Below are 55,115 nucleotides of genomic sequence, written 5' to 3'. Positions count from 1 at the left end.
CTCAAGCTCGCCGACGGGGCGACCCTCGCGCCCGCCAAGGTGCTGGACATCAAGTCGGTCGTCGAGGACCTCGGCGGCGAGGAGCGGCGCGAGGACACCAACACGGACGTGAAGTTCGCGCTCCAGGCGGAGGTGCTGTTCCCCAAGGACAGCTCGAAGCTGAACCCGGACGCGACCGCCCGTATCAAGGCGATCGCGGCGGAGGCCGAGGCGCAGAAGGCCACTGACGTGCGGGTCTTCGGGTTCACGGACAACCTCGGCTCGTACAGCCACGGCAAGAAGCTCTCGCGCCGGCGCGCGGAAGCAGTCCACGACGAACTCGCGAGCCACCTGGGCCCCCAGGTCACCTTCTCCGTACGCGGCTACAGCGAGGACTACCCCATCGCGGACAACGGCTCCGAGGAGGGCCGCAAGAAGAACCGCCGGGTGGAGGTCTCGTTCCCGCGCGGAGCGACCGGTACGGGGACCGGCGCCGGCGCCGGCACTGACGCCGGCAGCGAGAGCGGGCCCGCGGGGGACTCCGGTACGGAGGACGGGGTCAGCGGCTGAGCCAGGGATACCGGTCCGCGTCCCCGCCCCCGTAATCCGGGTCCAAGTAGATGAAGCACCGGTGGATCAGCCAGTCCCGGATCTCGAAGACGTCACAGAAACGGCCGCCGCCCCACTCGGGCACGCCCGCCCGCCACGGCCCGTCCCGGTGCTCACCGTGGCTTGTGCCCTCGCAGACCACCGTGTCGGCGCCGGAGAAGATCCAGTTGAAGCCGGCGTAGTGGTGCGTGATGGAGCGGATGGTGCCGCCCACGTCGCCGAACATGCGGGCGATCTGCGCCTTGCCGTCGGCCAGGCCCCACTTGGGGAAGTAGATCTGGGCGTCGTCCGCGAAGAGGTCGAGGAGGGGCGTGCCGTCGGCGGTCTTGCCGCCCCGGTCGAAGGCCTTGAGATAGGCGAGCGCGACCGACTTCCGCTGTTCGTCCGTCATGGTGTGCCGGGTCACTGTCACATGGGGGAAGTCTGACGACTGGGTGCCGCGCGTCAAGGGCGGACACCGAGAACCCGGCATCGAGAACCCGGCATCGAGAACCCCGCGACCCCGCACCCCCCGGTGCCCCGCGCCCCCCAGCCCCACCGCACGGAAACCCAGATGTAGCAAGGCAGCCGCAATGCCAGGATTGCTCCATGAGCCCCGAGCCCTCCGACTTCACCGGCCGCACGGCTGACCCCAGCCTCACCCCGAAGCCGTACCCGGACCCCAACCCGAGCCCCACCCCTGACGCCGGCCCCGCCCCCCGCAGCTTCGACGAGCTCGTCGCGGAAGGGGAAGCCGTTCCCACTGCCGGGTGGGACTTCTCCTGGTTCGAGGGGCGGGCCACCGAGGCGCGGCCCTCGTGGCGGTATGCCGAGGCGATGGCGCGGCGGCTCGCCGGGGCTTCGGCCGCGCTCGACATTCAGACCGGCGGCGGTGAAGTGGTCGCGTCGGCCGCCACCCTGCCGCCGCTCACGGTCGCCACGGAGGGCTGGCCCGCGAACGTCGCCAAGGCCACCGCGCTGCTGCATCCGCGAGGCGTCGCGGTCGTGGCGTCACCGGAGGACGCGCCGCTGCCCTTCGCGGACGGCGCCTTCGACCTGGTCACCAGCCGGCATCCGGTGAAGGCCCACTTCGACGAGATCGCCCGTGTGCTGCGCCCCGGCGGCACGTACTTCGCGCAGCACGTCGGGCCCGCCAGCGTCTTCGAGGTGGTCGAGTTCTTCCTCGGGCGGCAGTCCGATGAGGTAAGGAACGGGCGCCATCCTGAGGTGGAGCGCGCCGAGGCCGAGGCCGCGGGGCTTGAGGTCGTGGACCTGCGGGCCGAGCGGCTGCGGATCGAGTTCTTCGACGTCGGCGCGGTCGTGCACTTCCTGCGCAAGGTCGTGTGGATGGTCCCGGACTTCAGCGTGGAGAAGTACCGGCCGCGCCTGCGCGAACTGCACGAACAGATCCAGGAGCAGGGGCCCTTCGTCGCCCACAGCACCCGCCATCTCTTCGACCTGCGCAAAGGCGGGGCCAACCAGAGCGGGGCCAATCAGAGCAGGGCCAACCAGAGCAGGGCCAATCAGCGCGGGAACGAGCAAAGTGGGGCCCATTAGAGCTGGCTGTCCGGTTGATGGGCGATCCGGGCAAATGGCGCTGATATCGCACCCCACCCCGTAAGCAACAAAATCGAAGCCGTGATTCCGCATCGTTATCAATACTGGCTCGATCCTCCCCTCGGCGTCTTGTAAGTTCAGACCAACGGTAATTCGCGTGAGCAAAGCTGCGCGTGTGGTGCCGTGCGGTGGAGGGGGCCGCGCGGCGCCGCCGGCCGTCTTCCGGCCTCGCGCTCGACGATCCGCGCCCCGCGCACGACGGTCCACGCGCCCCGCAGGCGCCGTTAGCGCCGGGGACACCCGACGCGTCAAGCGCGTGAGGCATTTGGGGGTCACTCCTCGGAGTGTCGCCCCGCTCGGCCGGAAAACGCCCCAGAACCCGGGATTCCGCGGTGGATACGGGGCCGCGCAGTCGTCGCACGGTCTCGGAGAGTAGTTGTGGCACGCCGATGCACCCGGGATCACTTACGAAGGGTTATGGTGGAAACCCCCCCTCGGGCCGGTCCGTCTCCCCCCCACGGACCGGCCCGATTTTTTGTGCCCGGACTCGGGAACGGGGTCAGACCCGGCCGCGAGCCGACTGCCGACCCGGGCCCCGCCCCGGCCGCGAGCCGCCCCAGCCGCCGAGCCGACAGCCGAAACAGCCGACCGCCGAGCCGACAGCCGACCGCCGACAGTCGAGCCGACAGCCGACAGCCGACAGCCGACAGCCGACAGCCGACAGCCGACAGCCGGCAGCCGGCCCCCCGCCCTCAGCCCCGCCCCGCCCAGATGTTCGTGCCCGGCGTCGACACGGCGAAGGTGTCGATGGCCGTCAGTTCCTCGTCGGTGAGCTTCGGGCCGGCCAGTGCCGCCACGTTCTCCTCGAGCTGCTTGACGCTGGACGCGCCGATCAGCGCCGAGGTCATGCGCTCGTCGCGGAGCACCCAGTTCAGGGCGAGCTGGGCCAGGGACTGGCCGCGGCCCGCCGCGATGTCGTTCAGGCCGTTGAGGCGGCGTACGACCTCGTCGCTCAGGAGGTCCGGGTCGAGGGACTTGCCCTGGGTGGCGCGCGAACCCTCCGGGATGCCCTTCAGGTACTTGTTGGTGAGCAGGCCCTGGGCGAGCGGCACGAAGGAGATGCAGCCCATGCCGGCCGCCTCCAGCGTGTCGAGGAGGCCGTCGTCCTCGGTCCAGCGGTTGATCATCGAGTACGAGGGCTGGTGGATGAGGGCGGGGACGCCCATCTCCCGCAGCAGGCGCGCCGCTTCGGCGGTCTGCTCGCTGTTGTAGGACGACACGCCGACGTAGAGCGCCTTGCCCTGCTGGACGGCGGACGCGAGCGCGCCCATCGTCTCCTCCAGCGGGGTGTCCGGGTCGAAGCGGTGGGAGTAGAAGACGTCGACGTAATCCAGGCCCATGCGGGACAGCGAGGCGTCGAGGGACGACAGCAGGTACTTGCGGCTGCCCCACTCGCCGTACGGGCCGGGGTGCATGAGGTAGCCGGCCTTGGTCGAGATGATCAGCTCGTCGCGGTACGGGGCGAAGTCCTGCGCGAAGAGCTTGCCGAAGTTGAGCTCGGCGGAACCGGCCGGCGGACCGTAGTTGTTCGCCAGGTCGAAGTGCGTGACGCCCAGGTCGAAGGCGCGCCGCAGGATCGAGCGCTGGGTGTCCAGGGCCTTGTCGTCGCCGAAGTTGTGCCAGAGGCCGAGGGAGACCGCGGGCAGCTTCAGGCCACTGCGGCCCGTGCGCCGGTACTCCATCGAGTCATAGCGGTCGGATGCCGCGCGGTACAGAGACGTGTCGTTCATGGGTATGAAGCTACTTCAGCCGTCTGCCGTAGGACTTCGAACACCGTCAGTACTACTTCGGCCAAACCCCGCCCGGGCCGCTTCAGCCACGTGCGCACCGAGTTTCTGGGGGCGGCCCGCACAGCGGTAGGGTGTCGCCCTCGGGGCCTGCCCTACGCACCCCCCTTGAGGACCGCCATCTGCTGGAGGGGCTGACACACGTGAACCTGCGCGACCTGGTGTACGGACTTTACGCACGCCGGGTGGAAGGCCGCCTCGATCACGACCAGGTGCCCAAGCACATCGGCGTCATCCTGGACGGCAACCGCCGCTGGGCGAAGGCGTCCGGCGGGACCACCGCGGAGGGCCACCAGGCGGGCGCGTACAAGATCGAGGAGTTCCTCGGCTGGTGCGCGGAGACCGACGTCGAGGTCGTCACGTTGTGGATGCTCTCCACCGACAACTTCGACCGGCCCGACGACGAGCTGACGCCGCTCCTCGGCATCATCGAGGCCACGGTCCGCTCGCTCGTCGCCGACGGCCGCTGGCGCGTGCACCACGTCGGCGCGCTCGACCTGCTGCCGGCCCGCACCCAGAGCGTCATGAAGGAAGCCGAGCAGGCCACGCACGGCAACACCGGGATACTGGTCAACGTGGCGGTCGGCTACGGCGGCCGCCAGGAGATCGCCGACGCGGTCCGCTCGCTGCTCCTGGAGCACGCCGAGAACGGCACCAGCCTGGAGGACGTCGCGGAGAGCGTCGACATCGACCTGATCTCCAAGCACCTCTACACCAGCGGCCAGCCGGACCCCGACCTGGTGATCCGTACGAGTGGGGAACAGCGTCTGTCCGGGTTCATGCTCTGGCAGTCCGCCCACTCCGAGTACTACTTCTGCGAAGTCTTCTGGCCGGCCTTCCGCAAGGTCGACTTCCTGCGTGCGCTGCGTGACTACGCGGCCCGCCACCGCCGTTACGGGGGCTGACCCGTACCACCCCATGAGGTCGGGGTAATCCAGAGTTAACCAACGCGTCGTCATATGCCCTGGCATGGCTGCGCTTGTTCGAGGGAATAACCCTTCCAGGTCGGCGTCCCAGCAGTATCCGACAGGGACGTCGTATCTCAGCGGGCGGCACAAGGCCGTCCGCCCGGGAGGCCCTTTGCACCAGGACGACCGTGTGGACAGCACGGGCGACATGGAGGGCCGGTCCTCGGCCCGCGCATCGCGGCCGTGTCCGGCCTGGATGACACCCGCCAGCCGGCCCGGCATCCCTCCCGTCGCTCCCCGACCTCATCCGAGGGGGTACGTCCTTCCGTGGTGACCAGCACGAAGCGCCGCATGCCCGACAGGCGCACCTATGTTCTCGACACCAGTGTCCTGCTGGCCGATCCGAACGCCCTGACCCGCTTCGACGAGCACGAAGTCGTGCTGCCGGTCGTCGTGGTGACGGAGCTGGAGGCCAAGCGGCACCATCCGGAGCTCGGCTACTTCGCCCGGCAGGCGCTGCGCCTGCTGGACGACTTCCGTATCCGGCACGGCCGCCTGGACGCCCCGATCCCCATCGGGGACCTGGGCGGCTCACTGCGCGTCGAGCTCAACCACTCAGATCCCGGCGTGCTCCCGGCCGGCTACCGGTTGGGGGACAACGACTCACGGATTCTCGCGGTGGCCCGCAACCTCCAGGCCGAGGGGTACGACGTCACGGTCGTCTCCAAGGACCTGCCGCTGAGGATCAAGGCGTCCTCGGTCGGGCTGCTCGCGGAGGAGTACCGCGCCGAGCTCGCCATCACGGACTCCGGCTGGACCGGCATGTCCGAGCTGACGCTCTCCGCGGAACAGGTCGACCTCCTCTTCGAAGAGGACACCCTGTACGTGCCCGAGGCCGCGGACCTTCCCGTACATACGGGCCTCACCGTCCAGTCGGAGCGCGGCAAGGCCCTCGGCCGCGTCACACCCGAGGGCAACGTCCGTCTCGTACGCGGTGACAGGGAGGCCTTCGGCATCAAGGGGAGGAGCGCCGAGCAGCGGATCGCGCTCGATCTGCTCCTCGACCCGGACATCGGGATCGTCTCGATGGGCGGGCGCGCGGGCACCGGCAAGTCGGCGCTCGCGCTCTGCGCGGGCCTGGAGGCGGTCCTGGAGCGCAGGCAGCACCAGAAGGTGATGGTCTTCCGGCCGCTGTACGCGGTGGGCGGGCAGGAGCTGGGCTATCTGCCGGGCACCGAGGCCGAGAAGATGGGCCCGTGGGCGCAGGCGGTCTTCGACACGCTCGGTTCGGTGGCGGGCAAGGAGGTCATCGAGGAGGTGACCGCGCGCGGGATGCTGGAGGTCCTGCCGCTCACCCACATCCGCGGGCGCTCGCTGCACGACGCGTTCGTGATCGTGGACGAGGCCCAGTCGCTGGAGCGGAACGTCCTGTTGACCGTGCTGTCCAGGATCGGGGCGAACTCCCGTGTCGTCCTCACCCATGACGTCGCCCAGCGCGACAACCTCCGGGTGGGGCGGTACGACGGAGTGGTCGCCGTCGTGGAGAAACTGAAGGGTCATCCGCTCTTCGCGCACGTCACGCTCACGCGCTCCGAGCGTTCCCAGATCGCGGCCCTGGTGACCGAGATGCTGGAGGACGGGCACATCTAGGCCAGTTCACGGTAGTCGCACCGCAGTTGGCGCCGCCCGGCGAAGCGAAGGAGCCTAGCCGGGCGGCGTCTTGCTGCGCCCCCTTTTCCGAAAAACTCCTGGGGCAAACGGAGTGTGAGCTTTAACACGCAACAGAGAATTGCCTTGCGGCGTCCGGCTGGGGCAGAGTCTCAGTCCTGTCAGGCCCCGCATGCGACACACGAGTACCCCCAGCGGTACGAAACAACAGAACTTCATAGTGGCCGTCGCATGCCGCCCGAGCACCACGCGGCTCTCCCTGTACGGGAGTTGCCCACCGGGTCCGTGCCTCCCGTGACCGATCGCAAGCGGAGGCCAGTGCCAGGGGCACGATTGCGTCCGCGAGGTCACCTATGCGGGCGATGCTGGAAGGAAATCGTGTGAGCCGGATCTCGGTCCGGGGATTCGCCGTGGCGTCAGCCACCGCGGTCACCACCGTCGGCGCTGTCGTGGGTGTTGCCTCGGGCAACACCCAGCCCTCGAACTCCAACGACTTCGAGGCAGCGGCAAGCGACGCGACGCTCCTCGCAGACATACCCGCGGGTCAGCAGGCCCAGGTCCAGACCGCGTCCCTGACGCAGCAGGCCGACGCGCAGGCCATGGCCGCCGACACCGCGGCGAAGAAGACCGCAGCGGAGGAGGCCCGCAAGCAGGCCGCCGCCTCGGCGATCGAGAAGCAGAAGGCCGCGGAGAAGGCGGAGGCGGCCGAGAAGGCCGAGAAGGCCGCCGCCAAGAAGGAGCGTGAGGACAAGCTCAAGGCCAAGGCCAGCCGCTCGTCCTCCCGCGACGCCTCCAGCTTCGCGCCCCAGAGCTCGTACACGGTCTCCCAGGTCAAGGCGATGGCACGGCAGATGGTCCCCGGCGACCAGTTCCAGTGCTTCAGCAACATCGTCAACCACGAGTCCACGTGGAACTACAAGGCCCAGAACGCCTCTTCGGGCGCCTACGGCCTCGTACAGGCGCTGCCCGGCACCAAGATGGCCTCGGCGGGTGCCGACTGGCAGACCAACCCGGCCACGCAGATCAAGTGGGGCCTGAACTACATGAACGACCGCTACGGAAGCCCGTGCGGCGCCTGGAGTTTCTGGCAGGCGAACAACTGGTACTAGGCCGCGCCCCGGCCGTACCGCGCTCGACCTCGCGAGACCCCTCACCGTTCCTTCGGTGGGGGGTCTCGTCCATGTACGGTCGGTCCGGACGGCTTCCAGGGGGGAGTGGCGCGGATTGACGGGGGTAGAGGACGGATCATGTCGCGAGTGCCAGGGTGGCTCGGCCGGGTCGGTGCCGGACTGAGCGAGATGGGCGAGCGGTTGAACGAGCAGCGCCGCGACAACGACGCGGGCTCGGACGCCGACGAGCCGCGGGATTCCGTGCACGAGGAGCAGGAGCAGGAGCACGTCCCGCCGCCTCCCGCGTACGCGCCGGACATAGCGGCCAGACCGGAGCCCGTGGCCTCCATCCCGTGGGGCATGCGTGTCGCCGCGGAGGCCGGCTGGCGGCTGCTCGTCCTCGCGGGCACCCTCTGGGTCCTGATGAAGGTCATCAGCGCGGTCCAGCTCGTGGTGCTCGCCTTCGTGGCCGCGCTCCTCATCACCGCACTGCTCCAGCCCACGGTGGCCCGGCTCAGGCGGGTCGGGCTCCCGCGCGGTCTGGCGACGGCGGTCACGGCGATCCTCGGCTTCGTCATCATGGGCCTGGTCGGCTGGTTCGTGGTCTGGCAGGTCATGGAGAACGCCGACGAGCTGTCCGGGCAGATCCAGGACGGCATCGAGGATCTGCGCAAGTGGCTCCTCAACAGCCCGTTCCACGTGACCGAGGACCAGATCAACGACATCGCCAAGAGCCTGCGGGACGCGGTCGGCGCCAACACCGAGGAGCTCACCTCGGCCGGCCTCGAAGGCGTCACGGTCATCGTGGAGGCGCTGACCGGCATCCTGCTCGCGATGTTCTCGACGCTCTTCCTGCTGTACGACGGCAAGCGCATCTGGCAGTGGTTCCTGAAGCTGATGCCCGCCCAGGCCAGGCCCGGCATAGCGGGAGCGGGGCCGCGGGCGTGGCGCACGCTCACCGCGTATGTGCGCGGCACGGTGATAGTGGCCCTCATCGACGCCATCTTCATCGGCCTCGGCATCTACTTCCTCGGGGTGCCGATGGCGGTGCCGCTCGCCGTCATCATCTTCCTGGCCGCGTTCGTGCCGCTGGTGGGTGCCGTGGTCTCCGGCGCCCTCGCGGTGGTCGTGGCGCTGGTGACGCAGGGCGTGTTCACCGCGGTGATGGCCCTGGTGGTGGTCCTCGCGGTGCAGCAGATCGAGGGGCACATCCTCCAGCCGTTCATCCTGGGCCGCGCGGTGCGGGTGCATCCGCTCGCGGTGGTCCTCTCGGTCGCCACGGGCAGCATGATCGCCGGGATCGGCGGTGCGGTGGTGGCGGTGCCGCTGGTGGCCGTCACGAACACGGTCGTCGGCTATCTCAGGGCGCACGCCCGTGAGGCCGCGCTTAAGCAGTCGCCGCAGCCGCGCGGCGCGACCGCGCTGGACACCGCGTCGACGGGGCCGTCCGCGCCGGGGACCGCCACGGAGAACCGGGCGCCGTAGGGCCCGGACACAGCGAAGCGGCCCGGTCCGAAACCAAGGTTTCGGACCGGGCCGCTCACGCGTGCGGCGGGTTACGCGAGGACGTCCTCGGAGTCCAGCGTGACGCCGACCGCCTGGATGACAGCGGCGATCTTGAAGGCTTCCTGGATCGTCTCGCGGTCGACACCGGCCTTGCGCAGGACCTGCTCGTGCGAGTCCAGGCACTGGCCGCAGCCGTTGATCGCGGAGACCGCGAGCGACCACAGCTCGAAGTCGACCTTCTCGACCCCGGGGTTGCCGATGACGTTCATCCGCAGACCGGCGCGCATCGTCCCGTACTCCGGGTCGGAGAGCAGGTGACGCGTGCGGTAGAAGACGTTGTTCATCGCCATGACGGCGGCGGCCGACTTGGCGGCCGTGTACGCCTCGGGGGAGAGGTTCGCCTTCGCCTCGGGCTCCAGCTCGCGCAGCACCTTCGGGGAGCGGGACGCGATGGCGCAGGCCAGCACGGTGCCCCAGAGCTGCTGCTTCGGCAGGTCCGAGTTGCCGATGACCGAGCCGAGGTTCAGCTTCAGGTCCTTGGCGTAGTCCGGAACGGCGGACTTCAGTTCGTCGAGTGCCATGTCAGAACCTTCCGTTCACTCGCCCGAGAGGAGCGCGACCGGGTCCAGGGTCTCGTCGCCCTGGGTCCAGTTGCAGGGGCAGAGCTCGTCCGTCTGGAGGGCGTCGAGGACCCGGAGGACCTCCTTGGGGTTACGGCCCACGGAACCGGCGGTCACCATCGTGAACTGGATCTCGTTGTTCTGGTCGACGATGAAGACGGCGCGCTGCGCGAAGCCGTCCTCGCCCTCGATGCCGAGGTCACGCATGAGCTCGTGCTTGGAGTCCGCCAGCATCGGGAAGGGCAGGTCCGTCAGGTCCGGGTGGTCCTTGCGCCAGGCGTGGTGCACGAACTCGGAGTCACCGGAGAAGCCGAGGATCTGGGCGTCACGGTCGGCGAACTCGTCGTTCAGCTTGCCGAAGGCAGCGATCTCGGTGGGGCACACGAAGGTGAAGTCCTTGGGCCACGCAAAGACGATCTTCCACTTGCCCTCGTAGGTCTTGTGGTTGATCTGCTCGAACTCCGAGCCCTTCTCCAGGGAGACACAGGCGGTCAGGTCGAACTCGGGGAACTTGTCACCGACAGTGAGCACACGTACTCCTTGCGACGAAGAAAATCCCTTTTGGGGAGTTTCCTGAGGGGTTGGACTGATCCTCGATGTTGGCACAGGGTGCATTGATTAGGGAAATAGCTAGAGTGGGTCATGTTGATCGGAGGTGCTTATCAGTGCGAGCCATAAATAGGGGCAAGCAGCCCAGCGGCAAACAACCGAGCCTGGCACAACTGCGCGCCTTCGCGGCCGTGGCCGACCACCTGCACTTCAGAGACGCGGCAGCGGCGATCGGAATGAGCCAGCCGGCCCTGTCCGGAGCCGTCGCGGCCCTGGAAGAGGCACTGGGTGTCAAGCTCCTGGAGCGGACCACCCGCAAGGTGCTGCTCTCGGCGGCGGGGGAGCGGCTCGCCGTGCGGGTCGGGGCGGTCCTCGGCGAGGTCGAGGCGCTCATGGAGGAGGCGGACGCCGTCAAGGCGCCGTTCACCGGTGCGCTGCGGCTCGGCGTGATCCCGACCGTGGCGCCCTATCTGCTGCCCGCGTTCATCACCCTCGTCCACGAGGCCTACCCCGACCTGGACCTCCAGGTCCACGAGGAGCAGACCTCGTCGCTGATCGAGGGGCTCACGGCGGGCCGGCTCGACCTGCTGCTCCTCGCGGTGCCGCTCGGGGTGCCGGGCGTGACGGAGCTGCCGCTCTTCGACGAGGACTTCGTCCTGGTCACGCCCCTGGACCACTGGCTCGGCGGCCGTGAGGGCATCCCCCGCGAGGCGCTGAAGGAGCTGACCCTGCTGCTCCTCGACGAGGGGCACTGCCTGCGCGACCAGGCCCTCGACATCTGCCGCGAGGCCGGCCGCGCCGAGGCCCCGGTGACCACCACCGCGGCCGGGCTCTCCACCCTCGTACAGCTGGTGGCCGGCGGGCTCGGCGTGACGCTGCTGCCGCGCACCGCCGTGCGCGTGGAGACCAGCCGCAGCAACCAGTTGCTCACCGGGTACTTCGCCGACCCCGCGCCCACCCGGCGGATTGCCCTCGCGATGCGGACGGGGGCCGCGCGGGCCGCGGAGTACGAGGAACTGGCCGAGGCGCTGAAGGGGGCCGTACGGCCGCTGCCGGTACGGGTGGTGTGACCCACCGGTGCTCGCCCGCGCTACTCCGTGCGCAGGCCGTCCGGCCGCATCATCCGCCACAGCGGTGGCAGGCTGAGCAGCGTCACGACCGCGACGAGGACGGCTCCCGCGCCGGCCAGGGGCACGAACAGCCACCAGTCGGTGACCGGCTTCTCGATCATGCGGACCATGACCCAGCCGAGGCCGAGGCCGCCGGCGACCGCGAGGGCCAGGCCGATGACGACCGGGATCGCCGTCTGCCACAGCACCGACCACGCCATCGAGGAGCGGCGGGTGCCGAAGGCGGTGAGCGCCGCGAGGAGCTTTTTGCGCTCGCGGAGCTGTTCCAGCATCGACACCAGCATGGACGCCGCGATCAGCACCATCGTGGCCATCGCGCCGACCTGGAGGCCGGTCTGGATGGTCGCGTACTGCTTGTCGCGTTCGACGGCGCGCAACGTCATCACGTCGAGGAACGGGCCGACGCGGGCAGCGGTGTTGCGGATGTACTCCTCGGCGTCCGGCGTGTCCCTGTCGACCTTGATCATGGCGGTCGTCGAGGCGTTGAGCAGCTTGGCGGGGTCGACGGCGCCGGGGGTGGCGTAGATGCCGTCGTGCTCCTCGCCGGCCGGGTCGGGGCGGGTCCTGACCACGCGGGAGTCGGCGGGCAGCGTCCACGGTATGTGCCGGTGCCCCGCCTCGTCCCAGCTCCGTGGGTTGAGGTCGACCGGCTTGCCGGGGCGGGCCGACTCGTCGACCCAGTCGTTCATCCCCTTGTTGCCGCTGTGCGCGACGAAGGTGTCGCCGTCCTCGCACCGGCCGACGCGGGCGAGTTCGCGAAGGTTCTCGCAGGTGGCGACCGTCAGCTCCGTGGTGGGCCGGATGTCCTCGGGGTCCTTCATCCTGCCGGGCCTCACGGCGTACGTGGTGACCGTGCCGATGACGTGCTCGACGCCCCGGGTCGTACGGAACTGCTCGATCATCCGCTCGGCGAGCTTCCCGTCGCCCACGTCGGCCCTGACCACCAGGCTGGCGCGGCCGGGAGCGTTGTCGGTGGTGCGGTTGAAGTCGTCGTGCATCGCCACGAACAGCATCTGGAGGGCGACCGCGCCCGCGACCGCCACGGTGATGCCGCTGACCGCCCTGGCCGCCGTACCGCTGCTCAACTGGAGCCTGCGGATGGCGAGCTGCCAGGGCACGGGGCCGCCGCCGCGCAGCCTCGCCACGCTCGCCTCGACGAGCCAGGGCAGCAGCGCGGCCAGGCCCACCAGGGTGAGCGTCGCGCCCAGGCCGATGGCGTAGACCGGCGGGGCCACGCCGCCGCCGACGCGGCCCGCGGCCAGCAGGATGCCCAGGCCGAGCACCGGCATGACGACGCGCCACCACAGCCGGCGCTTGTGGGGCCTGGCGTTGCGCACGACGCCGAGCGGTTCGATGGAGACGGCCCGCAGCGAGATCAGCGTGACCACGACGGAGGTGACCGGCACGGCGAGCAGGATCGTCACGGCGAGGCCGGGGACCGGCACGACGTCGGACGGGAAGGCGCTGACCTGCCACATGTCGACCACGCCGAACAGTTCCCGCACTCCGAGGAACGCGATCCCGCCCACGGCCAGGCCGAGGAGTGCCCCGCACAGGGCCTCGCCCGCGGCGATCCGGCGCACGCTGTGCGCGTCCGCGCCGACCAGGCGCAGCGCGGCGAGCCGCCGGTCGCGCCGCTCGCCGCCGAAGCGGACGGCGGTGCCGATGAAGATGATCACCGGGGTCAGCAGGACCACGCAGATCAGGACGGTGAGGACGATCAGGAGCGGGTCCAGCGGCTCCCCGGGCTCCGCCCAGCCGAACCGGGCGACGCGGTGGCCGCCTTCGGCGCGGGTGAGGGAGTCGGAACCGGCGTAGTAGTACAGCTCCCCGGGGTACACGAGGCCCGCGTCGGCGATGGTGCCCGTGATCCGGTAGCGGTCGAACCGCTCCTTCAGGAGGGCGCCCTCGGAGCTGTCCATGAGGTCCCGCAGGGCGGGCGAGACGACCATCTCGCCGTCTCCCGGCAGCTTCGCGAGGCCGGGCGGCACGACCGGGTGCGTGCCCTCGGGGCGCAGCACGCGCCCGCTCACCGTCGAATCGCGGAAGTCGGTCTGCACGTCGCGCTGGAGCACCGTCGAGTCCGACTTCGGGGCGGACTCGCCGGAGAACTGGCCCTCGGCCGAGCGGGCCACCGAGCGGTCGTCGCGCCGCTGGATCAGCTCGGGCACGGACGCCGCGCCGAGCAGCAGCGCCACGCCGAGGCCGACGCCGACCGCGGTCAGCAGCGTGCGGGTCCAGCCCTCGTGGCCGCCGCCGACGGCGAAGCGCACGCCCATGGCGAGGTCGCGCAGGAAGGCGCGCGGCCCCTTGCCCGCAGAGTTCCCTGCGGTCGGCGCACCGGCCCGGGCGGCGGACCTGGGGCGGGTGTCGAGGCTCATACCGCCCGCTCCATGTCGCGCGCCCTGCCGTCGCGCACGACGATCTCGCGGTCGGAGTAGGCGGCGACCCGGGTCTCGTGGGTGACGAGGACGACGGCGGCGTTGGCCGAGCGCGCGGCGTCGGTCAGGAGTTCCATGACGCGCTCGCCGTTGAGGGAGTCGAGCGCGCCCGTCGGCTCGTCGGCGAAGATCACGCGGGGGCTGGTGGCGAGCGCGCGGGCGACGGCCACGCGCTGGCCCTGGCCGCCGGAGACCTCGCCGGGCCGCTTGGCGACGACGTCGTCGACCTCCAGGCGCTCCATCCAGGTCCGGGCGGTCGCCTCGGCCTCCTTGCGCTTGGCGCCGTTCAGCCGCAGCGGGAGGGCCACGTTCTCGACGCAGGTCAGTTCGGGCACGAGCTGGCCGAACTGGAAGACGAAGCCGAACTCGCTGCGCCGCAGGGCGCTCAGCGCGGCGTCCGGCATGCCGGTCAGCTCACGGCCGTTGTACGTGATGGAGCCCTCGTCGGGCCGGACGATCCCGGCGAGGCAGTGCAGCAGGGTCGACTTGCCGGAGCCCGAGGGGCCCATGACGGCGACGATCTCGCCGGGGTGGATGGAGAAGGCGGCGCCGTCGAGCGCGGCGGTGGGGCCGTAGGTCTTGCGGAGTCCGTCGGCCTGGAGCAGGGAACCAGCGGGGGTCATGCGGGGCGCACCTCCTGGGCGAGCCTGCCGAGACGCGCGGCCGTCAGTTCGAGCCAGCGCAGATCGGCTTCGAGGTGGAAGAGCGCGTGGTCGCAGATGAGCTGGTCGGCGAGGTCGCCCTTGCGCTTGCGGTCGGTGAGGATGCGCATCAGGCGCAGGTGTTCGGCGCGCTGCACATCGAGGAGTTCGGCGGCGTCGCGCCCGGTCAGGAGCGCGAGCACGACCTTGGTGTAGAGGGTCGACTGGAGGTAGGGCTCCGGCTTCTCCGGGGTGGCGAGCCACCGCTGGACATCCGTGATGCCGGCGTCGGTGATCGCGTACCGCTTGCGCTCGGGACCGCCGCCCGCCTCGATGCCGTCGACCTCGACGAGGCCGTTCTTCAGCAGGCGGGACATGGTCGAGTAGACCTGTCCGTAGTGCAGGGGCTTGTCGTGCCCGAACTTCTCGTCGAAGGCGCGCTTGAGGTCGTAGCCGTGCCGGGGGCCCGACTCCAGAAGACCCAGAAGGGTGTGGCCAATGGACATGCGGCGCACTCTACACGCCGTGTATACGTGCCGTGTATACGCCCTGTGCAGACCCTGTGAGTCAGAACGGCCGCGCAACCTTCGGGCGCGTGAAACCGTCGGTTCCTAAGGGGCAGGTGCTCATTGTCACGTCCGGAAAAGACCGGATCGGAGGACCTTTGTCCCTTGGTGCGGTGTTAGCTTCATGAGCTGACTTAGCGACCAGAAGACTTGTCAGTGAGAAGACGAGACGTACGGGAAGCACGGCGTAGTGCGGGACGTACGGGTCGTACGAGACGGAAGCGGAGCATTCTCAGTCATGGGCCGAGCCGAAGAACGACAAGCGCGTCAGCGCGGTGCCCGCCGGGCAGCGCGCGGGCGCCCGTCAGGCGGGGGCAAGCCCAAGCGCACCGGCATACGCCGCTTCTTCACCTGGAAGAAGATTCTGGGCACGTTCTTCGGCTTCGTGCTGCTCGGCATGCTCGGCTTCGTCGTCCTGTACATGGTGGTCGACATACCGGAGGGCAACGCCCTCGCCAAGAAGCAGAGCAACGTCTACAAGTACGGCAACGGCGATGTCATCGCCCGGACCGGCGACGTGAACCGCGAGATCGTCGACCTGGACAAGGTCCCCGAGGACGTCCAGAAGACGTTCGTCGCCGCGGAGAACAAGTCCTTCTACAAGGACGAGGGCGTCGACTTCAAGGGCACGGCCCGCGGTGTCCTCAACACGGTCACCGGCAAGGGCAAGCAGGGTGGCTCGACCATCACCCAGCAGTACGTGAAGAACTACTACCTCAGCTCGGAACAGACCGTCAGCCGCAAGCTGAAGGAACTGGTCGTCTCGCTCAAGGTGGACCGCGAGAAGAGCAAGGACGACATCCTCGCGGGGTACATCAACACCAGCTACTACGGACGCGGCGCGTACGGCATCCAGGCCGCGGCCCAGGCCTACTACGGCATCGACGCCAAGGACCTGGAGGTGGAGCAGGGCGCCTACCTCGCGGCCCTCCTCCAGGCCCCCAGCCAGTACGACTGGGCGGTCGCGACGCCGACCGGCAAGAAGCTCGTCAGGCAGCGCTGGGACTACGTGCTCGACAACATGGTCGAGGAGGGCTGGCTGGACTCCGGCAAGCGGGCGGACCTCAAGTTCGCCACGCCCGAGGACCCGAAGGCACCGCCAGGACGCGAGGGCCAGATCGGCTACCTCGTCGAGGAGGCCAAGCGCGAGGTCCTGCGGAACAGCGACCTCAGCGAGGCCGAGTTCGAGGCCGGCGGCTACACCATCACGCTGAACATCGACCCCAAGAAGCAGAAGCAGCTTCAGGCGGCCGTCGACAAGAAGCTGAACGACAGGCTCGACCGCAAGAAGAACAAGGCCGATGCCCGGGTCCAGGCGGGCGCCGCGTCCGTCGACCCCAAGACCGGCAAGGTCCTCGCCATGTACGGCGGCGAGGACTACGTGAAGCACTACACGAACAACGCCACCCGCCGTGACTACCAGTCGGCCTCCACCTTCAAGCCGCTGATCCTCGCCGCGGCCCTGGAGCACGGAGCCACCACGCAGGACGGCAAGCCGATCACCGCGGGCACCATCTACGACGGCACGAGCAAGCGCCCCGTCAAGGGCAGCGACGTGGGCTTCGCGCCGCCGAACGAGGACGACGTGGACTACGGACCCGTCACCGTCCAGAAGGCGATGAACAAGTCCATCAACTCCGTCTTCGCGCAGATGGGCGTGGACGTCGGGATGCCCGAGGTCATGGAGATGGCGGGCAAGCTCGGCATGAACGTCGAGGGCCTGCCCGCCGTGCCCGCCCAGACCCTGGGCTCCATGGGCGCGAGCCCGCTGGAGATGGCGGGCGTGTACGCCACCCTCGACAACCACGGCAAGAAGGTCACTCCGGCGCTGGTCGCCTCGGTCGAGCACAAGGACCGCACGGTCGACCTGCCCGACCCGATCGGCGAGCAGGTCGTCAAGCGCGGCACCGCCGACTCGATCACCTCGGTCCTGACCGGTGTGGTCGACGACGGCACGGGCAGCGCGGTGCGCAACCCGGCGCAGGACGTGGCGGGCAAGACCGGTACCTCCGACGACAACAAGTCGGCCTGGTTCACGGGCTACACGCCGAAGCTGGTCACCTCCGTAGGCCTGTTCGGCGAGGGCGCTCCCGACACCCCGGAGAAGAACAAGCAGGTCTCCATGAAGGGCGCGGGCGGCCGTGCCCGCGTCGACGGCGGCAGCTTCCCCGCCGACATCTGGGCGGCGTACACCTTCGACGCGATGGGCTCGCCCAGCGAGTTCGAGCTCGACACCGACATGGGCGCCGCCGTCGCGCCGCCCCCGGATCCGACGACGAAGGCCCCGAAGGAGCCGACGACCAGGCCGACGGAGCCGGAGGACGACCCGACGACGAAGCCGCCGTCGACTTCCCCGACGACGAAGCCGCCGTCGACCTCACCCACGACGCCGCCGCCGACCGACCCGACGACCAAGCCGCCGACGACCGAGCCGGGGCCGACGGACACGGCCGACGACTCCGAGGGCCCGGACGGGCTGCTGAGCAGGGACTGACGGCTCAGAGCCTGTGTCATCACCGCACGGACGAAGGCGCCCGGAACCATCGAGGTTCCGGGCGCCTTCACGTGCGGGTGCGGCCGACGGGCCCTAGCTCCGGTTCAGCTCGAACCACACGACCTTGCCCGTGCTCAGGCGCGTCGCGCCCCACCGTCGTGCCATCTTGTTGACCAGGTAGAGCCCGCGGCCGCCCTCGTCCGTGGCGCGGGCCTGGCGGAGCCTGGGCAGTTGCGGCACGTCGTCGCCGACCTCGCAGCGCAGTACGTCGGTACGGAGCAGCCGCAGGGTGATCGGTCGGGAGGCGTACCGCACGGCGTTGGTGACGACCTCGCTGACCAGGAGCTCCACCGCGTCCGTCATGTCCTCCAGGCCCCAGCGGGCGAGGGCGCTGCGGGCCAGGCGGCGGGCGCGGGAGGGCGTGGCGTTCTCCGGCTCCAGGAACCAGTACGCGACGTCGCTCGGCGCGATGCCGTCGAAGCGGGCGGCGAGCAGCGCGATGTCGTCGTCCCGGTCACCCGGGCCGAGCATGTCGAGCACCTCGTCGCAGAGCGCCTCAAGGGGCGGCGGATGGTCCGGTCCCGTCAGCTGGGCGGTGGCGGCGAGACGTTCCCGCAACTGCTCTATGCCGGTCCACACGTCGCGCAGCCGTGACTCGACGAGCCCGTCCGTGTACAGGAGCAGCGTCGCGCCCGCCGGGGCGTCCAGCTCCACGGCCTCGAAGTCGACGCCGCCCACCCCGATGGGGGCGCCCGGCGGCACGCGAAGCACCTCGGCGCGCCCGCCCAGGTGCAGCAGGACGGGCGGCGGGTGGCCCGCGTTGGCGATGGTGATGCGGTGCGACACCGGGTCGTACACCGCGTACAGGCAGGTGGCCATGCGGTCCGAACCGAGCCGCTGGGCCTGCTCGTCGAGGTGGTGCAGGACCTCCTGCGGCGGCAGGTCGAGCCCGGCGAGGGTCTGCGCGGTCGTCCGGAGCTGGCCCATGATCGCGGCCGAGGTCATGGAGTGCCCCATCACGTCGCCCACCACCAGGGCGACGCGGCTGCCGGGCAGCGGGATCGCGTCGTACCAGTCGCCGCCGACCCGGGCGGTCTCGGCCGCCGGCAGGTAGCGCGAGGCGAGCCGCACGCCGGTCGGGCGCGGCAGCGTCTCGGGGAGCATGGTGCGCTGGAGCTCGTCGGCGATGTACGCCTCGCGGCCGTACAGGACGGCCTTGTCGATGCCGAGCGCGCTGTGCGTGGCCAGCTGGGCGGCGACCAGGAGGTCGTCCACCTCGAAGGCGGGGCGGTCGGGGCGGCGCAGGAACACGGCCGCGCCGATCACCCGCCGCCTGCCCCGCAGCGGCGCGAGGATGGCCCGCTGCCCCGCAGGGACGGTCCGCCCCTCGCCGAGGAGTTCGGGCAGCGCCGCCTGGGCCGCCGCCGCGTCCGCGAAGACCGGGCGCACGCCGCACAGGACCTCGGCGAGCGCACCGCCCGGCCGCACCTCGCACAGCTCGGCGGTGGCCGTGATGCCCGTCAGGTCGCTGCCGGGTACGGCCTGGAGCGAGGGCGGCGTGCCGCTGTCGGTGTCCTGTTCCTCGGCGCCCTCCTCCAGGGAGCGCAGCCGGTCGGTGCGGCGCAGGCGCAGCACCAGCGGGCCCGTGGGCCGTTCGTCGCCGACGGGCAGCGGGTCGCGCAGATAGACCAGGATGGCGTCGGAGAACGTCGGGACCGTGGCGCGGCACAGGCCCATCACGATCTCGTCGAGGTCTATGCCGCGGGCGATCCGCCGCGTCGCCGCGCCGACGAACCGCAGCCGGTCGCCGTCGCGCCGCATCGCCACGGGCCCTGCTCCCGGGGGCCGCGGCCTGCCGGTGCGCCGCTCCTCGCCGTCCGGCGGACCCACGGGCGCCGTGGCGGGCCCGGGCGGCACGCCCTCGGGCGGGCGCGGCCTGCCCCGGTCGGGCTCGGCGGCCGAGGGCTGGGAGTGCTCACCGGACGGCGGCACGGAGGCCCCGGGCAGGGCGTCGCCCGTGCGGGCCTGCGCCGCGGGGGCGGTCGTCCTGGCAGCGGGTGCCTTGCGACCCTCGTATGGGGTGAGGTGCTCCGTCACGCGTTTCGAATCCGTCCGTCCGGGGCTGCGCGCGGTGCGCGCCGTCCAGCGTTGCGCGTCGCTCAGCCGCGTCGGCAGTGCATGAAGATCTGATGCTCGGGTGGTACGTCGGTGCTCGCAGGTGCGTACGAGTACGTGGCCTCTTCGGTGATGTCGAAGCCCGCGTCGCGCACGACCTGGCGCAGTTCGTCGCCCAGGTAACCCGATACCCGGATCGTGTGTCCCAGGAACGGGATCGCCGTGTCGTCGAGGTCGGCCTCGACCATGGACAGCTCCATCAGACCCCCGGGCCGAAGCAGGCCGTGCAGCCGCCGCAGCGCGTCGGGGATCTCCGGGCGCGGCAGCATCAGCAGGGCGAAGAAGCAGACGATGCCGTCGAACCGGCCGATGCCCGCCGGTCCCTCCGCCCGGAGATCGGCGATGTCGAGTTGCCTGAACTCGGCCGCGGGGACGTTCTTTCCGGCCAGTCGGAGCATGCCCGTCGAGATGTCCGTGCCGAGGACGGTGTGGCCCGCCTCGGTGAGCTGCCGGGCGGTGGGCAGGCCCGTGCCGCAGCCCACGTCGAGCACCCGGGAGCCGGGCGGCAGGGCCTTCGCCAGGCGGCGCCCGGCGGCGAGCTGCCCCTCCTTGTGCGGGAAGGCGTCGTCGTAGAACTGCCCGATGCCGTCAAAGGCCTCGGCCTGTCCCCTGCGGTCCACGCTCACGTTCTGCCGCCCCTCGATGACTTCCTGTCAGGCACCGCACAGGTTCGCGGAGTTGCTGCTGTGCGCCCTTGCGGAGGACGATCCTACGTTTGAACCACGGGGGCGCATCAAGGGTCTCATGACGACACATGCGCGGGCGTACGGTCCCAGTCATCCGGGAGTGAGGGTACGTCCCAGGACGGATCGGGGCGCCAGCGCTGCCATCCGTCCGAAAACGGTGCCCCCCAGGCATCGATCACGCCAAGGGCGGCCCGCCCCGCGGCCCGGACGTCAGCGGCCTTCTCCGGGTCCATCAGACCCACCCGCACCGCCTGCGCGAACTCGTCCTCGTCGTGCCACTGCCAGCTCCGGTCCGGCCGCACGGAGATGTCCAGAAAATGATCCTCGGAGTCCACTCCGGCCGCCCAACGCGCGCGGGGCTCCTCCAGGTTCACGTACCAGTTCTTGAACTGCCAGCCGTGGTCCCAGAACAGCCAGACCGACCACGGCTCACCGGGACGCGCCAGCTTCAGCACGCCGGTGCCGGCCCAGTGGCTCCTGCTGACCGCGCGCGGCTTGGTGTAGCGGGTGGCGAGCGGCTCGCGGTGCACCGGCGTCCCGTCGGCCAGCACCGGCTTCACGCACTCGGTGCCGGGCGCCATCCACACGGCGAGCAGCGACGGAGTGTCCTGGACGACGGTGACGGGGCGGCAGATGTGGAAGCGGTCACCGGCGTTCTCGCGGTACCGCCACAGGATGTGGTCACCGGGGGCCCACCTGGCCGCTCCGCCGTCCGCCGTCTTTCCGTCGAGGTCTGTCATGGACAGATATTAGACGCCGTCACCGTACGGGGCCCATGCGTCGCATGGGTTCCACCGTTAGGGACGTGTCATCCGCAGCACGTCCAGGGCCTCGTCGAGCTGTTCGAGGGTGAGGGCGCCCCGGTCGACGTAACCGGACTCCAGGACGACCTCGCGGATCGTCTTCTGCTCGGCCAGGGACTTCTTCGCCACCTTCGCCGCCTCCTCGTACCCGATGTACTTGTTCAGCGGCGTCACGACGGACGGCGAGGACTCGGCGTACTGCCTGGCCCGTTCGCGGTGGGCGGTGATGCCGTCGACGGTCCGGTCGGCGAGCAGGCGCGAGACGTTGGCGAGGAGGCGGATCGACTCCAGGACGTTCTTGGCGATCACCGGGAGCATGACGTTGAGCTCGAAGTTGCCCGCGGCGCCCGCCGCGGCGACCGTCGCGTCGTTCCCCGTGACCTGGGCGGCGACCATCAGGGCGGCCTCGGGGACGACCGGGTTCACCTTGCCGGGCATGATCGAGGAGCCGGGCTGGAGGTCGGGCAGGCTGATCTCGGCGAGGCCGGTGCGCGGGCCGGAGGCCATCCACCGCAGGTCGTTGGAGATCTTCGTCAGGCCCACGCCGATGGTCCTGAGCTGCCCGCTGGTCTCCACGATGCCGTCGCGCGCGCCCTGCGCCTCGAAGTGGTCGCGGGCCTCGGTCAGCGGCAGGCCCGTGGCCCGCGCGATCTCCTCGATGACGGCGGCGGAGAAACCGGGCGGGGTGTTGATGCCGGTGCCCACGGCCGTGCCGCCGAGCGGCAGTTCGGCCAGGCGGGGCAGCGAGGCCGTCAGCCGCTCGACGCCGTACCGCACCTGGGCCGCGTATCCGGCGAACTCCTGGCCGAGGGTGACGGGCGTGGCGTCCATGAGGTGCGTGCGCCCGGACTTCACCACGTCCGCGAACTCCTCGGCCTTGCGCTCCAGGGCGGCGGCGAGGTGTTCGAGGGCCGGGATCAGGTCGCCGGTGACCGCGCCGGTCGCCGCGATGTGGATCGACGAGGGGAAGACGTCGTTCGAGGACTGCGAGGCGTTGACGTGGTCGTTGGGGTGCACGTCGCGGCCGAGCCGCTCGGTGGCGAGCGTGGCGAGGACTTCGTTGGTGTTCATGTTGGACGAGGTGCCGGAGCCGGTCTGGAAGACGTCCACGGGGAAGTGCGCGTCCCAGCGCCCTTCCGCGACCTCGGCCGCCGCGTCCGCGATGGCTTCGGCGATGTCCTTGTCGAGCACGCCGAGGGACGCGTTGACCTTGGCGGCGGCCGCCTTGATCTGCGCGAGGGCCGCGATGTGAGCCCGTTCGATGCGCTGTCCCGAGATGGGGAAGTTCTCCACCGCGCGCTGGGTCTGGGCGCGCCACTTGGCGTCCGCGGGGACCCGCACCTCGCCCATGGAATCGTGCTCGGTCCGGTACTCGCCGGTGCGGTCGTCGCTGGCGTCGCTGGTCATGCCGTGAACCTACCTCTCCGCTCAACCCCGTCGAAAAGCCTCGAAAAGTTGAGCGCGTGTCTTGTTCCGGCTATTCCCGTGCCCCGCGCCCGCCCGTACGAAAAGGCCCTCCACCCACCCGTACGAAAGGCCCCGCCCACGCGCGCGTGGACAGGGCCTTCGCGGTACCGCTACGCCAGGCCGGGCCCGCGCACCGGGATGTGCGTGAACGTCGGCTCGGGGGCCGGGTTCTGGAAGAAGTCGTTGCCCTTGTCGTCGACGACGATGAAGGCGGGGAAGTCCTCGACCTCGATCTTCCAGACCGCCTCCATGCCGAGCTCCTCGTACTCGACGACCTCGACCTTCTTGATGCAGTCCTGGGCGAGGCGCGCGGCGGGGCCGCCGATCGAGCCGAGGTAGAAGCCGCCGTGCGCGTCGCACGCGTCGGTGACCTGCTTGCTCCGGTTGCCCTTGGCCAGCATGACCTTGGAGCCGCCGGCCGCCTGGAACTGCTCCACGTAGGAGTCCATGCGCCCGGCCGTGGTCGGCCCGAAGGAACCGGAGGCGTAACCCTCGGGGGTCTTCGCGGGGCCCGCGTAGTACACGGGGTGGTCCTTCAGGTACTGCGGCATCTCCTCGCCCGCGTCGAGCCGCTCCTTGATCTTGGCGTGCGCGATGTCGCGGGCCACGACGAGGGGGCCGGTCAGCGAGAGGCGGGTCTTCACCGGGTGCTTGGTCAGCTCGGCGAGGATCGCGTCCATGGGCTGGTTGAGGTCGATCCTCACGACGTCCGCGGAGTCGTTCAGGTGCTCGTCCGTCGTCTCCGGAAGGAAGCGCGCCGGGTCGGTCTCCAGCTGCTCCAGGAAGACGCCCTCCGCGGTGATCTTCGCGGTGGCCTGGCGGTCGGCCGAGCAGGAGACGGCGATGGCGACGGGCAGCGAGGCGCCGTGCCGGGGCAGTCGCACCACGCGCACGTCGTGGCAGAAGTACTTGCCGCCGAACTGCGCGCCGATGCCGATCTTCTGGGTGAGCTCGAAGACCTTCTCCTCCAGCTCCTTGTCCCGGAAGCCGTGGCCGGTCGGGGAGCCCTCGGCGGGCAGCTCGTCCAGGTAGTGCGCGGAGGCGTACTTCGCGGTCTTCAGGGCGAACTCGGCGGACGTGCCGCCGACGACGATCGCCAGGTGGTACGGCGGGCACGCGGCCGTGCCCAGCGAGCGGATCTTCTCCTCCAGGAACTTCATCATGGAGGCCTCGTTCAGGACGGCCTTCGTCTCCTGGTAGAGGAACGACTTGTTCGCCGAGCCGCCGCCCTTGGCCATGAAGAGGAACTTGTAGGCGCCGCCGTCGGTCGCGTACAGCTCGATCTGCGCGGGCAGGTTGGAGCCGGTGTTCTTCTCGTCCCACATGGTCAGCGGGGCCATCTGGGAGTACCGGAGATTGAGCTTCGTGTACGCGTCGAAGATGCCCCGGGAGAGCGCCTCCTCGTCGCCGCCCTCCGTGAGGACGTTCTGGCCGCGCTTGCCCATGACGATGGCGGTGCCGGTGTCCTGGCACATGGGGAGCACGCCCGCGGCGGCGATGTTCGCGTTCTTCAGCAGGTCGAGCGCCACGAACTTGTCGTTGCCCGACGCCTCGGGGTCGTCGATGATGCGCCGCAGCTGGGCCAGGTGCGCGGGCCGCAGATAGTGCTGGATGTCGTGGATGGCCTCGGCGGCGAGCTCGCGCAGGGCCTCCGGCTCGACCTTGAGGAACGTCCGCCCGTCGGCCTCGAAGGTGGAGACGCCCTCGGCGGTCACCAGCCGGTACGGGGTGGTGTCCTCTCCCAGTGGGAGCAGATCGGAGTACGCAAACTCTGGCATTACGGCCATTCCTCACTCGACAGGCAGCGGCGCGGCCTCCATTGGCGACGCGCCCACCAGCGTAGAACGCCCCGGACAGGACCGGTCTGTGAGGTAAGGCTCAGTAGGGCCGGCGGTCCGACGCGCCGGGTTGTCCACAGGGGCTAGTCGCGATCTATCGCGAGTGGGTACGCTGCTGGCGTGGACCTCGAAAAGCGCCCCTCGCAGCCCGCCCCCGCCGCGGCCGGACCCGCCGGCTCGCTCCGTGCCTCCGACGCCGACCGGGACCGCACGGCCGACATCCTTCGCGAGGCCCTGGCGGAGGGCCGCCTCACCGCGGAGGAGCACTCCGAGCGCATCGACGGGGTCTATCGCGCGAAGACCATGGCCGAGCTGGAGCCGCTGGTCGGCGACCTGCCCGCGGCGCACGGCGGGCCGCGGGCCGCGGGCGCCCCCGACCCGGCCCCGTCCAGGCCGTCGCCGGGCGCCGTCCCGCCGGTCGCCGACGAGAACCTGGTGGCGGTGCTCAGCGGCAGCGTCCGCAAGGGCCGCTGGCGCGTCGCCCGCCGCACCCATGCCTATGCCGTCTTCGGCAGCGTCGAGATCGACCTGAGCGAGGCGATCTTCGAGCAGCGCCAGGTGGTCATCAAGGCGATCGCCGTCTTCGGCTCGGTCGAGATCCGCGTCCCGGAGAACGTCTCGCTGCGCGGCAGCGGCACGGGCGTCCTCGGCAACTTCGAGGTGGACACCCTCGACTCGCCCGACCAGGACGCCCCGGTCGTCTTCGTGGACGGCACGGCGATCTTCGGGAGCGTCGAGGCGCGCCCCAAGCGCGGCCGGCTCGTGCGCGATCTGCACCGACAGCTGCGCAAGCACTTGGGCCACTGACGCCACACCCGTTGTGCACGGGAGGGGCGCGTTCGCGTCGATCGGAACTCAGTGCATAGGCGCGTACACAGCGGGTAGAGCTGCTGCATCGTCTCTCGCTCGCGAAGCCGTCGTCAGGAGTAGGCCGTGCTGCAACCGTCGCATCAGTCCTCGCAGGTCGCCGCAGTGCCGGCTGATGGGGCCTCCCCTGCACGAGCGAATGCGAGTGCCTGGGGAAGAGGCCCCGTGCGGGACCGCACCGATGACGCCCCATGGCATACGGAAGCCGTGTGCCGGCGTGACGAGGCCGGACTGTTCTTCGCCCCGTCCAAGGAGCCGACCGCGGCGCGGCTCTCCCGGGAGGAGGCGGCCAAGCGCGTCTGCGCCCGCTGTCCCGTCATGGTCGAGTGCCGCGAGCACGCCCTGCTCCAGCCCGAGCCGTACGGCGTGTGGGGCGGCCTCACCGCCGCCGAGCGCCGCGTGGTCCTCGCACGGCGCCGCAGGCATGACATGGAGCTCAAGCAGGCGGCGCACTCGATAGCCGCCGCCGGCTGACCGGCCGTACGAACGAACGATGGGGGCGCTCCCCGCACGGGGCGCCCCCATCGTCGTACGGCCGCGTCGTTCTCGCGTACCGCTCGCGGCCTACTGCTGGATGTTCCGTCCGCTACTTGGCGCGGTCGAAGTCGACGGCGCTGTAGGCGCGCAGCTTCGACAGCCGGTGGTCGGAGTCGATCTTGCGGATCGTGCCCGACTTGGAGCGCATGACCAGCGAGGACGTCGAGGCGTTGGCCGCGCGGTAGCGGACGCCCTGGAGCAGTTCGCCGTCGGTGATGCCGGTCGCGACGAAGAAGACGTTGTCGCCCTTGACCAGGTCGTCCGTCGAGAGCGTGCGGTCCAGGTCGTGGCCCGCGTCGATGGCACGCTGGCGCTCGGCGTCGTCCTTGGGCCACAGCTTGCCCTGGATCACACCGCCCAGGCACTTGATCGCGCAGGCCGAGATGATGCCCTCGGGGGTGCCGCCGATGCCCATCAGGAGGTCGACGCCGGTGCCCTCGCGCACGGCCATGACCGACCCGGCGACATCGCCGTCGGAGATGAACTTGATGCGCGCGCCGGTCTCCCGGATCTCCTTGACGATGCCCTCGTGGCGGGGGCGGTCGAGGATCATGACGGTGACGTCCTCGGGCGAGGAGTTCTTGGCCTTGGCGACCCGGCGGATGTTGACCGACGCGGGGGCGTTGATGTCCACGTAGTCCGCGGCCTCCGGGCCGGTGACCAGCTTGTCCATGTAGAAGACCGCGGACGGGTCGAACATCGCGCCGCGGTCGGCGGCGGCGAGCACGGCGATGGCGTTCGGCATCCCCTTCGCGCAGAGGGTCGTGCCGTCGATCGGGTCGACGGCGATGTCGACCTCGGCGCCTGTGCCGTCGCCGATGTTCTCCCCGTTGAAGAGCATCGGGGCTTCGTCCTTCTCGCCCTCGCCGATGACGACGACGCCGTTCATCGAGACGGTGGAGACGAGGGTCCGCATGGCCCTGACGGCGGCGCCGTCCGCGCCGTTCTTGTCACCGCGGCCGACCCAGCGGCCCGCGGCCATGGCGGCGGCCTCGGTGACCCGGACGAGCTCCAGGGCGAGGTTGCGGTCGGGAGCCTCGGGAGAGACCTCGAGCTCGGACGGGAGATGATGCTCGGTCATCGGAGAGCACCTTTCTGCTGATACAAAATGGCGCGCCCGTAGGGCGTCCTCGGAAGGGCGGTGGCGGGAGGCGGGAGGGGCGGCCGGATGAGGGTGTGCTCGTGACTCTATCCGCAGGCCGACAAAATGAGCAGTGGGCCCCACGCATGAGCGGACCGGGGCGTCGGTACGGATACCGGGGGAAGGCCCGCTTTCCCGGCCTGAGAGCATGGGGGCGTGGCAGGCAGACAAGGCAATCAGACCGTCAAGAACATGCTGTGGTCGTTGGTGGTGATCGCCCTGGTGGCAGGCGTGATCTACATCTTCATCCCGCACGACGAGTCCAAGACCCCGGTGAAGCGCGTCGACTACCGGGTGGAACTCCTGACGGCCCGGCGCGCCGCGGCCTATCCCGTGGCCGCGCCCGAGGGTCTGGCCAAGGAGTGGAAGCCGACGTCCGTGCGGTTCAACGGCGCCGAGCACGACAGCTGGCACCTGGGCTTCCTCGACCCGGACGGCGAGTACGTGGCGCTGAAGCAGTCCACCGCCGCGCCGGCCAAGTACATCGAGAAGGTCACCCAGGAGGCGCGGAAGACCGCCGCCACGGAGAAGATCGCCGGCCGCACCTGGCAGCGCTACCAGGGGCCGACGTACGACGCCCTGGTGAACACGGAGAAGGACGCGACGACGGTGATCACGGGCACGGCCTCGTTCGATCAGCTCGCGAAGATGGCGGAGTCGCTGAAGACGACGTGACGTGGTGTGCGTGGTTGCCGCGTACGGCTTCCGCGTACGCGTGAAGGGCCCCCGGCGGTGTGCGCCGGGGGCCCTTCGCGTGGCTGGTGCGAGCGGGTCGCTCAGACCGTGGTGACGACGTCCTCGTAGGAGAGGCGCGGGGAGCGGGGGAACCAGGCGTCCTCGCCGGGCTTGCCGATGTTGACCACCATCAGCGGGGTGTGGTCGCCGTCCAGGAACTCCTTCTGGAGGCCGGCCGGGTCGTAACCGGTCATCGGGCCCGCGGCGAGACCGGCGGCGCGCACGCCGACGATGAAGTACGCGGCCTGGAGCGTGGCGTTCAGCAGGGCGGCCTGCTCACGGGCGGGGCGCTCGGAGAAGAAGGCGTCCTTGGCCTGCGGGAAGTGCGGGAACAGCGCCGGGAGCTCCTCGTGGAACTCGTTGTCGGCGGAGAGGATCGCGACCAGCGGCGCCGCCGAGGTCTTCGGGCGGTTGCCCTCGGCCATGTGCTGCACCAGGCGCTCGCGGGCCTCGGGGGAGCGGACCAGGGTGACGCGCAGCGGCGACTGGTTGAAGGCGGTCGGGCCGTACTTGACCAGGTCGTAGATCGCCTGGACCTGCTCGTCGGTGACCGGCTCGTCGGTGAAGGTGTTCGCGGTGCGGGCCTCGCGGAAGAGCAGGTCCTGGGCGGCGGGGTCAAGTGCGAGAGACATGGATCAACCTTCTCGGTACGTGCGATGTGCTGTGGATCAGCTGGCACGACCGACCGTACGACAAGTGACGTTTAAGATTCAACCAAAACTGGGTCCTCGTGATCCGCTTCACAGGGTTCTGTCTTGATAGTGACTGTCTGGGTCGACTGTCTGGCCGGTCTGTTCCGGCGGCCGGCCTGGCCTCCGGCGGTTACGGTCAGCCCTCGTCGTCGGCTTCGGCGTCCGCGCCGTCGCCGTCGTCGGCGTCCGGTCCCGCGAGGGCCGCGTCAAGGCGGGCACGGGCGCCGTCGAGCCAGCGGCGGCAGATCTTGGCCAGCTCCTCGCCGCGCTCCCACAGGGCGAGCGACTCCTCCAGGGTCGTACCGCCCGTTTCGAGGCGGCGTACGACCTCGATGAGCTCGTCCCGGGCCTGCTCGTACCCGAGCGCGTCCGCGGAGCCCGCGGAGCCCGCGGTCCCGTCCGTTGTGCTGGTCATGCGCCCACCCTAAATCTCGGCATTGTCCGCGTCGGCCGCGGCTTCGTCGGCTTGCCCCATGGTCCGTACGGTGAACTCGCCCTCGGCGACCCGGGCCCGCAGCTCCTCGTCGGCGGTCACGTCGGCCGGGGCCCTGATGACCGTGCCGTCCGGTTTCTGGAGCACCGCGTACCCCCGCTGGAGCGTCGCCGCGGGGGAGAGGGCCACCACGCGCGCGTGGGTGTGTGTCAGCTCCGAACCCGCCCGGTCGAGGAGGTGCCCGAGCGTGCGGCGGCTGCGGTCGACGAGGGCGGAGACCTGCTCCTCGCGCTCCTCGACCATGCGGTGCGGATGCTCCATCGAGGGCCGGCCCAGCGCGTGGGCGAGACCCCGGTCCTCCCGGTCCAGGAAGGCGTCCATGCAGCGCCGGGCGCGGTCCCGCAGCCATCGCACCCGCTCGTACTCCTCCCCGACGTCCGGCACGACCTTCTTGGCCGCGTCGGTGGGCGTGGAGGCGCGCAGGTCCGCCACGAGGTCGAGGAGAGGACTGTCCGGCTCGTGGCCGATCGCGGAGACCACCGGCGTGCGGCACGAGGCCACCGCGCGGATGAGCTGCTCGTCGGAGAACGGCAGCAGGTCCTCCACGCTGCCGCCGCCCCGCGCCACGACGATCACGTCGACCTCGTCGAGGGCGTCGAGGTCCTTCACGGCCTGTACGACCTGCGGCACCGCGTGCACGCCCTGCACCGGGACGTTGCGCACCTCGAAGCGGACGGCGGGCCAGCGGTGCCGCGCGTTCTCCAGGACGTCCCGCTCGGCGGCCGATGCGCGGCCCGTGACCAGGCCGATGAGCTGCGGCAGGAACGGCAGCGGCTTCTTCCGCTCCGGGGCGAAAAGACCCTCTCCGGAGAGGCGTTTCTTGAGCTGCTCGATGCGGGCGAGCAGCTCACCGACGCCGACCGGCTTTATCTCGGCGGCCCGCAGGGAGAGCTGACCCCGCGGGGCATACCACTCGGGCTTCGCGTGGACGACGACGCGGGCGCCCTCGGAGACGACGTCGGCCACGGCGTCGAAGACCTGGCGGTAGCAGGTGACGCTGACCGAGATGTCGTGCGAGGGGTCGCGGAGCGTCATGAAGACGACACCGGCGCCGGGCCTCCGGGACAGCTGGGTGATCTGCCCCTCGACCCACACGGCACCGAGCCGATCGATCCAGCCGCCGATCAGCCGCGACACCTGCCCGACGGGCAGTGGCGCGTCGGCGGACGTGTTGAGAGCCATGCGGTGAGCGTAGCCGCCGGGTCTGACATCACCGTGGGGCAAATGGGCGGGTGGGTGGCGAGGAATCCGCCGCGAAGCGGCGGCCTAGACGACCCGCCGCCCCCGCTGCACGAGAAGAACGACGAGCCCGATCCCCAGCCACACCGCCCCGACGACCTGCGCGGAGCCCGCAGCCTCCCAGATGACCGCCACGGTGATCACGGCCCCCAGCACGGGAACCACCCCATGCCGCCACCAGCTGAAGAGCCCCCCGTGCCGCACCGCGAACCACCCCACCACGCTCGCGTGCAGCAGCAGGAACGCGGTGAGCGCCCCGATGTCGACCACCGACACCAGGTGATCCATCCCGTCGTCCCGCCGAGCCGCCCACACCGCGGCCACCAGCGTCACGACAGCGGCGAAGAGCAGCGCCACCCGAGGCGTACCGGAGTCGGTCCGGGCGAGCACCTTCGGCAGCCGCCGGCCCCTGGCCATGGCGAACAGCAGCCGCCCCGCCGCGGCCTGCCCGGCGAGCGCGGCGAACGCGGCGCCGATGGCCTTGCTGACGGCCACGAGATCGTGCAGCCACGACCCGGCCGCCGAGTCGACCGCATCGTAGAAGGCCGTGCCCTGCTTGACCGGCTCCGCGGCGAGCTCGGCGGAGGACAGCGGCTCCAGGAGGGCCACCAGGTACGTCTGGGCGATGAAGAGCACACCGGCGAGCGCCAGGCAGAACAGCACGGCCCGCGCGACCTTCGCCGAGCCGCCCGTCACCTCCTCCGCGAAGGAGGCGATGGCGTCGAAGCCCAGGTAGGAGAGGACGGCGATGGACACCGCCCCCACCACGGCGGACAGCGCGAACGCACCCTGCGAGCCGTCACCGGTCAGCGGTGAGAGCCAGTCCCGCTGGGCGCCGTCCCTGGCGAGGACGACCACGGCGGCGACGACGAAGACCAGGAGAACGACGATCTCCATGGCGAGCACGGCGAACCCGACCCGCGCGGCCGTCCGTACCCCCCACAGGTTCAGCAAGGTCGTGATGAGCACCGCCAGGGCCGTCCACACCCACCGCGACACCGACGGCACGAGCGAGTTCATGGCGATGCCGGAGAAGAGGTAGGCGACCGCCGGGATGAGCAGGTAGTCGAGCATCGCCATCCACCCGGCGATGAACCCGAAGCCTTTTCCGAGCCCCGCGCGCGCGTAGGCGAAGACGGACCCCGCCTGGGGGACGACCCGCACCATCTGGGCGTAGCTGAACGCGGTGAACGCCATGGCGACCGTGGCGATCAGGTAGACGAGGGCGACGGCTCCGTGCGACTTCGCGTCGAGCGTCCCGAAGACGCCGACGGGCGCCATGGGGGCGATGAAGAGCAGACCGTAGACGACGAGGTCACGGAAGCCCAGACTGCGCCGCAGCCTCGGATCGTCGGCGGACTCGACGCCCGCCGCGTGGGCGCCCTCGCTGGCGGTCTCACCGGACATCGTGCCTCCGTGCCTCCGTGGATCAGCGCGTGGGATCGGCGCAGGCCTTCAGTCTCCCCAACGGGGCGATCTTTGACGCGCTGGACGCGGCCTTACGATGGGTGGCATGACTGCAACGCCTGGCTCCCGCCGTGTCCTGCTCGCCGCTCCCCGTGGCTACTGCGCGGGCGTGGACCGTGCCGTGATCGCCGTCGAGAAGGCCCTGGAGCAGTACGGGGCCCCGATCTACGTCCGCCACGAGATCGTGCACAACAAATACGTGGTGCAGACCCTGGAGAAGAAGGGCGCCATCTTCGTCGAGGAGACGGCGGAGGTCCCCGAGGGCTCCATCGTGATGTTCTCCGCGCACGGCGTGGCCCCGACCGTCCACGCGGAGGCCGCCGAGCGCAAGCTGGCGACGATCGACGCGACGTGCCCGCTGGTCACCAAGGTGCACAAGGAGGCCGTCCGGTTCGCCAACGACGACTTCGACATCCTCCTGATCGGCCACGAGGGTCACGAGGAGGTCATCGGCACGTCCGGTGAGGCGCCCGAGCACATCACGCTCGTCGACGGCCCCGACGACGTCGCGAACGTCGAGGTCCGCGACCCGGACAAGGTCGTCTGGCTCTCCCAGACCACGCTCTCCGTCGACGAGACGATGGAGACGGTCGACGCCCTCAAGGGCAAGTTCCCGAACCTGCTCTCGCCGCCCAGCGACGACATCTGCTACGCCACGCAGAACCGCCAGATCGCGGTGAAGAAGCTCGCCGAGGACGCCGAGCTGGTCATCGTCGTCGGCTCCAAGAACTCCTCCAACTCCATCCGCATGGTCGAGGTAGCCCTCGACGCGGGCGCCCCCGCGTCGCACCTGGTCGACAGCGCCGAAGAGATCGACGAGGCGTGGCTCGAAGGCGTGACCACGGTCGGCCTGACCTCCGGCGCCTCCGTCCCCGACGTACTGGTGGACGGCGTCATCGAGTGGCTCGCCGAGCGTGGCTACGGCGACGTCGAGACGGTGAAGACCGCCGAGGAGTCGATCACCTTCTCGCTGCCCAAGGAGCTCCGCAAGGACCTGCGGGCCGAGGCGGCGAAGCTGTCGCAGCGGTGACCGGGTGGCCGGCCGGGGCGAGGTCGGCTCAGCCCTGACCGGCGGTCGGCGGCCATGCTGCGCCGACGCTGATCCTGGTCGTACGGTGGGGCCATGGAGATCTTCGGTGTGGACATCGGCGGCTCAGGGATCAAGGGCGCTCCCGTGGACGTTGACCGCGGAGAACTGGCCCAGGAGCGGCACAAGGTCCTGACCCCCCATCCGGCGACGCCCGAAGCGGTGGTCGCGGGCGTGTGCGAGGTCGTGGAGCACTTCGGCTGGAAGGGGCCCGTCGGCGCCACCTTCCCCGGCGTGATCACCGGCGGCACGGCGCGCACGGCGGCCAACGTCGACAAGAGCTGGATCGGCACGGACATCCGGAAGCTGGTCTCGGACCGGCTCGGCGGCGCCCCCGTGACCGTACTCAACGACGCGGACGCGGCGGGCGTGGCCGAGATGCACCTCGGCGCGGGCAAGGACCGCAAGGGCACGGTCCTGCTGCTCACCCTCGGCACGGGCATCGGCAGCGCCCTGTTCACCGGCGGGCGCCTGGTGCCCAACACCGAGCTGGGCCACCTCGAACTGAACGGCCACGACGCGGAGAAGCGCGCCTCCTCCAAGGCCCGCGAGGACGAGGACCTGAGCTGGGAGCACTGGGCCCACCGGGTGCAGAAGTACCTCGCGCACGTGGAGATGCTGTTCTCGCCGGAGCTGTTCATCATCGGCGGCGGCGTGAGCCGCAAGGCGCACAAGTTCCTGCCGCTGATCGAGGGCATCTCCGCGGAGATCGTCCCGGCGCAGCTCCAGAACAACGCCGGCATCGTGGGAGCGGCGATGGCGGCGAGCGAGGCGTAGCTCCCGGTCGGTTCGGGCCGGTCGGGTCGCGTCAGGTGGCGGGTACGCGTTTCGCGCCCGCCGGCTGCCGGGCGGTCGGCGGCTTCGGTGGCCGGCGCCGCTCGGCCATCAGCCGGATCTTGCGTACGCACACGATGAGCCCGGCGATGAGCGTGCCCCCGTACAGCCAGCCCGCGTGCAGCGCGAGCGAGGTCACGAGGCCCATGAGGCGCCCGCCGAACCCGGTGCCCCCGGAGATCGGCAGGATTCCGGTGGCGAAGGCGATCGGCACCCCGATGGGCGCGGTGACCAGGTCCGCGGGGCGCACCCACAGCGCGGTGAGCGTGGCGACGGGCAGGAACAGCACCCCGTACGCGACGAGTGAGCCGTCGAAGAGCAGCCCCAGCAGGCAGGCGAGCAGGAACAGCACCCCGGTGCAGAACAGGCCGCTGCCGAGCCCGGTCAGGCGCGGGTTCGGCATCCGCCGCAGGGAGCGGACGAGCGGTGAGCGGCGCAGGGCCCGTACCAGCGGAGGGGCGGGCCGGCGCGGGCGCTGCGCGGCCCGGTACACCGTGCCTGGCTCGACCGCCCGGCCCTGCGAGGGCAGCGGGGCGGTCCGACGGGGCCTGGCCGCGGCGGGCGCCTTCGGTTCGGTCTGAGGGGGACGCGTCCTGTGTTGCTCCACTGGTCCAACCTAGGTCGGCTTCCGCGCGGATTCAGCAGTGAGACACGCCTTTGGCGTGACCTTGGCCATGCGTTCGACGTGGTGGCGGGCGGGTGCGGGGAGGACGGACGGCCGGGCGTGTCGCGGGGGGCCGGGTGACCGGTCGGGCCGGTGGCGGCAAGCCGTAGACTGGTGGATCGGCCCATCCTCGTAACACGAACGTAGAACCTCGAATCTCGAACCCGGATCTCGAATCTCGAACCGTGAACCGCGATCCGTGAACCTGAAGCCCCAAGCTTCGAGCTTCGAGCTTCGAGCCTCGAACTTCGTGTACGAGGGGACCGTCCCACCCAGCCCTGACGTACGGGAAGTCGCAACGTGTCGCTCACGATCGGAATCGTCGGTCTGCCGAATGTCGGCAAGTCGACCCTGTTCAACGCCCTGACCAAGAACGACGTGCTGGCGGCCAACTACCCGTTCGCCACGATCGAGCCGAACGTCGGCGTGGTAGGTGTCCCCGACCCCCGCCTGACGAAGTTGGCCGAGATCTTCTCTTCCCAGCGCGTCCTGCCCGCCACGGTCGACTTCGTCGACATCGCCGGCATCGTGCGCGGCGCGAGCGAGGGCGAGGGCCTGGGCAACAAGTTCCTCGCGAACATCCGCGAGTCGGACGCGATCTGCCAGGTCATCCGCGCCTTCAAGGACGAGAACGTCGTGCACGTGGACGGCAAGGTCTCGCCGAAGGACGACATCGAGACGATCAACACCGAGCTGATCCTCGCCGACCTCCAGACCATCGAGAAGGTCCTGCCGCGCCTCCAGAAGGAGTCGCGCATCAAGAAGGACATCGGCCCGAAGGTGGCGGCGGTCGAGGCGGCCAAGGAGATCCTGGAGAAGGGCGACACCCTGTTCTCCCAGGGCATCGTCCAGGGCTCGGGCAACGAAGAGCTCCTGCATGACCTGCACCTCCTGACCACGAAGCCCTTCCTCTACGTCTTCAACGTCGACGAGGAGGAGCTGACGGACGACGACTTCAAGGCCGCGCAGAGCGCCCTGGTCGCCCCCGCCGAGGCGATCTTCCTCAACGCCAAGCTGGAGTCGGACCTCGCCGAGCTCGACGACGAGGAGGCCCTCGAACTCCTCCAGTCCGTCGGCCAGGAAGAGCCCGGCCTCGCCACCCTCGCCCACGTCGGCTTCCGCACCCTCGGCCTCCAGACCTACCTCACGGCAGGCCCGAAGGAATCCCGCGCCTGGACCATCAAGAAGGGCGCGACGGCCCCCGAGGCGGCCGGCGTCATCCACACGGACTTCCAGAAGGGCTTCATCAAGGCGGAGGTCATCTCCTTCGCCGACCTGGTGGAGACGGGCTCGGTGGCGGAGGCCCGCGCAAAGGGCAAGGCGCGCATGGAGGGCAAGGAGTATGTGATGCAGGACGGGGATGTGGTGGAGTTCCGGTTCAACGTTTAGTTGCCGCCATAGCTCGGTCTCGGTCGAGCTGGCGAACTTGCGGGTCAGAAGGGTCGGTCCGGTTCCGGGCCGACCCCGTTGGCGTTCCCGGTGCGGGTTTTTCGCTGGTTGTGGTGTTCTTCAGGTGGGCGTCGGACGCTACGGGTGGACCTATACGTAGCGGCTGTTCACAGGGGCAAGTTCAGCGCTTCGAGCCGCGAGCCGCTGCGCGGAGCCGGGCCGCGCTCGATCGGTTGAGTCGTGTTGGCGGTAGCCTGCTCGACGTGCCGCAGAAGTATGTCGAGTTCCGCCTTGCTTCGGAGGACATCTCTACCGTCCGCTTCGGCGTGTCGCCAGGGCATGAGATCGTCCACGCGGTGCGGACCCTCAGTCGACCGCAGGAGCAGCCGCTGCAGTGGGGATGGCTGCGCGCCGTTCGCGACGATGTCCCGCGGGAGTCCCTCGAGTTGCTGCGCCTCGTCGTGGGCGAAGCCGGGTACGCGCCCGATCTGTTCACGTCGGCCGCGTCGTGGGATCTCACGCCTGCGGATGAGATCGAGCGGCTGCGGCAGGCGCCGCTCGAGCCGATCTCGATCGACCTGCGCAAGCGAGCGGTCCGCAGCGCCGGCGTCGCGCGGGCCGCGCTCGAGAGGATGGCGGCCGATCCCGCGAGGGTCCGCGCCATGATCGTGCGCCACGTCGAGGCACTCTGGGAGGCCGCACTCGCGCCGTACTGGGCGCAGATCGAACGCATTCTTCATGCGGACATCGGCTCTCGGGTGCGACGGATGACCGCGGACGGTCTGGCCGGGATGGCGGCTGATCTCGGCGAAGGTGTCGAGTGGAGCGCCGACACCGGCTTCGACACCGTGCGCGTGCGGATGGAACGACACGAGGAGATCGTCGACTGCCAGGGGCGGGGCCTCGTGCTCGTGCCGTCGTTCTTCGGGCGCCACTGCGCGGTGCTCACGGAGCCGCCTGCGCAGCCGACGCTGTTCTACCCCGCGCTCGGTCTGTCCGAGGTGTGGCATCGTGCCGATTCGACGGACGCGCTGGCGGGCCTGCTCGGGGAGAGCCGCGCCGCGGTGCTCGTCGCGCTCGGCGCGCCGCTGTCGACGACGGAGACCGCAGGAGAGGCCGGGATCGCGGCTTCCACCGCATCCCACCACCTCGACGCCCTGCGCGCCGCCGGGCTCATCGCGTCCCGGCGTGCCGGGCGGCGCGTGCTGCACGCGCGCACGCCGCTCGGTGATGCGCTCGTCCACCGCGTCTGACGCGGCGGACGAGCGCATCCGGGGCCGGCGCGGTGGATCACCGCCCGGGAACGAGGTCCGGTCCCGCGCCGTGCTCGGCGACGTACGCCTCCGGACCCTGCTCGGTGGCCTGGGGCTCCATGTAGAGGAACTCGAGGACGTTGCCGTCCGGGTCCTCGAGGGAGCGCCCATACATGAACCCGTGGTCCTGCGCGGGGCGCGGCTCACGGCCGCCCGCGGTGACACCGGCGTCGACGGTCCCATCGACGTGGTCCCGCGAGTCGCGCGAGAATGACAGCAGCACCTGGGCGACCGTGTGCGGGTCGGCGATCTGCTTGTCGGTGAACTGCGAGAAGTGCCCGTGGGTGAGCACCATGAAGTTCGTGTTCTCGTCCCAGACGACGCACGCGGCGTTCTCGTCGGTGAACATCGGATTGATGTCACAGCCGAGCGCCGTGTAGAAGGCCTTGCTGCGCTCGAGGTCGGTTGTGGTGATGTTGACGAAGATCATGAGGTCTCCTGATATCGCACGGACGGGTCCTGCAGTTGCCGAGATCAGGCTGGCACCAGGGCCGTGGGCATCCAATCGATTCGACGTACGTCGAAAGGTCACGGTGCCGGGGGTATTGATCGCGAGCGTCGACCGGGATTGCTGGCGGCCGCGCTGAAGGCGGTCGCCGCGAAGGCGGGCGGCGGGTCGGCCGGCTGATCCGGCCACCTCAGTGGAGGGGACCCGCCGCCATCGCATGACGCGGTCACCCGGCCGAGCCGCGAAGCTGTCGGCGGGCGGCACGCCGGGTGCTGGTGACTGGTTCGATGACCGCCGACCGGGCGTTTCCACTGGCGAGTGGTCGGCGCCGGACGTTCTGGGCCGGACTTGAGTGAGTCCGGCCCCTACCGCATTTCCGTACTGACGTGGTGCTGACTCAGCCGCGGCGGGGTGGAGCGAGCTTCTCCAGGTCGAGGTTGATCTCGAAGGGCACCGGACGGTTGAGAGAGCCCCTGAAGATGCCAACGGGTACATAGGTGGCGGTTGGCTCGTCAAGTTCGTAGACGTGGACGATGGGTGCTCCGTGCTCGTCCTCGATGCGCCAGTAGTGCGGGATGCCGGCCTCTGCGTATTTGTGAAGCTTTACCGTGCGGTCTCGGTGTGCGGACTCGGGGGAGACCGCCTCGACGGCGAGTCGTACTTCATCCGGTGCGAACCAGGTGCGGTCACCGTCGAAGTCGGCCGTCGTCACCAGCAGATCCGGCTCGGGCCGATTGCGTTGATCGAGTTTGATGGTCATCTCCCGTCCGACCCTTACGTCGGCCGGCGCCTGCTCCATGAGAGCCACGGTGAGCATCGTGACGAGGTGCCCGTGCCACCACGGCTGCGGAGACATCATGAATACGAGGGCTCCGTCGATCAGCTCGGTGTGGCGCGGTGCTTCCGGGAGGCGGTCCAGGTCCTCCGCGAACCAGCCTTCCGCGCGGGGCGGGCGCATCCAGTCGGGCAGTGCGGTCATGGCTCAACCGTAGCGACTCAGCGAGGTCCGGGCCACGAGGTCGACGACGGCCGGAACGGGCCGACGAGCTCCGCCAGGAGCCAGGTCTCCTGGCGCGTGAAGTACACACTCTTCGCGTCCCGTCCGTGTGCATCCGACCAGGCGAGCGCTTCGTCACCGGCTCGGCTCTGCTGTTGCCGTTGGGGTACGCGGGTACCGGGACGCCGACTTCCGAACGAGCGTCCTTATCAGGTGGGTCGCCGTAGCGTCGGGCCGGTCGCGGCTGCAGGTAGCCGTAAGATCCGAAGCAACGTCCAGCGCCCCCGCTGCGATGCGCAGTCCGTCCGCGGCCGGATCCCAGTCGAGACGGCCCTTCAGCTCGCCGAGGGACGCATAGCAGAATCCTTGAGCTGTGATCACAGAACCCTCCAGCTCGCCACACAGGACGCCTGTCTCCGTACACGATGACGGTCATGACCGACAACGTGTTCAGCAGGGAAGTACTCCGGCGTATCGGTGAAGGAATGACCTACGGCCAGATGGAGGCGAAGACTCGGGAGACAGGGGGCAAGGAGGGAACCTTGTCCTCGGCATGGTGGAACAAGGTGGCCATCGGCGAGATGCCCCCTCCGCCTGAGCCGAAGTACATCGCCGGCATCGCCACAGTGCTGGAGCTCCCCGAGCGACACGTGAGGCAGCTCATCTGCGACCAGTGGTACGGGGTCAGTCTCGTCGGGGAGCGAGACGAGTACGTGCGAGCCCTGGTGGGCCAGGGCGTGGACAACCTGGTGTCATGGCTGAGGGGCCGCGTCGCTTCCCTGCGCGAGAATCGTGGGCTGGCGGCGACAAAGGCGGAGGGCTAGGAGAGGACAGCGAATCCACCTGGTCCGAGCCCTTCGCCGTACATCTGCTCAGGCGTTTGGCCGGGTCGGGCTCGGCTTCAATGCCGACGGGGGGGCCACACCTTCGCGTCGGAGACGGCGGCGGTGCGGGCCAGTTCGCCGGTCGCGGTCGGTAGTCCGCCGTGCCGTCGAGTTGGAGCTTGGGGATGACGAGTCTCGTCGGACGGTGTGAGCCCTCCGCCCAGGGCGGGCGGGGGCGGCCGGGGTGACGAGTGCCTGAAGGGCCTCGCGGCGGCTTCCAGTTCCTCGGAGAGGTCATACCTCCGGGCCACGGACGCGACCACGAGGCAGCGCTGCGGCTCGGCGTTCTCCGCCTTGACCTCAGTGAATGTGGCCTCGAACCCCTCCGGGCTCTTGGGTCTCGGAGAGCTTCGTCTCGGCGTCACGCAGGCGAGTGCGCGTGGGCGGTCACGGGTGGTCCCGCGCCAGAAAGCGGGGAGCCACCAGCAGAGCATCGAGCGGTCATCGGGCCACGGGGCGCGGGCCTCGGCTTCCCAGTCCGAGGGCGGACGTACCGCCGGCCGTGCTGGTCGCAGGCACCGAAGTCCTGGTAGTTGCGTTGGGCCTCGATCAGGGAGACCTTGTTCGCCCCGCCTGCCGTGGTCGGCCAGCGGAACTGGATCCCGTCGTCCTCCCAGAAGCAGGACACTCGTAAAGGCCGTCGGGGTTCAACGCATGCCAATGAGGAATCCCGGGGGAGGCGGACGCCGGATCGTGGAGCGGTGCCCGACGCGGACGACCCACACGATCAGGTCGCCGTTGTCGACGGTGTAGATGACGCGGTAGTCGCCGACTCTGAGGCGGCGGCGCTCGGGCTGGGAAACGAGCGCGATGGTGTTGAAGCCGAGCGGGTCCGTTTCCAGTTCCGTCAGCTTGGTCTGGATGCGAAGCGCGGTGTCGCGTGGAACCTTGCGGAGTTCGGCTCGGGCTTCCGGGTGGAAGACGGTGCGGTACTCATTCACTCCGCGCCAGCGTCTCCTTCATGACGTCCTCGATCAGGATTCCGGCCGAGGACGTCATGCGCTCGTCGATGAGGCGGTTGATCTCGCGCTCTTCCCATTCCCGGTACTTGCGGAGCACCTCGATCGACACGACGGCGGCGACTTCTTTGCCTCGTCGCGTGATGACTGTGCGGGTGTCGTCGCGATCGGCGCGTTCGACGACCTCGGCCAAGTGTGCGCGGACGTCGCGGATGGACTGCCGAGAGGCCGACAAGCTCATCGCGGACGTCAAGCGTGATCCCTTCACGGGGATCGGCAAGCCTGAGTACCACTTGCCCGGTGCATGTCGCGGCGGAGCGACGAGTGCCGGAGGGCTGTCGTCGCTGGTCACAGGAGGCGCTTGCGGCCCCAGGCCATGATGAATGCGGCGACGGCCGCCGTGGCCGTGAGCATGATGGCCGCTCCCAGCCACTGCATCGTGTGCATCTGGGAGACCGGGAGGTAGTCGATCGACCAGCCGACGACGTTCTTGGACTCCAGGCAGGCCGTGTGGGCCCGGGTGTTCTCGATCTTGTCGAGGCACGTCATCCAGTCCAGGCGGGCTCCGGAGTCCGTGAGGAAGTCGGTGCCCTGGCCCTGCTGTACCGCCTGGGCCGGCAGCTCGGGCTGCCGGGCGCCGGGGCCGATGCCCTTGTCGGTGGTGGCCGACAGGATGTCGCCCAGGTTCAGCCGGAAGCGGTCCCAGACGACGCCGAGCGCCACCACGATGCCGAGTGTGACCACCATGGACACCAGCGTGCGGCGCAGGAGCATGCCGACCGCCGCGCCCACGGTGAACGTGAGCAGGGCGTACGCCGCCGGCATGGGGCCCGTGACGTTGAAGATCGCGCTGCTCGTCCACTCCAGGGTGTCGGCGCGGCTCCGCACCGGGTTCCACCACCAGGTGAAGACGGCACCCAGCAGGGTGGTGGACAGGGCGATCAGCACGGCGGGCAGCGCGAGCTTCGTGGCGAGCCAGCGGAGGCGGCTGACCGACTGCGAGGTCACCAGCTTCGCGGTGCCGGACTCCAGGTCGCCTGCCACGAGCGGGGCGCCGATGAGGACACCCGCCAGGATGGGGACGTAGGACAGGTAGCTGCCGACGCTGAACAAGCGGCCGGCGTATTTCTCCAGGTCAGGGCCGCCCTTGGGGGCGGTGGCCAGGTAGTTCGTCAGCTCGCCGCGCAGGTAGACCATGGCCAGCGCGGTCAGGAGCGTCAGGGCGAGCAGCGTCCAGAACGCCGCTCGGTGCTGGCGCCAGACGAGCCAGACCGGGCCGCCGAGTCGCGGCATCCGTCCGTTGCGCGGAGGGCGCGTGTCGGCAGGGGCCGTGCGGGCCGGGTCAACGGTGAACGTGGTCATGCGGTCACAGCCTTCTGCCGGTCGCGGGTGATGACGTCGTGGATGTCGCCGGGCCGGGCACCGGGCGCGATCAGCGGAGGCGCGTCGGGTGTGCGCAGGTAGGCGAGCAGCAGTTCCTCCAGGGTGGGCGGTTCCGCCTGGCCGCCGTACTGGATCGGGGCGCCGAGCCGGACCAGGACACCCGGCCGGCCGTCGCCGCCACCGCCACCGCCGTATGGCTCGGGTTCGATGACCTGGTGCGGGCTCCCGGGCGGGAACGACGCGCCCGGCGGGACCGCGAACAGGGCGTGCGCCGCGCGCAGTTCGTTCACCTCGCCCGCCAGCCGCAGGCCGCCGTTCGCCACGACGACGAGGTAGTCGCAGACATGCTCCAGCTCGGCGAGCATGTGCGAGGAGATCAGTACGGTCGTGCCGCGTTCGGCGGCCGCCGCCGTCAGCGTCGCCATGAGCTCGCGGCGGACCAGCGGGTCGAGGTCGGCCATCGGTTCGTCGAGGATCAGCAGGTCGGGGCGCTTTCCGAAGGCCAGGGCGAAGGCGACGCGAGTGCGCTGCCCGCCGGAAAGCGTGCCGATCCTCGCCTCCAGCGGCACCTGGCCCGCGCGGACGAGGTCCTCGGCGACCCGCTGGTCCCAGCGGGGGTTCAGTTCGCGGCCCAGGCGCAGTGTCTCGGCCACGGTGAAGCGCCGGAACAGCGGCTTCTCCTGGGTGAGGAACGCGGTGCGCATGACCGCTTCCGTCGATCCCGGTGCCGCGCCGAAGATCCGCAGGGCGCCGGTCGTCGGGCGGATCATGTCGGTGGCCAGGCCCATCAGCGTGCTCTTGCCTGCGCCGTTGGGTCCTACGAGGCCGCAGACCCGCCCGGTCGGCAGCCGGAACGAGACGTCACGCAGGGCCCAGCCGCGCCGGTACTTCTTGCCCAGTCCGTACGCCTCGATCGCGGACCCGGCAGGGTGTGGGGGCTGCCGGGAGTGTGGGGGCGTACTCGCGGAATTCCGTGCTCCCGGTCCGTTGCCCAGGTGCATCGTCGCGTGGTCCATGAGTGGGTGGCTCCTGTACGTGGGGGAGGGGGCCGTGGGGGACCTCCGTGGGTCCGCACTACGGTGGCGTTGGCTGCCGCTTGCGGTGGTCACCACTCTGCTCGGCCGCGTTCCGCGGGGTATCGGGCGAAAGACAGATCATGAGCGGCAGGCTCCGACTTTCGGCCGGTGCGGGAGATCCCGGGCGTGCGGGATCGTGGCGGCATGGTGAGCAAGTCGAGAGGCCCGAGCAAGTCGAGAGCGTTGGGCGGGCTGAGCGGGCCGAGTGGGCTGAGTGGGCTGAGTGGGCCGAGTGGGCTGAGCGGGCTGCGAGAGATGAGAGGACTGAGGGAGCTGAGACGAGTGCGTGACGTGGCGGAGGTGGCGGCCAGGGCGAACGCGTCCGCGGACGTACGGGGGAACGGGCCTACGAGGCTGATGCCCCTCACGGCATGGATGCTGCTGGTCGCGGCCCTCGTCGGCCTCGTCCTCCTCGACCTGCTGGCCCAGTTCTACTGGATCGAGAGCCACGGCCCCGCCAAGCTGATCGGCGCCTTGCTTGCCGTCGGAGCGGCCATCGCCTCGCCCCGGCTCGACGGGGAGCGGAGGCTGCCGATGACGGCCTGCGCGCTCGCGGTCGTGTCGCTCTGCCTCTCGGTGTGGCTGCACGTGGAGATGGTCGCCTCTTCGCAGGCCCTCGGGTTCGCCGAACCGGCGGCGCTGGCGTGGCTCCTGCTGGTCGTCGCCCGGCAGGGGAAGCCCTCGTGGGTCGTGGCGGCCGTGCCCGTGCTGTGCATGGCGATCGTGCTGCGTCCCATGGCGGTCTCGGTGCGGCAGTCCACCATCATCATGGCGCTGCTCTTCGCCCTCGCCGCGGTCACGGCGCTGGGCATCGGCCTCGGGACACGGCTGCTCCTGGTGGACCGGCGGCGGCAGGCGGCGGCTCTCAGGCTGGAGCAGCGTACGGAGTTCGCCAGGGACCTGCACGACTTCGTCGCCCACCATGTGACCGGCATCGTCGTACAGGCGCAGGGAGCCCACGCGATCGCGGACCGGCGGCCAGAACTGGTGCCGCCGGCGTTGCGGCGGATCGAACAGGCCGGCTCCGAGGCGTTGACCTCCATGCGGCACATGGTGGGGATGCTGCGCGACGCCGACGGGGAAGTGGCGGTGACACCGCTGGCGGGCATCGACGAGGTGCGTTCGCTCGTCGAGGAGTTCTCGGCGATGGGCAGCGCGCGGGCCCGGCTCGATCTGGAGGGTGCCGTCGACGACCTGCCGGTGGAGGTGACCACCACGGCGCACCGGGTGGTGATGGAGGCCCTCACCAACGTACGCAAACACGCCCACGGCTGCACCGAGGTACGGGTACGGGTGAGCCGCTCGGTGGACCGGCTGACGGTACGGGTCACCGACGACGGCAGGCCGCGCCATGTCTCCCACGGCGGCTTCGGCCTGAAGGGCCTGGCCGAGCGGGTGGACCTGATCGGCGGCAGCGTTCAGGCCGGGCCCGTGACGACCGGCGGCTGGGGCGTCGAGGCGACGCTCCCGGTGTCGACGACGGCCGGGGTGGCCGTGGCAGGGGCGGGGGCGTCGTGACGTCGGCGATCCGGGTGCTGATCGCCGACGATCAGGCCATGGTCCGTGCGGGGTTCGCGATGATCCTCGCCGCGGAGGACGACATCGACGTCGTCGGGGAGGCCAAGGACGGGGTCCATGCCGTGGAACTCGCCGGGCTCCACCGGCCCGACGTCGTCCTGATGGACATCCGCATGCCCCGCATGGACGGCCTGGAGGCCCTGCGCAGGCTGACGCGCCCCGGCACGGTGAACCCGCCGAAGGTCGTGGTCGTCACCACGTTCGACGACGACGAGTACGTGCAACGTGCCCTGAGCCAGGGCGCATCGGGCTTCCTCATCAAGGACTCCGGCCCCGCCCTGCTCGTCGAGGCCATCAGGGCGGCGGCCTCCGGCGAGGCACTGGTGAGCCCGGCGATCACCGTCCGGCTGCTCCGACGCCTCCACAACACCGCCCCCGCCTCCCGCGAGCCGCACACCGCGCTCTCCGAGCGGGAGACTGACCTGGTCCGCCTGGTGGCCCGGGGCCTGACGAACGCCGAGATCGCCACCGAGCTGACCATCTCACTGGGCACGGTGAAGACCCACCTCGGCAACGTGCAGACGAAACTGTCCGCCCGCAACCGCGTGGAGATCGCGGCGTGGGCCTGGGAGTCGGGGCTGGTGGAGGGGCGAGGGCAAGCCCGCTGACCCGGAAGCGAAGGGGTGGAGGGCCGCACCCCCGGTTGCCCGATGGGGGTCGGCCCTCCGTCCGTCAGTGGGGCGGGGTCAGCCCTGCCAGCTGTGTGGGGGCTTGTAGTTGTCTCGGCGCCAGGCCGTCATGGGGGGCTTGTGGGCGGGGATGGAGGGGTGGGGGGTTGCTCGGGAGAGGAGGAGGACGGTTACGGCTGCCAGTTCGGCCTCTGTGGGGGTGCCCTTTTCTATGCGGATGTCTACCTCTGCTGTGGGTGGCATGTGACCTCCGGTGCGGAAGGGGTGCGGGTGCGGGCTTACTGCGGGGGGTTGCCGTGTTTGCGGGCCGGGCGGTCCGCGTGTTTGTTCGCCAGCATGGCGAGGCTGGAGATCAGGACCTGGCGGGTTTCCGCCGGGTCGATGACGTCGTCGACCAGGCCGCGCTCGGCGGCGTAGTAGGGGTGCATGAGCTCGGCCTTGTACTCCTTGACCATGCGGGCGCGCATGGCTTCGGGGTCTTCGGCGGCGGCGATCTGGCGGCGGAAGATCACGTTGGCCGCGCCTTCGGCGCCCATGACGGCGATCTCGTTGGTGGGCCAGGCGTAGGTGAGGTCGGCGCCGATGGACTGGCTGTCCATGACGATGTACGCGCCGCCGTACGCCTTGCGCAGGATCAGGGAGATGCGCGGGACCGTGGCGTTGCAGTAGGCGTACAGGAGTTTGGCGCCGTGGCGGATGATGCCGCCGTGCTCCTGGTCCACGCCCGGCAGGAAGCCGGGGACGTCGAGGAGCGTCACGATCGGGATGTTGAAGGCGTCGCACATCTGGACGAAGCGGGCCGCCTTCTCCGACGCCTCGATGTCCAGGACACCTGCCAAAGCCTGCGGCTGGTTCGCGACGATACCGACGACCTTGCCGTCCAGACGGGCCAGCGCACAGATGATGTTCCGCGCCCAGCGCTCGTGGACCTCCAGGAAATCGCCGTCGTCCACCAGCTCCTCGATGACCCGGTGCATGTCGTACGGGCGGTTGCCGTCCACCGGGACCAGGTCGAGCAGCGCCTCGCCCGAGCGGTCCGGCGGGTCGTCGCCGTCGTGGGCCGGGGGGTTCTCGCGGTTGTTCGACGGCAGCATGGAGAGCAGGTAGCGCACTTCTTCGAGGCAGGTCTCCTCGTCGTCGTACGCGAAGTGCGCGACGCCCGAGGTCTCGGCGTGGACGTCGGCGCCGCCCAGGCCGTTCTGGGTGATCTCCTCGCCGGTGACCGCGCGGACCACGTCCGGGCCCGTGATGAACATCTGCGAGGTCTCGCGGACCATGAAGACGAAGTCCGTGAGCGCCGGGCTGTACGCCGCGCCGCCCGCGCACGGGCCCAGCATCACGCTGATCTGCGGGATCACGCCCGACGCCTTGGTGTTGCGCTGGAAGATGCCGCCGTAGCCCGCCAGGGCCGTGACGCCTTCCTGGATGCGCGCGCCCGCGCCGTCGTTCAGCGAGACCAGCGGGGCGCCCGCGGCGATAGCCATGTCCATGATCTTGTGGATCTTCGTGGCGTGGGCCTCACCGAGCGCCCCGCCGAAGATCCGGAAGTCGTGCGCGTAGACGAAGACCGTACGGCCCTCGACCGTGCCCCAGCCGGTGACGACACCGTCGGTGTAGGGCCGTTTCGCCTCCAGGCCGAAACCGGTCGCCCGGTGCCGGCGCAGGGGTTCGACCTCGCGGAACGAGCCCTCGTCCAGGAGCAGCGCGATGCGCTCGCGGACGGTGAGCTTGCCCTTGGCCTTCTGAGCTGCGGTGGCCGGTTCGCCGGGTCCCGCGAGGACCCGCTCCCGTATGTCCGCCAGCTCCGCGACGTGGAGTCTCATCTCTCCCCTTACCGGTTGCCGTCACCGGGGATGCGGCGTGTGTTCGGTCAGTTGGTCAGCTTGCGCAGGCCGTTGATCTGGAGGACGGCGAACGCGCCCACGACCAGGGCCTGCATGGGGATCCACACCGTGCCGATCGTGTTCGGGTCGAACCAGCCGAAGACCGCGGTGGCGATGCTGGCCACGGCCCAGATCAGGTTCGCCTCGATGACGAGCTTGGTGGCCGCGGCGGACGGCACGTTCTGGCGGGCCAGCAGGCCGACGAGCAGGCCGTAGACGGTGAGGAACGCGCCGATGCCGCGCAGCAGCCCGGCATCCATGTCGAGGAGGTCGCCGACGGGGCCCGCGGCGGCCAGGTAGATGAGGCCGTTGCCGCCGGTGACGATGGCGTCGAGGCCGAGGAAGAGACGCAGCGGGCGCGCGGCGGACGAGTTCGTGGCCGCGGTGCCGAGGCGAGCGGTGGTCTGGCTCGTGGTCATGAAAACTCCTGGTGGATACGGTCGGTGGTGGGTGGTCGGTGGTTGATTTGTCGGTGGTGCCCGATCGGGGGTGCGGGTCGGAGGGCGAGGGTGTTCCCCCAGTACGGGACGCGTGGGGACACGGTCCGCGCGGAGTACGGGCGCCCGCTTTCGGTTCCAACGGTTCCGATGGTGGCAACCGGCGCTGATGGGGAGCTGACGTGCCGGCCGGGGGCGGGCCCGGGGCGCGGGTGAGCGGGCCTTATGCGAGTCCGTGTGCGCTTCGGAGGCGACGCGCGGGTCGCCTTCCGGCGCGGGCGGGGGCGTGCGCCTTGGTTTGGCGGGGGGTGGTTTGGGGGTGGGGTCGGCACTTGGGCGCTTGTGCGTGCGAGGGTCTTCCGGCGCGGGCAGTCGCGTGGTGGCTGCTGCCCGATGTCGGTCCCCCGCTGCCGGGTTGCCCGCGTGCGCTGTGCGCTGTGCGCTGTGCGCTGTCCGCTGTCGGCCGCCGGTTGCCGTGCTCGCTGCCTGCTGTTGGCCTCTCGGCCGACGGTTGCCGTGGTTGCCGCCTGCTGTTGGCCTCCGGACTCCGGTTGCCGTGCTCGCCGCTGCCGGCCACCGGCACCCGCTGCCCGCCCCGGCTCCCGTGCTTGCCGCGCGCTGCCGTGCGTCGCCCGCGTCCCGCTGTCCGACGCCTCGGCCCGGTGTTCGTCGGCGGCGGTCGTCTGCCGCTGAGTAGGGCCTGGAAACCGGTGAGCTGTACGGGGATCGCCCGTCCAGGCACCGGCACCGCATCGGCACCGCACCGGTATCGCTATCGGCACCCGCGTCGACGCCCGGTTCGGCGTCGGCTCCTGTGCCGGCACCGGCAGCCGTATCCGTACTCGTACTCGTACCGGCGTCACCGCCGCCCAGTCGAACCGTTCACGCCGGCTGTAGCAGTACGACGGCCGCCTTCGTCAGGGAAGGGTCATGCGCGAGGATCGCGTGTTCCACCTGGCGCAGGGCGGGGGACGGGTCGATGCCGAGTTCGTCGGAGAGGTGTTGCCGCATGGCACGGTAGACGTTCAACGCGTCCGCCTGGCGGCCCGACCGGTACAGGGCCACCATCAATTGCTCGCAGAAGCGTTCCCGCAAGGGATGATTACTGTGCGCCTCGTGCAGTTCCGCGAGCATCGCCGCGTGCCGGCCAAGCCGCAGTTCCGCCTCGAAGCGCAGTTCCATGGCCCGCATCCGGTATTCCTCGTAGCGGGCGCAGGCCAGTTGGCATATGGTGCCGCCGGGGAAATCACCGAATACGGGGCCGCGCCACAGAGAAAGTGCCTGGCCCAGCAATGTCGCCGTGGTGACGTCATCCGTGTCGCCCGCGGCCTCCGCCTGCCGGACGGCCTTGGTGAATTCCGCGGCGTCGAATTCGCCCTCGTGGATCGTCAGGCGGTAGCCGGAGGGGTGCATCGTCACCCTCGGGACCATGAGTTCCGGCTCCAGGCTCTTCAGCTTTCGGCGGAGCCTGCTGATATGCGCCTGCAATGCGTTGACCTGTTTGTCGGGCAGGTCGTCGCCCCACATCTCCTCGACGAGGATTTCGCCCGGGACCGGGCGGCCCTCGCTGACCAGCAGAGTCTGAATCAGGTTCCTCTGGAGATCACCCGAGATCTCCGCAGCACCTAATGCGGTGCGGATCTGCAGCGCTCCGAGAATCGAAAAGCTCAGCATGCCGTTTCCCCCTTGGCTTTCGTTGCTGCAACGTCGGGGCGGTTCAACTGCCGGGTCGCCAGGGCCATCGGTGCTGCGGTGTGGGGGACCGCGGGGTGGAGGTCGGCTTGGCGATCTCTGGGCGTCCCCGACCGGGGGGAGACAGGGGGTGAACCTCTGGCTCCCTTCCGAGGGGAACCCTCTCACGGTATCATTCCTTTGGGAAGGTATTTTTTTGAACGAGTCCGGTCAGGGGAGTGGAATGGGGCCTGACCTGCTGGTTCGTCCGTGAGATCCGGGACACGCCCTGGACGCGGAGCCGCCCCGGTTGGCCGATCCGCTGTCGCGGGGGCGCCGGGGCGACTGCTTCGTCGAGGCGGGGGAGGCCCGACGAAGTGAATATGGAAGCCGAAGTTCCGCTGGCGGAGAGGGCAGGATTCGAACCTGCGTGGGCCGCATGGACCCGACCGTGAGCCGTAGCTCGAAGTCCCCGATAAGCCGCTCCGGGCACCTCTCCTGGTGGTGTGCGCGGAGAGGGCAGGATTCGAACCTGCGTGGGCCGCATGGACCCGACCGTGAGCCGTAGCTCGAAGTCCCCGATAAGCCGCTCCGGGCACCTCTCCTGGTGGTGTGCGCGGAGAGGGCAGGATTCGAACCTGCGTGGGCCGCAAGGACCCGACCGTGAGCCGAAGCTCGAAGTCCCCGATAAGCCGCTCCGGGCACCTCTCCTTGTTCCCGGCCCGGTTCCCCGTGCCGTTCACAGGTAGAACATTGCCAGGTGCTTCTGACGGGACGCTGACGTATCTCTGACACGGCCCGCGATGCCCGCCCCATCCCTGGCCCGCAGGGTTTTCCACCCTTCCCTTCAAAGGGCCCGCGGTGCTCTACTCTCCTCGTCCGCAACGGCTTCCGAAAGGAATTCGGATCATGACCGTGACCACCGTGGAAAACCCGATTCTCAAGGCCCTCCGCACGCATACGCAGGCGGAGAATCCCAGCGCTTTCCTCGCGCTGAACAGCGGCAACAGTTCATTCACGCTGCCGGGAACGGACGGCTTCGTCGTCTACCGCAGGACCGGCCGGTTCGCCGTCCAGTTCGGCGGGCCCTTCGCCGCCCCGGAGGAGTACGACACTCTCCTCGACGGGTTCCGGCGCCACGTGAAGGACGAGGGGCTCACCCACGTCGGCGTGCAGCTCCAGCGCGCCGACGCCGAGCGATACGCGCGGCTCGGCTTCACCGTCAACCAGATCGGCGCCTCCTGGGCGGTGAGCCTCCCGGAGTTCACCCTGCGCGGCACCCGCTTCATGCAGCTGCGCAACAAGATCTCCCGGGCCTACCGCAACGGCCTCCAGATCCAGGAGGTCAAGGCCGACGCCTTCCAGGACGCGCTGGAGACCATCGACGGCGCCTGGCTCTCCAGCAAGGGCGCCGCCCGCCCCCTGGAGTTCCTCGTCGGCGAGATCGGCGGCGAAGCCCAGGAGCAGCGGCGTCTCTTCGTCGGGACGATCGCCGGGGCGCCGGTCGCGTACATCTCGTACTCGCCGGTCTACGGCAGCAGGGCCGGGTGGATGCACGACCTCAGCCGGCGCGTGCCCGACGGGTCGCCGGGGCTGATGGAGGCCATCAACGCGCACGCCATCGAGGTGTTCCGCGGCGAGGGCGTCCAGTGGCTGCACTTCGGCTTCACGCCCTTCACCGGGCTCGACGCGGAGCACGAACTGGACGGCCACAGCCCGGCGTTCCAGTGGCTGATGCACGCCCTGTGGGCCGAGGGAGCCGCGCTCTACCCGGCGCAGACGCAGCTCTCGTACAAGCAGAAGTGGGCGCCCGACGCGCTCATACCCGAGTACGTCGCCTTCGACGGGCCCGCGTCACTGGCCTCCTTCGCGCACATCTTCCGCGCCTGCAACGCCTTCTGACCACCGGCAGCACACAGCCCCCGACCGACAGGAGTCGACAGCGATGAGCGACAACACCACCGAGGCCACAGAAGACGCCGGGACCACCGGACCCGCCGACGCCCTCAAGCACGCCATGATCGAGCAGCTCATGGGCATCATCGGGGCCCCCGACGACCAGGACGTCGCCCGTGCCGCGGACGCCGTGGTCCACGAGCTGGACGCCCTGCTCCGGGCCGAGTCGGAGCCGGCGGCCTGACCGGCGCGACGCGGCGCGGCGCCGCTGCCGAAGAGGCCCGCGGCCAGCTCCGCATCAGCGCCACATCAGCGCCGCACGGAACGCTGCAAACACGTTCGCCCGGCGTCCGGCCGGTGGGGTACCGCACTGTGCCCCAGCGGAACCGGTGCGCCGGGCGGGCGCCGCCGCCCGGTTCGGGCACTTCTTCCGAGGAGAGCTTCGTATGCAGCGTCCGCACGTCCAAGAGACCGGTGTCGCCGTCGCCCCGCAGCACACCGCAGTCCCGCAGCGCACCGGGGCATCCGCCACGTTCTCCGAGCTCCTCAAACGGGTCAAGGCCGAGGGCCTCCTCGATCTCAACCCGAGGTACTACATAGGGCGGCTGATCCGGAACACCACGCTGCTGGTGGCCGGGCTCACCGCGTTCTTCCTGGTGGGTGACTCGTGGTGGACGCTCGTCGTGGCGGTGTGGATGGGCCTCTGCGGGGGCCAGTCCTCGTTCATGTGGCACGACGCGGGACACAAGGCGATGTTCCGCGACAAGCGGGTCGCCAACGCCGTCGGTTACTTCCACGCCAACTTCGTCAACGGGGTCAGCTTCGGCTGGTGGGTCAACCACCACAACCGCCACCACAGCAACCCCAACCACCTCGACATGGACCCGGACATCGGCCGGCGCACCGCGATCTTCGACCTCAAGCAGTACGCGTCCAGGACACGTGTGCAGCGCTTCGTCGTGCGCTACCAGAGCGTGCTCTTCTTCGTGCTGCTCGTCCTCGAGTCGTTCAAGATGCACAAGACCGCCGTGAAGTCGATCCGGCAGGGGCTCACCAAGCGTCCCGTGCTTGAGTCCACGCTGCTCGTGGCGCGTGCGGCGATCTATCTGACCTGCGTCTTCACCGTTCTGTCGCCGGTTCTCGCGGTCGCTTTCGTGCTCGTCCAGCAGGCCACCCTCGGCGTCTACTTCGGCATGATCTTCGCGCCGAACCACAAGGGCATGGACGTCCGTGACGGCGACGAGGAGACCCTGGACTGGCTGGAGCGCCAGGTCCTCACCTCACGCAACATCCGCCCCTCCTGGTTCATCGACTTCCTGTACGGGGGTCTCAACTACCAGGTCGAGCACCACCTGTTCCCCGCCATGCCGCAGAAGAGCCTGGCCCGTGCCCGCGAACTCACGCGTGAGTACTGCGCCGAGCGTGGAGTGCCCTACCACGAGGTCGGCTTCTTCGCCTCGTACCGCGAGGTCGCCGGTTACCTGCACGAGGTCAGCGCGCCCGTGCGGCGGGGCGAGGTCGACGAGCACCTGGGACGGGCCGCCTGATGGTCGACACGGTCACCAGACCGGGGGCGGGGGCCGGCACCGGCGCCCGCACCGGCAGCGCCACGCAGGCCTCGATCGGTGTCCGGCTCGACCGGATGCCGATCACGCCGACGCACCGCAGCATCACCGCGGTCATCGGCGTCGGCCTGCTCTTCGACACCTTTGAGAACAACCTGTCCGGGACCATCGCCAAGGTGCTCCAGGACGACTTCGCGTTCGGTGCCACCGAGCTGAAGCTCGTCCTCGCCTCGGCCTTCATCGGCCAGTTCATCGGCTCGCTGCTGCTCGGCAAGATCGCCGACCGGTACGGGCGGCGCCGGGCGTTCCTGATCAACCTCGCGATCTACTCGGGCTTCTCGCTGCTCGGCGCCTTCTCGCCGAACGCGGCCTGGCTGATCGTGACCCGGTTCTTCGCCGGTGTCGGCATCGGCGCCGAGCAGAGCCTGTCCGACTGCTACCTGTCCGACGTGCTGCCCGCGAAGAAGCGCGGCCGGTTCATCGCCTGGGCCTACACCCTGGCCTTCTGCGGAGTGCCCGCCGTGGGCTTCGCCGCCCTGTGGCTCGTCCCGCTGTCGCCGCTCGGCATCGACGGCTGGCGCTGGCTCTTCGTGATCGGGGCGCTCGGCTCGGCCGTGGTGTGGGTGCTGCGCAGGAAGCTCATCGAGTCACCGCGCTGGCTCGCGACGGCCGGGCGCGAGGACGAGGCGGACGCGCTCGTGTCACGGATGGAGGCCGAGGTGCCCGCCGGTGCCGCGGCCGCCTACCGCGCCGAGGTGGAGGCCGAGGTGGTGGCCGCCGAGAAGGCCGCCGCCGACGCCCCCGTCACCCGCCTCCGCGACATCTTCCAGCCCCGGCTGCGCCGGCGCACCGTCATGCTCTGGATCTTCTGCGCGCTCTCGGTGGTCGGGTACTACGGCTTCGGCACCCTCGCGCCGCAGATCCTGGCCGCCAAGGGGTACGGGATCGTCGCGGGCCTCGGGTTCACCGCGGTCTGCTTCCTCGGCTACCCCGTGGGCTCCGCGCTCTCGCTGCCGATCATCGACCGCGTGGAGCGCAAGAAACTCGTGGCGGTGTCCGCCGGGGCGATGGTCGTGGCCGGGCTCGGCTTCTCCTTCGCGGCCTCGGCGACCTGGATCATGGTGTTCGGCTTCGTCTACACCGTGTGCAGCAACGTCTTCTCCAGCGTCTCGCACGTCTACCTCGCCGAGCAGTACCCGACCGCCATCCGGGCCGCCGCGTCCGGCGCCGCGTACTCGCTGTCGAAACTCAGCGCCGCCGCGCTGCCGTTCGTCCTGCTCCCGGTCCTGACGTCGTACGGGCCCGGCGCGCTGTTCGCCGTCATCGCCGCCGTGATGACCGCGCTCGCCGTGACCGTCCTGACCCTGGGCGACCGCACCACCGGCGTCTCGGTCGACCGGGTGCCCGCCGGCTGACCACCGACCCCTTTACCCGCACCGAAACCCTTCCCCACGACGGACTGATGAGGAACATGGCATGGCCTACGTCATCGCTCAGCCCTGCGCCGATGTGAAGGACAAGTCCTGCATCGACGAATGCCCCGTGGACTGCATCTACGAGGGCGGTCGCGCCCTCTACATCCACCCCGAGGAGTGTGTGGACTGCGGGGCCTGTGAACCCGTGTGCCCCGTGGAGGCCATCTACTTCGAGGACGACGTGCCCGCCGCCTGGGGCGACCACCGCGGCTCCAACTCCGCCTTCTTCGAGGAGATCGGCTCGCCGGGCGGCGCCTCCGCGCTCGGCGCGCTGCCGCACGACTCCGCCCTCGTGGCGTCCCTGCCGCTGGCGGTGGCGTCATGAGCGGGCTGCTCGCGGGAAAGCGCGTCCTGGTGACGGGTGTCCTCACCGAGGGCTCCATCGCCTTCCACGCCGCCAGGATCGCCCAGCTGGAGGGCGCCGAGGTGGTGCTGACCGGCTTCGGGCGGCTCTCCCTGATCGAACGCACCGCGGGCCTGCTGCCGAAGCCCGCCCCGGTCGTCGAGCTGGACGTCACCGACCAGGGGCACCTGGACGGCCTCGCCGGCCGGCTGCGTGAACATGTGGACGGGCTCGACGGTGTCGTGCACTCCATCGCGTACGGGCCGCCGGGCGCCTTCCACTTCCTGGACGGCGGCTGGGAGGACGTGTCGACCGCCGTGCACGTCTCCGCGTACTCCCTGAAGTCCCTGACCACCGCCTGTCTGCCGCTCATGGAACCGCGCGGCGGCTCCGTGGTGGGCGTCACCTTCGACGCCACGGTGGCCTGGCCCAAGTACGACTGGATGGGGGTCGCCAAGGCGGCCCTGGAGTCCACCAGCCGCTACCTCGCGCGCGACCTGGGCGCCCGCGGCATCCGCTGCAACCTCGTCGCGGCGGGGCCCCTGCGGTCCATGGCCGCCAAGTCCATCCCCGGCTTCTCCGAGCTCGCCGACGACTGGCACACCAGGGCGCCGGCCGGCTGGGACCTCAACGACCCGGAGCCGGCGGCCCGCGGCATCGTCGCGCTGCTCTCGGACTTCTTCCCCCGCACCACGGGGGAGATCGTGCACGTCGACGGCGGGGCCCACATGATGGGCGCCTGACGCCGGGAGGCGCGTACGGCGGCGCGTACGGCGGTGGGGGGGGGGGGGGGGGGGGGGGGGGGGCCCCCCCCCCCCCCCCCCCCCCCCCCCCCCCCTCCCCCCCCCCCTCTTTTTCCTT

The 55,115-nt window shown here is 70.2% G+C and carries 53 protein-coding genes and 3 tRNA genes (1 of these 56 only partly in view); 24 read left to right on the top strand and 32 right to left on the bottom strand.

Going from position 1 to position 55,115, the window contains the following annotated elements; genetic code table 11:
• Nucleotides 1-549 carry the 3' portion of an OmpA family protein gene (locus ACZ6JY_RS21605; RefSeq protein ID WP_469197722.1) on the top strand. It extends 177 nt beyond the left edge of the window, so the window shows 549 of its 726 coding nt (coding positions 178-726); the start codon falls outside the window, past its left edge; the stop codon is at nucleotides 547-549.
• Here ACZ6JY_RS21605 and ACZ6JY_RS21600 read toward each other — a convergent pair.
• A complete protein-coding gene (locus ACZ6JY_RS21600) occupies nucleotides 539-979 on the bottom strand; it encodes a nuclear transport factor 2 family protein (protein WP_469197720.1) in 441 nt (146 codons plus the stop codon). The two genes, ACZ6JY_RS21605 and ACZ6JY_RS21600, sit on opposite strands and share 11 nt — an antisense overlap.
• 197 nt (nucleotides 980-1,176) lie before the next feature.
• Here ACZ6JY_RS21600 and ACZ6JY_RS21595 point away from each other — a divergent pair, with 197 nt between their 5' ends.
• Nucleotides 1,177-2,124 (top strand): class I SAM-dependent methyltransferase, encoded by a 948-nt coding sequence (locus ACZ6JY_RS21595; protein ID WP_469197718.1) that lies wholly within the window; start codon nucleotides 1,177-1,179, stop codon nucleotides 2,122-2,124.
• A gap of 752 nt (nucleotides 2,125-2,876) precedes the next feature.
• Here ACZ6JY_RS21595 and mgrA read toward each other — a convergent pair.
• Entirely contained in the window at nucleotides 2,877-3,914 is a 1,038-nt protein-coding gene (gene mgrA / locus ACZ6JY_RS21590; RefSeq protein WP_469197716.1) for an L-glyceraldehyde 3-phosphate reductase, read from the bottom strand.
• A 200-nt stretch (nucleotides 3,915-4,114) separates the two neighbouring features.
• Between mgrA and ACZ6JY_RS21585 the strand changes: the two genes are divergently transcribed.
• The 4 genes from ACZ6JY_RS21585 (at nucleotide 4,115) to ACZ6JY_RS21570 (ending at nucleotide 9,141) form a co-directional block, all read left to right on the top strand.
• Nucleotides 4,115-4,876 (top strand): isoprenyl transferase, encoded by a 762-nt coding sequence (locus ACZ6JY_RS21585; protein WP_447039602.1) that lies wholly within the window; start codon nucleotides 4,115-4,117, stop codon nucleotides 4,874-4,876.
• A 330-nt stretch (nucleotides 4,877-5,206) separates the two neighbouring features.
• Nucleotides 5,207-6,529 carry a PhoH family protein gene (locus tag ACZ6JY_RS21580; protein ID WP_469197714.1) on the top strand — a complete coding sequence of 441 codons (1,323 nt, stop codon included), beginning with the start codon at nucleotides 5,207-5,209 and terminating at the stop codon, nucleotides 6,527-6,529.
• A 398-nt stretch (nucleotides 6,530-6,927) separates the two neighbouring features.
• Nucleotides 6,928-7,656 carry an aggregation-promoting factor C-terminal-like domain-containing protein gene (locus ACZ6JY_RS21575; RefSeq protein ID WP_469197713.1) on the top strand — a complete coding sequence of 243 codons (729 nt, stop codon included), beginning with the start codon at nucleotides 6,928-6,930 and terminating at the stop codon, nucleotides 7,654-7,656.
• A gap of 138 nt (nucleotides 7,657-7,794) precedes the next feature.
• On the top strand, nucleotides 7,795-9,141 hold the full coding sequence (locus ACZ6JY_RS21570; RefSeq protein ID WP_469197711.1) for an AI-2E family transporter: 1,347 nt from the start codon (nucleotides 7,795-7,797) through the stop codon (nucleotides 9,139-9,141).
• Nucleotides 9,142-9,212: 71 nt separating this feature from the next.
• Here ACZ6JY_RS21570 and ACZ6JY_RS21565 read toward each other — a convergent pair whose 3' ends face one another.
• Complete coding sequence (locus ACZ6JY_RS21565; protein WP_361181900.1) at nucleotides 9,213-9,743, bottom strand: alkyl hydroperoxide reductase; 531 nt, start codon at nucleotides 9,741-9,743, stop codon at nucleotides 9,213-9,215.
• Between the two features lie 15 nt (nucleotides 9,744-9,758).
• Entirely contained in the window at nucleotides 9,759-10,313 is a 555-nt protein-coding gene (locus ACZ6JY_RS21560) for a peroxiredoxin (RefSeq protein WP_447039608.1), read from the bottom strand.
• Between the two features lie 134 nt (nucleotides 10,314-10,447).
• Between ACZ6JY_RS21560 and ACZ6JY_RS21555 the strand changes: the two genes are divergently transcribed.
• Complete coding sequence (locus ACZ6JY_RS21555) at nucleotides 10,448-11,401, top strand: LysR substrate-binding domain-containing protein (RefSeq protein ID WP_469197709.1); 954 nt, start codon at nucleotides 10,448-10,450, stop codon at nucleotides 11,399-11,401.
• A gap of 20 nt (nucleotides 11,402-11,421) precedes the next feature.
• Here the strand turns inward: ACZ6JY_RS21555 and ACZ6JY_RS21550 are convergent, their stop codons facing one another.
• From ACZ6JY_RS21550 to ACZ6JY_RS21540, 3 genes are read right to left on the bottom strand one after another with little or no spacing between them, the layout of a single operon-like run.
• Entirely contained in the window at nucleotides 11,422-13,842 is a 2,421-nt protein-coding gene (locus ACZ6JY_RS21550; RefSeq protein WP_469197708.1) for an FtsX-like permease family protein, read from the bottom strand.
• Nucleotides 13,839-14,525, bottom strand: a complete 687-nt coding sequence (locus ACZ6JY_RS21545; protein WP_469197706.1) for an ABC transporter ATP-binding protein — start codon at nucleotides 14,523-14,525, stop codon at nucleotides 13,839-13,841. The genes ACZ6JY_RS21550 and ACZ6JY_RS21545 overlap by 4 nt, the downstream gene beginning before the upstream one ends.
• On the bottom strand, nucleotides 14,522-15,049 hold the full coding sequence (locus ACZ6JY_RS21540) for a PadR family transcriptional regulator (protein ID WP_469197704.1): 528 nt from the start codon (nucleotides 15,047-15,049) through the stop codon (nucleotides 14,522-14,524). The genes ACZ6JY_RS21545 and ACZ6JY_RS21540 overlap by 4 nt, the downstream gene beginning before the upstream one ends.
• Before the next feature lie 298 nt (nucleotides 15,050-15,347).
• Here ACZ6JY_RS21540 and ACZ6JY_RS21535 point away from each other — a divergent pair, with 298 nt between their 5' ends.
• Complete coding sequence (locus tag ACZ6JY_RS21535) at nucleotides 15,348-17,603, top strand: transglycosylase domain-containing protein (protein ID WP_469197701.1); 2,256 nt, start codon at nucleotides 15,348-15,350, stop codon at nucleotides 17,601-17,603.
• Between the two features lie 93 nt (nucleotides 17,604-17,696).
• Here ACZ6JY_RS21535 and ACZ6JY_RS21530 read toward each other — a convergent pair whose 3' ends face one another.
• From ACZ6JY_RS21530 to ACZ6JY_RS21510, 5 genes are all read right to left on the bottom strand, one after another.
• Nucleotides 17,697-19,610, bottom strand: a complete 1,914-nt coding sequence (locus ACZ6JY_RS21530) for an ATP-binding SpoIIE family protein phosphatase (protein ID WP_469198028.1) — start codon at nucleotides 19,608-19,610, stop codon at nucleotides 17,697-17,699.
• Between the two features lie 152 nt (nucleotides 19,611-19,762).
• Nucleotides 19,763-20,404: a class I SAM-dependent methyltransferase gene (locus ACZ6JY_RS21525; protein WP_469197700.1), complete on the bottom strand. Its 642-nt coding sequence runs from the start codon at nucleotides 20,402-20,404 to the stop codon at nucleotides 19,763-19,765.
• A gap of 116 nt (nucleotides 20,405-20,520) precedes the next feature.
• Entirely contained in the window at nucleotides 20,521-21,204 is a 684-nt protein-coding gene (fomD, locus tag ACZ6JY_RS21520) for a cytidylyl-2-hydroxypropylphosphonate hydrolase (RefSeq protein ID WP_469197698.1), read from the bottom strand.
• A gap of 57 nt (nucleotides 21,205-21,261) precedes the next feature.
• Nucleotides 21,262-22,674, bottom strand: a complete 1,413-nt coding sequence (locus tag ACZ6JY_RS21515) for a class II fumarate hydratase (RefSeq protein WP_469197696.1) — start codon at nucleotides 22,672-22,674, stop codon at nucleotides 21,262-21,264.
• 170 nt (nucleotides 22,675-22,844) lie between these two features.
• Complete coding sequence (locus ACZ6JY_RS21510) at nucleotides 22,845-24,512, bottom strand: fumarate hydratase (RefSeq protein WP_469197693.1); 1,668 nt, start codon at nucleotides 24,510-24,512, stop codon at nucleotides 22,845-22,847.
• A 180-nt stretch (nucleotides 24,513-24,692) separates the two neighbouring features.
• Here ACZ6JY_RS21510 and ACZ6JY_RS21505 point away from each other — a divergent pair, with 180 nt between their 5' ends.
• Entirely contained in the window at nucleotides 24,693-25,379 is a 687-nt protein-coding gene (locus tag ACZ6JY_RS21505; protein WP_469197691.1) for a DUF1707 SHOCT-like domain-containing protein, read from the top strand.
• A 126-nt stretch (nucleotides 25,380-25,505) separates the two neighbouring features.
• Entirely contained in the window at nucleotides 25,506-25,913 is a 408-nt protein-coding gene (locus tag ACZ6JY_RS21500; protein WP_469197689.1) for a WhiB family transcriptional regulator, read from the top strand.
• Nucleotides 25,914-26,025: 112 nt separating this feature from the next.
• Here the strand turns inward: ACZ6JY_RS21500 and glpX are convergent, their stop codons facing one another.
• Complete coding sequence (glpX, locus tag ACZ6JY_RS21495) at nucleotides 26,026-27,057, bottom strand: class II fructose-bisphosphatase (protein WP_469197687.1); 1,032 nt, start codon at nucleotides 27,055-27,057, stop codon at nucleotides 26,026-26,028.
• A gap of 216 nt (nucleotides 27,058-27,273) precedes the next feature.
• Here glpX and ACZ6JY_RS21490 point away from each other — a divergent pair, with 216 nt between their 5' ends.
• Nucleotides 27,274-27,792, top strand: a complete 519-nt coding sequence (locus ACZ6JY_RS21490) for a DUF4245 domain-containing protein (protein WP_469197685.1) — start codon at nucleotides 27,274-27,276, stop codon at nucleotides 27,790-27,792.
• Between the two features lie 101 nt (nucleotides 27,793-27,893).
• Here ACZ6JY_RS21490 and ACZ6JY_RS21485 read toward each other — a convergent pair whose 3' ends face one another.
• From ACZ6JY_RS21485 to ACZ6JY_RS21470, 4 genes are all read right to left on the bottom strand, one after another.
• A complete protein-coding gene (locus ACZ6JY_RS21485) occupies nucleotides 27,894-28,484 on the bottom strand; it encodes a malonic semialdehyde reductase (RefSeq protein ID WP_469197683.1) in 591 nt (196 codons plus the stop codon).
• A gap of 196 nt (nucleotides 28,485-28,680) precedes the next feature.
• Entirely contained in the window at nucleotides 28,681-28,959 is a 279-nt protein-coding gene (locus tag ACZ6JY_RS21480; RefSeq protein WP_469197682.1) for an exodeoxyribonuclease VII small subunit, read from the bottom strand.
• 9 nt (nucleotides 28,960-28,968) lie between these two features.
• Nucleotides 28,969-30,219: an exodeoxyribonuclease VII large subunit gene (xseA, locus tag ACZ6JY_RS21475; RefSeq protein WP_469197680.1), complete on the bottom strand. Its 1,251-nt coding sequence runs from the start codon at nucleotides 30,217-30,219 to the stop codon at nucleotides 28,969-28,971.
• Between the two features lie 84 nt (nucleotides 30,220-30,303).
• Entirely contained in the window at nucleotides 30,304-31,683 is a 1,380-nt protein-coding gene (locus ACZ6JY_RS21470; protein ID WP_469197678.1) for an APC family permease, read from the bottom strand.
• 97 nt (nucleotides 31,684-31,780) lie between these two features.
• On the opposite strand from ACZ6JY_RS21470, the gene ACZ6JY_RS21465 reads away from it, so the two are divergent.
• Nucleotides 31,781-32,773 carry a 4-hydroxy-3-methylbut-2-enyl diphosphate reductase gene (locus ACZ6JY_RS21465; RefSeq protein ID WP_469197676.1) on the top strand — a complete coding sequence of 331 codons (993 nt, stop codon included), beginning with the start codon at nucleotides 31,781-31,783 and terminating at the stop codon, nucleotides 32,771-32,773.
• Between the two features lie 93 nt (nucleotides 32,774-32,866).
• Nucleotides 32,867-33,607 carry a polyphosphate--glucose phosphotransferase gene (ppgK, locus tag ACZ6JY_RS21460; protein WP_469197674.1) on the top strand — a complete coding sequence of 247 codons (741 nt, stop codon included), beginning with the start codon at nucleotides 32,867-32,869 and terminating at the stop codon, nucleotides 33,605-33,607.
• Between the two features lie 31 nt (nucleotides 33,608-33,638).
• On the opposite strand, the gene ACZ6JY_RS21455 is transcribed toward ppgK, so the two are convergent.
• Entirely contained in the window at nucleotides 33,639-34,271 is a 633-nt protein-coding gene (locus tag ACZ6JY_RS21455; protein ID WP_469197672.1) for a DUF6542 domain-containing protein, read from the bottom strand.
• A gap of 357 nt (nucleotides 34,272-34,628) precedes the next feature.
• Between ACZ6JY_RS21455 and ychF the strand changes: the two genes are divergently transcribed.
• Nucleotides 34,629-35,717 carry a redox-regulated ATPase YchF gene (gene ychF, locus ACZ6JY_RS21450; RefSeq protein WP_469197670.1) on the top strand — a complete coding sequence of 363 codons (1,089 nt, stop codon included), beginning with the start codon at nucleotides 34,629-34,631 and terminating at the stop codon, nucleotides 35,715-35,717.
• 263 nt (nucleotides 35,718-35,980) lie between these two features.
• Nucleotides 35,981-36,970, top strand: coding sequence for an ArsR/SmtB family transcription factor (locus ACZ6JY_RS21445; RefSeq protein WP_469197668.1), 990 nt, complete (start codon nucleotides 35,981-35,983; stop codon nucleotides 36,968-36,970).
• A 37-nt stretch (nucleotides 36,971-37,007) separates the two neighbouring features.
• On the opposite strand, the gene ACZ6JY_RS21440 is transcribed toward ACZ6JY_RS21445, so the two are convergent.
• Nucleotides 37,008-37,460 (bottom strand): VOC family protein, encoded by a 453-nt coding sequence (locus ACZ6JY_RS21440; protein ID WP_469197666.1) that lies wholly within the window; start codon nucleotides 37,458-37,460, stop codon nucleotides 37,008-37,010.
• 415 nt (nucleotides 37,461-37,875) lie between these two features.
• Nucleotides 37,876-38,457 carry a Uma2 family endonuclease gene (locus ACZ6JY_RS21435; protein ID WP_469197664.1) on the bottom strand — a complete coding sequence of 194 codons (582 nt, stop codon included), beginning with the start codon at nucleotides 38,455-38,457 and terminating at the stop codon, nucleotides 37,876-37,878.
• Between the two features lie 452 nt (nucleotides 38,458-38,909).
• On the opposite strand from ACZ6JY_RS21435, the gene ACZ6JY_RS21430 reads away from it, so the two are divergent.
• On the top strand, nucleotides 38,910-39,299 hold the full coding sequence (locus ACZ6JY_RS21430) for a hypothetical protein (RefSeq protein WP_469197662.1): 390 nt from the start codon (nucleotides 38,910-38,912) through the stop codon (nucleotides 39,297-39,299).
• Between the two features lie 421 nt (nucleotides 39,300-39,720).
• Here ACZ6JY_RS21430 and ACZ6JY_RS21425 read toward each other — a convergent pair whose 3' ends face one another.
• The 5 genes from ACZ6JY_RS21425 to ACZ6JY_RS21405 all read right to left on the bottom strand — a co-directional run bounded on the left by ACZ6JY_RS21425 (nucleotide 39,721) and on the right by ACZ6JY_RS21405 (nucleotide 42,717).
• Nucleotides 39,721-39,987, bottom strand: a complete 267-nt coding sequence (locus ACZ6JY_RS21425) for a CPCC family cysteine-rich protein (RefSeq protein WP_469197660.1) — start codon at nucleotides 39,985-39,987, stop codon at nucleotides 39,721-39,723.
• A gap of 19 nt (nucleotides 39,988-40,006) precedes the next feature.
• Nucleotides 40,007-40,300, bottom strand: a complete 294-nt coding sequence (locus tag ACZ6JY_RS21420; RefSeq protein WP_469197658.1) for a type II toxin-antitoxin system RelE family toxin — start codon at nucleotides 40,298-40,300, stop codon at nucleotides 40,007-40,009.
• The gene (locus tag ACZ6JY_RS21415; protein WP_469198026.1) at nucleotides 40,293-40,559 is read right to left on the bottom strand and encodes a type II toxin-antitoxin system Phd/YefM family antitoxin; all 267 of its coding nucleotides are present in this window, start codon (nucleotides 40,557-40,559) and stop codon (nucleotides 40,293-40,295) included. The genes ACZ6JY_RS21420 and ACZ6JY_RS21415 overlap by 8 nt, the downstream gene beginning before the upstream one ends.
• A 107-nt stretch (nucleotides 40,560-40,666) precedes the next feature.
• Nucleotides 40,667-41,680, bottom strand: coding sequence for an ABC transporter permease subunit (locus tag ACZ6JY_RS21410; protein ID WP_469197656.1), 1,014 nt, complete (start codon nucleotides 41,678-41,680; stop codon nucleotides 40,667-40,669).
• On the bottom strand, nucleotides 41,677-42,717 hold the full coding sequence (locus ACZ6JY_RS21405) for an ABC transporter ATP-binding protein (protein WP_469197655.1): 1,041 nt from the start codon (nucleotides 42,715-42,717) through the stop codon (nucleotides 41,677-41,679). The genes ACZ6JY_RS21410 and ACZ6JY_RS21405 overlap by 4 nt, the downstream gene beginning before the upstream one ends.
• 342 nt (nucleotides 42,718-43,059) lie before the next feature.
• On the opposite strand from ACZ6JY_RS21405, the gene ACZ6JY_RS21400 reads away from it, so the two are divergent.
• Together ACZ6JY_RS21400 and ACZ6JY_RS21395 are read left to right on the top strand one after the other, a co-directional pair.
• A complete protein-coding gene (locus ACZ6JY_RS21400) occupies nucleotides 43,060-44,295 on the top strand; it encodes a sensor histidine kinase (RefSeq protein ID WP_469197653.1) in 1,236 nt (411 codons plus the stop codon).
• Nucleotides 44,292-44,963, top strand: a complete 672-nt coding sequence (locus tag ACZ6JY_RS21395) for a response regulator (protein WP_469197651.1) — start codon at nucleotides 44,292-44,294, stop codon at nucleotides 44,961-44,963. The genes ACZ6JY_RS21400 and ACZ6JY_RS21395 overlap by 4 nt, the downstream gene beginning before the upstream one ends.
• Before the next feature lie 78 nt (nucleotides 44,964-45,041).
• Here ACZ6JY_RS21395 and ACZ6JY_RS21390 read toward each other — a convergent pair whose 3' ends face one another.
• The 7 genes from ACZ6JY_RS21390 to ACZ6JY_RS21360 form a co-directional block, all read right to left on the bottom strand.
• Nucleotides 45,042-45,227 carry an acyl-CoA carboxylase subunit epsilon gene (locus ACZ6JY_RS21390; protein WP_469197649.1) on the bottom strand — a complete coding sequence of 62 codons (186 nt, stop codon included), beginning with the start codon at nucleotides 45,225-45,227 and terminating at the stop codon, nucleotides 45,042-45,044.
• Nucleotides 45,228-45,262: 35 nt separating this feature from the next.
• Nucleotides 45,263-46,807, bottom strand: coding sequence for an acyl-CoA carboxylase subunit beta (locus ACZ6JY_RS21385; RefSeq protein ID WP_469197647.1), 1,545 nt, complete (start codon nucleotides 46,805-46,807; stop codon nucleotides 45,263-45,265).
• Nucleotides 46,808-46,854: 47 nt separating this feature from the next.
• Nucleotides 46,855-47,286, bottom strand: a complete 432-nt coding sequence (locus ACZ6JY_RS21380; protein ID WP_469197645.1) for a hypothetical protein — start codon at nucleotides 47,284-47,286, stop codon at nucleotides 46,855-46,857.
• 900 nt (nucleotides 47,287-48,186) lie between these two features.
• The gene (locus tag ACZ6JY_RS21375; RefSeq protein WP_469197643.1) at nucleotides 48,187-48,978 is read right to left on the bottom strand and encodes an AfsR/SARP family transcriptional regulator; all 792 of its coding nucleotides are present in this window, start codon (nucleotides 48,976-48,978) and stop codon (nucleotides 48,187-48,189) included.
• Nucleotides 48,979-49,377: 399 nt separating this feature from the next.
• Nucleotides 49,378-49,474: transfer RNA gene (locus ACZ6JY_RS21370), tRNA-OTHER, on the bottom strand.
• Between the two features lie 12 nt (nucleotides 49,475-49,486).
• Nucleotides 49,487-49,580: transfer RNA gene (locus ACZ6JY_RS21365), tRNA-OTHER, on the bottom strand.
• Nucleotides 49,581-49,592: 12 nt separating this feature from the next.
• A tRNA-OTHER gene (locus ACZ6JY_RS21360) sits at nucleotides 49,593-49,686 on the bottom strand.
• A 198-nt stretch (nucleotides 49,687-49,884) separates the two neighbouring features.
• Between ACZ6JY_RS21360 and ACZ6JY_RS21355 the strand changes: the two genes are divergently transcribed.
• The 6 genes from ACZ6JY_RS21355 (at nucleotide 49,885) to fabI (ending at nucleotide 54,997) form a co-directional block, all read left to right on the top strand.
• Entirely contained in the window at nucleotides 49,885-50,877 is a 993-nt protein-coding gene (locus ACZ6JY_RS21355; protein ID WP_469197641.1) for a DUF2156 domain-containing protein, read from the top strand.
• A gap of 43 nt (nucleotides 50,878-50,920) precedes the next feature.
• Nucleotides 50,921-51,115, top strand: coding sequence for a hypothetical protein (locus ACZ6JY_RS21350; RefSeq protein WP_469197639.1), 195 nt, complete (start codon nucleotides 50,921-50,923; stop codon nucleotides 51,113-51,115).
• A gap of 202 nt (nucleotides 51,116-51,317) precedes the next feature.
• Nucleotides 51,318-52,418: a fatty acid desaturase family protein gene (locus ACZ6JY_RS21345; protein ID WP_469197637.1), complete on the top strand. Its 1,101-nt coding sequence runs from the start codon at nucleotides 51,318-51,320 to the stop codon at nucleotides 52,416-52,418.
• Nucleotides 52,418-53,851, top strand: a complete 1,434-nt coding sequence (locus tag ACZ6JY_RS21340; RefSeq protein WP_469197635.1) for an MFS transporter — start codon at nucleotides 52,418-52,420, stop codon at nucleotides 53,849-53,851. The genes ACZ6JY_RS21345 and ACZ6JY_RS21340 overlap by 1 nt, the downstream gene beginning before the upstream one ends.
• Before the next feature lie 61 nt (nucleotides 53,852-53,912).
• Nucleotides 53,913-54,236 (top strand): ferredoxin, encoded by a 324-nt coding sequence (fdxA, locus tag ACZ6JY_RS21335; RefSeq protein ID WP_469197633.1) that lies wholly within the window; start codon nucleotides 53,913-53,915, stop codon nucleotides 54,234-54,236.
• Entirely contained in the window at nucleotides 54,233-54,997 is a 765-nt protein-coding gene (gene fabI, locus ACZ6JY_RS21330) for an enoyl-ACP reductase FabI (RefSeq protein ID WP_447039685.1), read from the top strand. Before fdxA ends, fabI begins: the two co-directional genes overlap by 4 nt.
• The last annotated feature ends 118 nt before the right edge of the window (nucleotides 54,998-55,115 follow it).

The sequence above is a fragment of the Streptomyces sp. NPDC046335 genome (assembly GCF_055587985.1).
This window is presented reverse-complemented; position numbering and strand designations above follow the sequence as displayed.

Excerpts from the sequence above, each read along its gene's own strand:
- ACZ6JY_RS21600 (WP_469197720.1), bottom strand. The coding sequence starts at position 979 with ATGACGGACGAACAGCGGAAGTCGGTCGCGCTCGCCTATCTCAAGGCC.
- ACZ6JY_RS21595 (WP_469197718.1), top strand. The coding sequence starts at position 1,177 with ATGAGCCCCGAGCCCTCCGACTTCACCGGCCGCACGGCTGACCCCAGC.
- mgrA (WP_469197716.1), bottom strand. The coding sequence starts at position 3,914 with ATGAACGACACGTCTCTGTACCGCGCGGCATCCGACCGCTATGACTCG.
- ACZ6JY_RS21570 (WP_469197711.1), top strand. The coding sequence starts at position 7,795 with ATGTCGCGAGTGCCAGGGTGGCTCGGCCGGGTCGGTGCCGGACTGAGC.
- ACZ6JY_RS21565 (WP_361181900.1), bottom strand. The coding sequence starts at position 9,743 with ATGGCACTCGACGAACTGAAGTCCGCCGTTCCGGACTACGCCAAGGAC.
- ACZ6JY_RS21550 (WP_469197708.1), bottom strand. The coding sequence starts at position 13,842 with ATGAGCCTCGACACCCGCCCCAGGTCCGCCGCCCGGGCCGGTGCGCCG.
- ACZ6JY_RS21545 (WP_469197706.1), bottom strand. The coding sequence starts at position 14,525 with ATGACCCCCGCTGGTTCCCTGCTCCAGGCCGACGGACTCCGCAAGACC.
- ACZ6JY_RS21540 (WP_469197704.1), bottom strand. The coding sequence starts at position 15,049 with ATGTCCATTGGCCACACCCTTCTGGGTCTTCTGGAGTCGGGCCCCCGG.
- ACZ6JY_RS21535 (WP_469197701.1), top strand. The coding sequence starts at position 15,348 with ATGGGCCGAGCCGAAGAACGACAAGCGCGTCAGCGCGGTGCCCGCCGG.
- fomD (WP_469197698.1), bottom strand. The coding sequence starts at position 21,204 with ATGACAGACCTCGACGGAAAGACGGCGGACGGCGGAGCGGCCAGGTGG.
- ACZ6JY_RS21515 (WP_469197696.1), bottom strand. The coding sequence starts at position 22,674 with ATGACCAGCGACGCCAGCGACGACCGCACCGGCGAGTACCGGACCGAG.
- ACZ6JY_RS21510 (WP_469197693.1), bottom strand. The coding sequence starts at position 24,512 with ATGCCAGAGTTTGCGTACTCCGATCTGCTCCCACTGGGAGAGGACACC.
- glpX (WP_469197687.1), bottom strand. The coding sequence starts at position 27,057 with ATGACCGAGCATCATCTCCCGTCCGAGCTCGAGGTCTCTCCCGAGGCT.
- ACZ6JY_RS21485 (WP_469197683.1), bottom strand. The coding sequence starts at position 28,484 with ATGTCTCTCGCACTTGACCCCGCCGCCCAGGACCTGCTCTTCCGCGAG.
- ACZ6JY_RS21480 (WP_469197682.1), bottom strand. The coding sequence starts at position 28,959 with ATGACCAGCACAACGGACGGGACCGCGGGCTCCGCGGGCTCCGCGGAC.
- xseA (WP_469197680.1), bottom strand. The coding sequence starts at position 30,219 with ATGGCTCTCAACACGTCCGCCGACGCGCCACTGCCCGTCGGGCAGGTG.
- ACZ6JY_RS21470 (WP_469197678.1), bottom strand. The coding sequence starts at position 31,683 with ATGTCCGGTGAGACCGCCAGCGAGGGCGCCCACGCGGCGGGCGTCGAG.
- ACZ6JY_RS21465 (WP_469197676.1), top strand. The coding sequence starts at position 31,781 with ATGGGTGGCATGACTGCAACGCCTGGCTCCCGCCGTGTCCTGCTCGCC.
- ppgK (WP_469197674.1), top strand. The coding sequence starts at position 32,867 with ATGGAGATCTTCGGTGTGGACATCGGCGGCTCAGGGATCAAGGGCGCT.
- ACZ6JY_RS21440 (WP_469197666.1), bottom strand. The coding sequence starts at position 37,460 with ATGATCTTCGTCAACATCACCACAACCGACCTCGAGCGCAGCAAGGCC.
- ACZ6JY_RS21435 (WP_469197664.1), bottom strand. The coding sequence starts at position 38,457 with ATGACCGCACTGCCCGACTGGATGCGCCCGCCCCGCGCGGAAGGCTGG.
- ACZ6JY_RS21430 (WP_469197662.1), top strand. The coding sequence starts at position 38,910 with ATGACCGACAACGTGTTCAGCAGGGAAGTACTCCGGCGTATCGGTGAA.
- ACZ6JY_RS21415 (WP_469198026.1), bottom strand. The coding sequence starts at position 40,559 with ATGAGCTTGTCGGCCTCTCGGCAGTCCATCCGCGACGTCCGCGCACAC.
- ACZ6JY_RS21410 (WP_469197656.1), bottom strand. The coding sequence starts at position 41,680 with ATGACCACGTTCACCGTTGACCCGGCCCGCACGGCCCCTGCCGACACG.
- ACZ6JY_RS21405 (WP_469197655.1), bottom strand. The coding sequence starts at position 42,717 with ATGGACCACGCGACGATGCACCTGGGCAACGGACCGGGAGCACGGAAT.
- ACZ6JY_RS21390 (WP_469197649.1), bottom strand. The coding sequence starts at position 45,227 with ATGCCACCCACAGCAGAGGTAGACATCCGCATAGAAAAGGGCACCCCC.
- ACZ6JY_RS21385 (WP_469197647.1), bottom strand. The coding sequence starts at position 46,807 with ATGAGACTCCACGTCGCGGAGCTGGCGGACATACGGGAGCGGGTCCTC.
- ACZ6JY_RS21380 (WP_469197645.1), bottom strand. The coding sequence starts at position 47,286 with ATGACCACGAGCCAGACCACCGCTCGCCTCGGCACCGCGGCCACGAAC.
- ACZ6JY_RS21375 (WP_469197643.1), bottom strand. The coding sequence starts at position 48,978 with ATGCTGAGCTTTTCGATTCTCGGAGCGCTGCAGATCCGCACCGCATTA.
- ACZ6JY_RS21355 (WP_469197641.1), top strand. The coding sequence starts at position 49,885 with ATGACCGTGACCACCGTGGAAAACCCGATTCTCAAGGCCCTCCGCACG.
- ACZ6JY_RS21350 (WP_469197639.1), top strand. The coding sequence starts at position 50,921 with ATGAGCGACAACACCACCGAGGCCACAGAAGACGCCGGGACCACCGGA.
- ACZ6JY_RS21345 (WP_469197637.1), top strand. The coding sequence starts at position 51,318 with ATGCAGCGTCCGCACGTCCAAGAGACCGGTGTCGCCGTCGCCCCGCAG.
- ACZ6JY_RS21340 (WP_469197635.1), top strand. The coding sequence starts at position 52,418 with ATGGTCGACACGGTCACCAGACCGGGGGCGGGGGCCGGCACCGGCGCC.
- fdxA (WP_469197633.1), top strand. The coding sequence starts at position 53,913 with ATGGCCTACGTCATCGCTCAGCCCTGCGCCGATGTGAAGGACAAGTCC.
- fabI (WP_447039685.1), top strand. The coding sequence starts at position 54,233 with ATGAGCGGGCTGCTCGCGGGAAAGCGCGTCCTGGTGACGGGTGTCCTC.